The 57671-nt window shown below is 36.3% G+C and carries 61 protein-coding genes and 1 pseudogene (1 of these 62 running past the window's edge); 25 read left to right on the forward strand and 37 right to left on the reverse strand.

Features of this window, described 5'->3' with window-relative positions; all coding sequences use genetic code 11:
* Positions 1–225 precede the first annotated feature (225 nt).
* Positions 226–1125 carry a DMT family transporter gene (locus ACKVQX_RS08715; protein ID WP_409136211.1) on the reverse strand — a complete coding sequence of 300 codons (900 nt, stop codon included), beginning with the start codon at positions 1123–1125 and terminating at the stop codon, positions 226–228.
* Between the two features lie 134 nt (positions 1126–1259).
* Between ACKVQX_RS08715 and ACKVQX_RS08720 the strand changes: the two genes are divergently transcribed.
* The 3 genes and pseudogenes from ACKVQX_RS08720 to ACKVQX_RS08730 all read left to right on the forward strand — a co-directional run bounded on the left by ACKVQX_RS08720 (position 1260) and on the right by ACKVQX_RS08730 (position 3718).
* On the forward strand, positions 1260–1979 hold the full coding sequence (locus ACKVQX_RS08720; protein WP_068451592.1) for an MgtC/SapB family protein: 720 nt from the start codon (positions 1260–1262) through the stop codon (positions 1977–1979).
* Positions 1980–1996: 17 nt separating this feature from the next.
* Positions 1997–2986 carry a cation diffusion facilitator family transporter gene (locus ACKVQX_RS08725; RefSeq protein ID WP_068451590.1) on the forward strand — a complete coding sequence of 330 codons (990 nt, stop codon included), beginning with the start codon at positions 1997–1999 and terminating at the stop codon, positions 2984–2986.
* 9 nt (positions 2987–2995) lie between these two features.
* Positions 2996–3718 (forward strand): annotated as a pseudogene (locus ACKVQX_RS08730) (metallophosphoesterase).
* A gap of 100 nt (positions 3719–3818) precedes the next feature.
* Here ACKVQX_RS08730 and ACKVQX_RS08735 read toward each other — a convergent pair.
* The 3 genes from ACKVQX_RS08735 to pruA all read right to left on the reverse strand — a co-directional run bounded on the left by ACKVQX_RS08735 (position 3819) and on the right by pruA (position 8016).
* A complete protein-coding gene (locus ACKVQX_RS08735) occupies positions 3819–5063 on the reverse strand; it encodes a Glu/Leu/Phe/Val dehydrogenase (protein ID WP_068451584.1) in 1245 nt (414 codons plus the stop codon).
* 128 nt (positions 5064–5191) lie between these two features.
* Positions 5192–6385 (reverse strand): ornithine--oxo-acid transaminase, encoded by a 1194-nt coding sequence (locus ACKVQX_RS08740; protein WP_087680050.1) that lies wholly within the window; start codon positions 6383–6385, stop codon positions 5192–5194.
* An 86-nt stretch (positions 6386–6471) separates the two neighbouring features.
* Entirely contained in the window at positions 6472–8016 is a 1545-nt protein-coding gene (gene pruA / locus ACKVQX_RS08745; protein ID WP_068451578.1) for an L-glutamate gamma-semialdehyde dehydrogenase, read from the reverse strand.
* Positions 8017–8165: 149 nt separating this feature from the next.
* On the opposite strand from pruA, the gene ACKVQX_RS08750 reads away from it, so the two are divergent.
* Both ACKVQX_RS08750 and ACKVQX_RS08755 read left to right on the forward strand, forming a co-directional pair.
* Entirely contained in the window at positions 8166–9476 is a 1311-nt protein-coding gene (locus ACKVQX_RS08750; RefSeq protein WP_368634383.1) for a sigma 54-interacting transcriptional regulator, read from the forward strand.
* Between the two features lie 84 nt (positions 9477–9560).
* Positions 9561–9920: a VOC family protein gene (locus tag ACKVQX_RS08755; protein WP_325943524.1), complete on the forward strand. Its 360-nt coding sequence runs from the start codon at positions 9561–9563 to the stop codon at positions 9918–9920.
* Between the two features lie 141 nt (positions 9921–10061).
* Here ACKVQX_RS08755 and yugI read toward each other — a convergent pair whose 3' ends face one another.
* Complete coding sequence (yugI, locus tag ACKVQX_RS08760; RefSeq protein ID WP_068451568.1) at positions 10062–10436, reverse strand: S1 domain-containing post-transcriptional regulator GSP13; 375 nt, start codon at positions 10434–10436, stop codon at positions 10062–10064.
* Between the two features lie 210 nt (positions 10437–10646).
* Between yugI and ACKVQX_RS08765 the strand changes: the two genes are divergently transcribed.
* Both ACKVQX_RS08765 and ACKVQX_RS08770 read left to right on the forward strand, forming a co-directional pair.
* Positions 10647–11975, forward strand: a complete 1329-nt coding sequence (locus ACKVQX_RS08765; RefSeq protein ID WP_087680048.1) for a sodium-dependent transporter — start codon at positions 10647–10649, stop codon at positions 11973–11975.
* A 266-nt stretch (positions 11976–12241) separates the two neighbouring features.
* A complete protein-coding gene (locus tag ACKVQX_RS08770) occupies positions 12242–12457 on the forward strand; it encodes a helix-turn-helix domain-containing protein (RefSeq protein ID WP_307723182.1) in 216 nt (71 codons plus the stop codon).
* Positions 12458–12580: 123 nt separating this feature from the next.
* Here ACKVQX_RS08770 and ACKVQX_RS08775 read toward each other — a convergent pair whose 3' ends face one another.
* Entirely contained in the window at positions 12581–12826 is a 246-nt protein-coding gene (locus ACKVQX_RS08775; protein ID WP_240626048.1) for a DUF1871 family protein, read from the reverse strand.
* Between the two features lie 115 nt (positions 12827–12941).
* Between ACKVQX_RS08775 and ACKVQX_RS08780 the strand changes: the two genes are divergently transcribed.
* Positions 12942–14114, forward strand: a complete 1173-nt coding sequence (locus ACKVQX_RS08780; protein WP_409136212.1) for a MalY/PatB family protein — start codon at positions 12942–12944, stop codon at positions 14112–14114.
* 60 nt (positions 14115–14174) lie between these two features.
* On the opposite strand, the gene ACKVQX_RS08785 is transcribed toward ACKVQX_RS08780, so the two are convergent.
* Positions 14175–14765 (reverse strand): peptidylprolyl isomerase, encoded by a 591-nt coding sequence (locus ACKVQX_RS08785; protein ID WP_068451557.1) that lies wholly within the window; start codon positions 14763–14765, stop codon positions 14175–14177.
* Positions 14766–14933: 168 nt separating this feature from the next.
* On the opposite strand from ACKVQX_RS08785, the gene ACKVQX_RS08790 reads away from it, so the two are divergent.
* Both ACKVQX_RS08790 and ACKVQX_RS08795 read left to right on the forward strand, forming a co-directional pair.
* Entirely contained in the window at positions 14934–16157 is a 1224-nt protein-coding gene (locus ACKVQX_RS08790; protein ID WP_068451555.1) for an MFS transporter, read from the forward strand.
* Positions 16158–16222: 65 nt separating this feature from the next.
* Complete coding sequence (locus ACKVQX_RS08795) at positions 16223–18076, forward strand: transglycosylase domain-containing protein (protein WP_068451551.1); 1854 nt, start codon at positions 16223–16225, stop codon at positions 18074–18076.
* A 147-nt stretch (positions 18077–18223) separates the two neighbouring features.
* On the opposite strand, the gene ACKVQX_RS08800 is transcribed toward ACKVQX_RS08795, so the two are convergent.
* Positions 18224–18787 (reverse strand): DUF5366 family protein, encoded by a 564-nt coding sequence (locus ACKVQX_RS08800; RefSeq protein WP_087680046.1) that lies wholly within the window; start codon positions 18785–18787, stop codon positions 18224–18226.
* Between the two features lie 175 nt (positions 18788–18962).
* On the opposite strand from ACKVQX_RS08800, the gene ACKVQX_RS08805 reads away from it, so the two are divergent.
* The 7 genes from ACKVQX_RS08805 to mnhG are packed head-to-tail and all read left to right on the forward strand — an operon-like array spanning position 18963 to position 24736.
* Complete coding sequence (locus tag ACKVQX_RS08805; RefSeq protein WP_409136213.1) at positions 18963–21377, forward strand: Na+/H+ antiporter subunit A; 2415 nt, start codon at positions 18963–18965, stop codon at positions 21375–21377.
* The gene (locus tag ACKVQX_RS08810; RefSeq protein ID WP_068451542.1) at positions 21364–21786 is read left to right on the forward strand and encodes a Na(+)/H(+) antiporter subunit B; all 423 of its coding nucleotides are present in this window, start codon (positions 21364–21366) and stop codon (positions 21784–21786) included. Before ACKVQX_RS08805 ends, ACKVQX_RS08810 begins: the two co-directional genes overlap by 14 nt.
* A complete protein-coding gene (locus ACKVQX_RS08815; RefSeq protein WP_068451539.1) occupies positions 21786–22130 on the forward strand; it encodes a Na(+)/H(+) antiporter subunit C in 345 nt (114 codons plus the stop codon). The genes ACKVQX_RS08810 and ACKVQX_RS08815 overlap by 1 nt, the downstream gene beginning before the upstream one ends.
* The gene (locus ACKVQX_RS08820; RefSeq protein WP_409136272.1) at positions 22123–23607 is read left to right on the forward strand and encodes a Na+/H+ antiporter subunit D; all 1485 of its coding nucleotides are present in this window, start codon (positions 22123–22125) and stop codon (positions 23605–23607) included. The genes ACKVQX_RS08815 and ACKVQX_RS08820 overlap by 8 nt, the downstream gene beginning before the upstream one ends.
* 7 nt (positions 23608–23614) lie before the next feature.
* Positions 23615–24094 (forward strand): Na+/H+ antiporter subunit E, encoded by a 480-nt coding sequence (locus ACKVQX_RS08825; RefSeq protein WP_068451536.1) that lies wholly within the window; start codon positions 23615–23617, stop codon positions 24092–24094.
* Positions 24094–24375 (forward strand): Na(+)/H(+) antiporter subunit F1, encoded by a 282-nt coding sequence (locus ACKVQX_RS08830; protein WP_068457250.1) that lies wholly within the window; start codon positions 24094–24096, stop codon positions 24373–24375. Before ACKVQX_RS08825 ends, ACKVQX_RS08830 begins: the two co-directional genes overlap by 1 nt.
* Positions 24359–24736 (forward strand): monovalent cation/H(+) antiporter subunit G, encoded by a 378-nt coding sequence (gene mnhG, locus ACKVQX_RS08835; RefSeq protein WP_325943528.1) that lies wholly within the window; start codon positions 24359–24361, stop codon positions 24734–24736. Before ACKVQX_RS08830 ends, mnhG begins: the two co-directional genes overlap by 17 nt.
* A gap of 57 nt (positions 24737–24793) precedes the next feature.
* Here mnhG and ACKVQX_RS08840 read toward each other — a convergent pair whose 3' ends face one another.
* Both ACKVQX_RS08840 and ACKVQX_RS08845 read right to left on the reverse strand, forming a co-directional pair.
* Positions 24794–26296, reverse strand: coding sequence for a leucyl aminopeptidase (locus tag ACKVQX_RS08840; RefSeq protein ID WP_325922064.1), 1503 nt, complete (start codon positions 26294–26296; stop codon positions 24794–24796).
* A gap of 97 nt (positions 26297–26393) precedes the next feature.
* Positions 26394–26885, reverse strand: coding sequence for an NUDIX domain-containing protein (locus tag ACKVQX_RS08845; RefSeq protein ID WP_068451528.1), 492 nt, complete (start codon positions 26883–26885; stop codon positions 26394–26396).
* A 148-nt stretch (positions 26886–27033) separates the two neighbouring features.
* On the opposite strand from ACKVQX_RS08845, the gene ACKVQX_RS08850 reads away from it, so the two are divergent.
* Complete coding sequence (locus ACKVQX_RS08850; protein WP_068451525.1) at positions 27034–27294, forward strand: hypothetical protein; 261 nt, start codon at positions 27034–27036, stop codon at positions 27292–27294.
* A 49-nt stretch (positions 27295–27343) separates the two neighbouring features.
* On the opposite strand, the gene ACKVQX_RS08855 is transcribed toward ACKVQX_RS08850, so the two are convergent.
* The 3 genes from ACKVQX_RS08855 to ACKVQX_RS08865 all read right to left on the reverse strand — a co-directional run bounded on the left by ACKVQX_RS08855 (position 27344) and on the right by ACKVQX_RS08865 (position 30363).
* Positions 27344–29035 carry a methyl-accepting chemotaxis protein gene (locus ACKVQX_RS08855; protein ID WP_409136214.1) on the reverse strand — a complete coding sequence of 564 codons (1692 nt, stop codon included), beginning with the start codon at positions 29033–29035 and terminating at the stop codon, positions 27344–27346.
* Positions 29036–29352: 317 nt separating this feature from the next.
* Positions 29353–29727, reverse strand: coding sequence for a PH domain-containing protein (locus ACKVQX_RS08860; RefSeq protein WP_068451519.1), 375 nt, complete (start codon positions 29725–29727; stop codon positions 29353–29355).
* 273 nt (positions 29728–30000) lie between these two features.
* Complete coding sequence (locus tag ACKVQX_RS08865; RefSeq protein WP_068451515.1) at positions 30001–30363, reverse strand: iron-sulfur cluster assembly accessory protein; 363 nt, start codon at positions 30361–30363, stop codon at positions 30001–30003.
* 143 nt (positions 30364–30506) lie between these two features.
* Between ACKVQX_RS08865 and ACKVQX_RS08870 the strand changes: the two genes are divergently transcribed.
* Entirely contained in the window at positions 30507–31193 is a 687-nt protein-coding gene (locus ACKVQX_RS08870; protein WP_068451513.1) for a DUF2225 domain-containing protein, read from the forward strand.
* 61 nt (positions 31194–31254) lie between these two features.
* On the opposite strand, the gene ACKVQX_RS08875 is transcribed toward ACKVQX_RS08870, so the two are convergent.
* Positions 31255–31476 (reverse strand): NifU family protein, encoded by a 222-nt coding sequence (locus tag ACKVQX_RS08875; protein WP_068451510.1) that lies wholly within the window; start codon positions 31474–31476, stop codon positions 31255–31257.
* Positions 31477–31557: 81 nt separating this feature from the next.
* Here ACKVQX_RS08875 and ACKVQX_RS08880 point away from each other — a divergent pair, with 81 nt between their 5' ends.
* On the forward strand, positions 31558–31887 hold the full coding sequence (locus ACKVQX_RS08880) for a YuzD family protein (RefSeq protein WP_068451506.1): 330 nt from the start codon (positions 31558–31560) through the stop codon (positions 31885–31887).
* A 121-nt stretch (positions 31888–32008) separates the two neighbouring features.
* On the opposite strand, the gene ACKVQX_RS08885 is transcribed toward ACKVQX_RS08880, so the two are convergent.
* Positions 32009–33073, reverse strand: coding sequence for an NAD(P)/FAD-dependent oxidoreductase (locus tag ACKVQX_RS08885; protein ID WP_409136215.1), 1065 nt, complete (start codon positions 33071–33073; stop codon positions 32009–32011).
* A gap of 169 nt (positions 33074–33242) precedes the next feature.
* On the opposite strand from ACKVQX_RS08885, the gene ACKVQX_RS08890 reads away from it, so the two are divergent.
* Complete coding sequence (locus ACKVQX_RS08890; RefSeq protein ID WP_068451502.1) at positions 33243–33479, forward strand: YuzB family protein; 237 nt, start codon at positions 33243–33245, stop codon at positions 33477–33479.
* Between the two features lie 296 nt (positions 33480–33775).
* Here the strand turns inward: ACKVQX_RS08890 and ACKVQX_RS08895 are convergent, their stop codons facing one another.
* Positions 33776–34270, reverse strand: coding sequence for a helix-turn-helix domain-containing protein (locus tag ACKVQX_RS08895; RefSeq protein WP_231726978.1), 495 nt, complete (start codon positions 34268–34270; stop codon positions 33776–33778).
* A 119-nt stretch (positions 34271–34389) separates the two neighbouring features.
* On the opposite strand from ACKVQX_RS08895, the gene ACKVQX_RS08900 reads away from it, so the two are divergent.
* A complete protein-coding gene (locus tag ACKVQX_RS08900; protein ID WP_068451499.1) occupies positions 34390–35685 on the forward strand; it encodes an MFS transporter in 1296 nt (431 codons plus the stop codon).
* A 2-nt stretch (positions 35686–35687) separates the two neighbouring features.
* Positions 35688–36659, forward strand: a complete 972-nt coding sequence (locus ACKVQX_RS08905) for an ornithine cyclodeaminase family protein (protein ID WP_087680038.1) — start codon at positions 35688–35690, stop codon at positions 36657–36659.
* 62 nt (positions 36660–36721) lie between these two features.
* On the opposite strand, the gene ACKVQX_RS08910 is transcribed toward ACKVQX_RS08905, so the two are convergent.
* A complete protein-coding gene (locus ACKVQX_RS08910) occupies positions 36722–37495 on the reverse strand; it encodes a TIGR01457 family HAD-type hydrolase (protein WP_068451493.1) in 774 nt (257 codons plus the stop codon).
* A 2-nt stretch (positions 37496–37497) separates the two neighbouring features.
* Complete coding sequence (locus ACKVQX_RS08915) at positions 37498–37950, reverse strand: DUF86 domain-containing protein (protein WP_087680036.1); 453 nt, start codon at positions 37948–37950, stop codon at positions 37498–37500.
* Positions 37951–38042: 92 nt separating this feature from the next.
* On the opposite strand from ACKVQX_RS08915, the gene ACKVQX_RS08920 reads away from it, so the two are divergent.
* Positions 38043–38309, forward strand: coding sequence for a DUF3055 domain-containing protein (locus tag ACKVQX_RS08920; protein WP_068451488.1), 267 nt, complete (start codon positions 38043–38045; stop codon positions 38307–38309).
* Positions 38310–38346: 37 nt separating this feature from the next.
* Here ACKVQX_RS08920 and ACKVQX_RS08925 read toward each other — a convergent pair whose 3' ends face one another.
* From ACKVQX_RS08925 to ACKVQX_RS08985, 13 genes are all read right to left on the reverse strand, one after another.
* Positions 38347–38679, reverse strand: coding sequence for a YutD family protein (locus tag ACKVQX_RS08925; protein ID WP_068451485.1), 333 nt, complete (start codon positions 38677–38679; stop codon positions 38347–38349).
* 27 nt (positions 38680–38706) lie between these two features.
* On the reverse strand, positions 38707–39633 hold the full coding sequence (gene lipA, locus ACKVQX_RS08930) for a lipoyl synthase (RefSeq protein WP_409136216.1): 927 nt from the start codon (positions 39631–39633) through the stop codon (positions 38707–38709).
* A gap of 155 nt (positions 39634–39788) precedes the next feature.
* Positions 39789–40886: an HD-GYP domain-containing protein gene (locus ACKVQX_RS08935; protein ID WP_068451479.1), complete on the reverse strand. Its 1098-nt coding sequence runs from the start codon at positions 40884–40886 to the stop codon at positions 39789–39791.
* Between the two features lie 81 nt (positions 40887–40967).
* Positions 40968–42335: a bifunctional UDP-sugar hydrolase/5'-nucleotidase gene (locus tag ACKVQX_RS08940; RefSeq protein WP_285215337.1), complete on the reverse strand. Its 1368-nt coding sequence runs from the start codon at positions 42333–42335 to the stop codon at positions 40968–40970.
* A 43-nt stretch (positions 42336–42378) separates the two neighbouring features.
* On the reverse strand, positions 42379–43200 hold the full coding sequence (locus ACKVQX_RS08945) for a sulfite exporter TauE/SafE family protein (protein WP_068451473.1): 822 nt from the start codon (positions 43198–43200) through the stop codon (positions 42379–42381).
* A complete protein-coding gene (locus tag ACKVQX_RS08950) occupies positions 43197–44057 on the reverse strand; it encodes a DUF72 domain-containing protein (RefSeq protein ID WP_068451471.1) in 861 nt (286 codons plus the stop codon). Before ACKVQX_RS08950 ends, ACKVQX_RS08945 begins: the two co-directional genes overlap by 4 nt.
* A 62-nt stretch (positions 44058–44119) precedes the next feature.
* Positions 44120–44512, reverse strand: coding sequence for a VOC family protein (locus tag ACKVQX_RS08955; RefSeq protein ID WP_068451468.1), 393 nt, complete (start codon positions 44510–44512; stop codon positions 44120–44122).
* A 135-nt stretch (positions 44513–44647) separates the two neighbouring features.
* Complete coding sequence (locus ACKVQX_RS08960) at positions 44648–45424, reverse strand: ABC transporter ATP-binding protein (protein WP_068451465.1); 777 nt, start codon at positions 45422–45424, stop codon at positions 44648–44650.
* Positions 45414–46379, reverse strand: a complete 966-nt coding sequence (locus ACKVQX_RS08965; protein WP_068451462.1) for an iron ABC transporter permease — start codon at positions 46377–46379, stop codon at positions 45414–45416. Before ACKVQX_RS08965 ends, ACKVQX_RS08960 begins: the two co-directional genes overlap by 11 nt.
* Entirely contained in the window at positions 46376–47248 is an 873-nt protein-coding gene (gene isdE / locus ACKVQX_RS08970; protein WP_336663676.1) for a heme ABC transporter substrate-binding protein IsdE, read from the reverse strand. The genes ACKVQX_RS08965 and isdE overlap by 4 nt, the downstream gene beginning before the upstream one ends.
* Before the next feature lie 66 nt (positions 47249–47314).
* On the reverse strand, positions 47315–49609 hold the full coding sequence (locus tag ACKVQX_RS08975) for an NEAT domain-containing protein (RefSeq protein ID WP_325943536.1): 2295 nt from the start codon (positions 49607–49609) through the stop codon (positions 47315–47317).
* Positions 49606–50199, reverse strand: coding sequence for an NEAT domain-containing protein (locus tag ACKVQX_RS08980; RefSeq protein ID WP_068451453.1), 594 nt, complete (start codon positions 50197–50199; stop codon positions 49606–49608). Before ACKVQX_RS08980 ends, ACKVQX_RS08975 begins: the two co-directional genes overlap by 4 nt.
* Complete coding sequence (locus tag ACKVQX_RS08985; protein WP_068451450.1) at positions 50189–50530, reverse strand: antibiotic biosynthesis monooxygenase; 342 nt, start codon at positions 50528–50530, stop codon at positions 50189–50191. Before ACKVQX_RS08985 ends, ACKVQX_RS08980 begins: the two co-directional genes overlap by 11 nt.
* A gap of 360 nt (positions 50531–50890) precedes the next feature.
* On the opposite strand from ACKVQX_RS08985, the gene ACKVQX_RS08990 reads away from it, so the two are divergent.
* The gene (locus ACKVQX_RS08990; protein ID WP_068451447.1) at positions 50891–51154 is read left to right on the forward strand and encodes a hypothetical protein; all 264 of its coding nucleotides are present in this window, start codon (positions 50891–50893) and stop codon (positions 51152–51154) included.
* Between the two features lie 76 nt (positions 51155–51230).
* Here ACKVQX_RS08990 and sufB read toward each other — a convergent pair whose 3' ends face one another.
* The 6 genes from sufB to ACKVQX_RS09020 all read right to left on the reverse strand — a co-directional run.
* Positions 51231–52628: a Fe-S cluster assembly protein SufB gene (gene sufB / locus ACKVQX_RS08995; RefSeq protein WP_068451444.1), complete on the reverse strand. Its 1398-nt coding sequence runs from the start codon at positions 52626–52628 to the stop codon at positions 51231–51233.
* 32 nt (positions 52629–52660) lie between these two features.
* Positions 52661–53089, reverse strand: a complete 429-nt coding sequence (gene sufU / locus ACKVQX_RS09000) for a Fe-S cluster assembly sulfur transfer protein SufU (protein ID WP_087680029.1) — start codon at positions 53087–53089, stop codon at positions 52661–52663.
* On the reverse strand, positions 53082–54308 hold the full coding sequence (locus tag ACKVQX_RS09005) for a cysteine desulfurase (protein ID WP_087680028.1): 1227 nt from the start codon (positions 54306–54308) through the stop codon (positions 53082–53084). The genes sufU and ACKVQX_RS09005 overlap by 8 nt, the downstream gene beginning before the upstream one ends.
* Complete coding sequence (gene sufD / locus ACKVQX_RS09010; protein WP_068451435.1) at positions 54308–55609, reverse strand: Fe-S cluster assembly protein SufD; 1302 nt, start codon at positions 55607–55609, stop codon at positions 54308–54310. Before sufD ends, ACKVQX_RS09005 begins: the two co-directional genes overlap by 1 nt.
* 19 nt (positions 55610–55628) lie before the next feature.
* Positions 55629–56411 (reverse strand): Fe-S cluster assembly ATPase SufC, encoded by a 783-nt coding sequence (sufC, locus tag ACKVQX_RS09015; protein WP_068451433.1) that lies wholly within the window; start codon positions 56409–56411, stop codon positions 55629–55631.
* Between the two features lie 339 nt (positions 56412–56750).
* On the reverse strand, positions 56751–57671 hold the 3' portion of the coding sequence (locus ACKVQX_RS09020; protein ID WP_409136217.1) for a glutamate synthase subunit beta. It continues 555 nt past the right edge of the window; only the last 921 of its 1476 coding nucleotides appear in the window; the start codon falls outside the window, past its right edge; its stop codon occupies positions 56751–56753.

A 57671-nucleotide genomic window follows, 5' to 3' on the forward strand; every position in this document is an offset into this window, starting at 1 on the left:
TTACTAACTCGCGTTAGCGACTTTAATATCTTAACAAAACTTCAAGTTGTTGTCAACATATTTTTTATTTTTATTTTTCGTTGTTTTGTTAACAACTACTTTATACTACCATTTATACTTCTAAGTTGTCAATAACTTTTTTAACATAATTTTCGAAGTATTATTTCGTTGCTTTCAACGTTGTCTTAACGACATATATAAATATAATATATGCCGTTAAGAAAATCAAGAGTTTTTCTGAAATAATTTCAAAAGTTTTTTACCATCTACTATATAAAGTAGAATACCAACAATTACAATACTTCCACCTATGTACTGTGTAGCGATTAATTTCTCTGCAAATATAAAGTAAGCTAAAATAGATGCGCCTACTGGTTCAAACAAAATAGCAATTGAAATCGTATTAGCAGATACATATTTTAAAGCCCAGTTAAATAAGTTGTGCCCCAATAAATTTGGTACGATGGCTAATAACCCAAACCAGAACCAATCCATTGGTCTTATAACAATAAAAGTTTCCCCTTTAATCCATACATAAAGAGCTAATGTAATTGTACTAACTGTGTAAACAATCATTGTGTATGTTGTCAAACCTACTCGTCTTCTCACATCTTGTCCGAATAACATATAACCTGTTACAAATGCACATGCAATTAAAGCTAATATATCACCGTAAAAGGCTGTACCCCCTACTTTAAAATCTCCCCAACTAATTAATACACTACCTCCAATAGCAATGGCCATTGCTAAAATCCCTTTTGCACCTACTCGATCTTTAAAGAAAAAATATGTACCAAAGACAGCGAATAGAGGCTGTAACGTTACTAATACAGTTGAACTCGCAACAGATGTATAGTTTAATGACTCAAACCATAAGATAAAATGAAATGCTAACAATACGCCTGCAATCGAAGAAAAAATCCAATCTCTTTTAACAAGCTGTTTTAATTCGTGTACATGACGGTTCAAAAATAACGGTAACATAATCAATACGGACAAAAACATACGATAAAAAGCTGTCGTACCAGCTGTTGTATCTGCTAACTTTACAAAGATTGCTGAGGCAGATACAGAGATGACACCGATAAAAATAACTATTAATGGATGCACTATTGGTTTCTCCATGATGTATAACACCCACTTCCTCTATATAACTTTTTCCATTTTATAGTACAATAACCTAAAACACTCACCTATCATATCATAGGTAGTTATGTTGTACGATGCTTTATAAATACTTATTTGAAAGAGTTGATTTTATGGAGTTTTTTGCAGATACAGCTTTTGTTTTAGAATCTACATTAAAAATGGCAATCGCTGCAATATTAAGTTTAATCATCGGGGTAGAGCGTGAATTAAAGAAGAAGCCTGTCGGTTTAAAGACATCACTTGTAATCGCAACATTTAGTTGTCTGTTAACAATTATCTCTGTACAAGCTGTTCATCAAGCAACGCCAGTTCCTGGTATTAACATTACAATGGATCCTCTACGTCTCGCTGCACAAGTAGTTAGCGGTATTGGTTTCCTTGGTGCTGGTGTTATTTTAAGAAGAACGGATGATACAATTAGTGGCTTAACAACTGCTGCTATGATTTGGGGCGCAGCGGGTATTGGTATAGCAGTAGGTGCTGGATTTTATATACCTGCGATTTTATCTGTCCTTGTAGTCTTACTTGGAGTTGAAGTCATTGCACCCATCTTTACAAAGTTCGGCCCGGAACGTCTTCGCTTGCAAGACGTCCAAGTATTGATTCGTTTGGAGAGTATGGAAGATATCGAAAAAGTGATTGATTATCTGGAAAGCAATGAGTTCATTATGGAGAAGTTAAAAATTAAGGACTTAGAATATCCAGATCATGTTGTTTACCATGAAATTAGTGTTCAACTCTCATTCGTTGAAAAAACAGATACTTTTGCTGTTTATAAAAAATTCAAATCACTTCCTTTTATTAATCATATTGAGGTAACTATTCTATAAGAAGAAAGAGGTTTCATATGAAAGAAATATTCCATTTATTAAAACAAGGTAATAAACCTTCTTTACTGGCTGCTATCGTCAATTTAGTTTTAGGCATTGTAAAAGGAGTTGCTTTTTTCTTTACAGGTAACGTTGCGATGTTCGCTGAAATGATGCACTCTCTCGGAGACGCAGCCAATCAGTTTTTTGTATTTATTGGTTCTGCCCTTTCAAAGAAAGCACCTACTCCAAAATTCCCAACTGGATTTGGTCGCGTTGTTAATCTCGTCTGTCTAGGTGCCGTATTAATTGTTGGTATTTTAGCTTATGAAACAATTGTAGAAGGAATTAATCATATTATTCACCCAACAACTTCTACAGGTTTATGGATTACAATCTCGGTTTTAGCAGTCGGGGTTATACTAGAAGGAAGTGTATTAATAAAAGCTGCAACTGAGATTGCACAAGATGCTGGAGAGAAAACAAATCCTCTAACAGCTATCCCAAAAGCGCTTAAACATTTAAAAAATGCGAAACCTGCAACGAAACTCGTCTTTATGGAAGACTCTGTTGCTACAGGTGGTGGTGTCATCGCGATTATCTCAGTTGTGATTTCTCACTTAACTGGATTTGAGGCTGCTGAAGGTATTGCTTCTATCTTAATTGGTTTAATGATGTTCTATGTTGTAGGTACTGTATTTTTAGAAAATGCACGTGGTGCAATCGGAGAAACAGATGAAGAAATGTTGAATCATATCGCTTATCTTGTATCAGATGATCCAAACATTCGTGACATTAAACGACTAGAAGTCATTAAAGAAGGTGAATTCCTACATGTGGAACTCATGGCAGAGGTTGATCCTACTTTATCTTTTGCATATGTCGATGATATTCGGGATCACTTAATGGAGATCTTACTCGCACAAAAGAAAGTATCACGTGTCACGATTCTTTTTGATGAAGATGATGGCGTAACAAATTGGCGACATATTGGCGAAAGACCTGACCAACTGAAAACGAAGGACTAGGAGGTTCATATGAGTCGAACATTATTAATTAGTGATATTCATGGTGAGTTATATCTTTTTAAAGAACTACTAGAACAAGTAAAATATGATGATGCTGATGATGCTAAAGATCAACTTATTTTATTAGGTGACTATATCGACCGTGGTCCTGCTTCAAAAGAGGTACTCGATTTTATTATGACGTTAAAAGAGAATGGCGCAAAAGTGTTGATGGGGAATCATGAGCAAATTATGCTCGATGTATTTGAAAAAGAGAATAAATACGAGTGGGATTTTTGACTTTATACTGCGGGTGGTTTGGCAACGATGCGTAGTTATGGATTTACTGAAAAAGATTTAAAAAAAGCTGGCGATTTACATGACTTTTCTTTACACAATTTTTTATGCGAAGATCTTATCAAACATTTAGAGTTTATCCGTCATCTTGATACGTCGATTGAACAAGACAATTATATTTTCGTACATGCAGGTGTTGATCCACATATCCCTTTCAATCAAAATACGAAAAAGAGTTTGCTTTGGATTCGCGATGAATTCCACCAAAAATATGAGGGACAAAAAATAGTTATTTTCGGCCATACCCCTACAAAGCATTTACATCAAGATCGCTTGAATAATAAAATTTATTTTGGTGAAAATCGTATTATCGGCATCGATGGTGGTGCAACTTTCGGTGGACAATTGAATTGTCTAGAGCTCCCTTCTCAAAAAGTCTATTTTGTTCAAAAATAACAAAATAGTTCATTTCCCTTTTTAGTAAAATGAAAAACCGGAATCGCGACACAACGCGATTCCGGTTTTCTTATGTTCATATGATTTGTTTTGGGAACAATTATACCCAGCCACGGAAGCGAGATGCTTCTGCTGTTTTACGAACGCCTACCATATAAGCTGCTAAACGCATATCAATATTACGTGAAGTGGCTACAGTATAAACATTATCAAATGCTTCTACCATCTTTTTAAGTAACTTTTCGTTTACTTCTTCTTCTGTCCAGTAGTAACCTTGATTGTTTTGTACCCATTCAAAGTAAGAAACTGTTACGCCACCAGCACTTGCAAGTACATCTGGTACAAGTAAAATGCCACGTTCATTCAGAATTTTTGTTGCTTCTGAAGTTGTTGGGCCATTTGCTGCTTCTACTACGATCCCTGCTTTAATACGATGTGCGTTTTCTGCAGTAATTTGGTTTTCAATCGCTGCTGGTACTAGAATATCACATTCTAATTCTAGTAATTCTTTGTTTGAAATTGTATTTTCAAATAGAGTTGTTACGGTTCCAAAGCTGTCGCGGCGATCTAATAAATAATCAATATCTAAACCTTCTGGATCATAAAGTGCACCGTAAGCATCTGAGATACCAACTACTTTTGCACCTAAATCACTCATGAACTTAGCTAAGAAGCTACCTGCATTACCAAAACCTTGGATGACAATACGTGCATCTTTAATATCAATGTTACGACGTTTTGCTGCTTCTTCAATGACGATTGTGACACCTTGTGCAGTTGCTTTATCGCGTCCTAAAGAACCACCTAATACAATTGGTTTACCTGTAATGAATCCTGGAGAGTTGAATTCATCCATTCGGCTGTATTCGTCCATCATCCATGCCATGATTTGAGCATTTGTGAAAACGTCTGGTGCTGGAATATCTTTCGTTGGTCCTACAATTTGACTTGTAGCTCGTACATAACCACGACTTAGACGTTCTAGTTCACCCATTGACATTTGACGTGGGTCACAGATTACGCCACCCTTACCGCCACCATATGGTAGGTCTACAATACCTGCTTTTAATGTCATCCACATTGATAAAGCTTTTACTTCTTCTTCAGAAACATTCGGGTGGAAACGTACGCCACCTTTTGTTGGTCCTACAGCATCATTATGTTGTGCACGGTATCCTGTAAATACTTTTACTTGTCCGTTATCCATTTTGACTGGAATACGCACTTCTAGCATACGAAGTGGTTCTTTTAATAATTCGTACATGCCTTCATCATAGCCAAGTTTTTGAAGAGCTTTTTTAATTACTTCTTGCGTAGATGTGAACAGGTTTAGATTTTCTGCCATTTGATTTTTTCGCCTCTTTACTATTTAATAATTTGCAATCATATGAGAAAGTATTTTTTTGGAAATCCCATCATATTGATTCGCACATATTGTAACACAGTTTAGTTCCATTTTCTCTTATTTTGGGTTTATTTTGAAAACACTTTTTGGATTCTTTCGATTGCCCAATCTAATTCTTCTTTTGTAATGACAAGAGGAGGAGCAAAACGGATAACTGTATCGTGTGTTTCTTTACATAATAGACCTAATTCCATTAATTCTTCACAGTATGGACGTGCTTCTACATCTAGTTCTAAACCGATGAATAAACCGCGACCACGTACTTCTTTAATATGAGGGTTTTTAATTTCACGTAATTTACCCATGAAGTATTCGCCTAACTCTTGAGAGCGTTCAGCTAATTTTTCATCTTTTAATACATTTAAAGCTGCAATTGATACGGCACAAGCAAGTGGGTTACCACCGAATGTTGAACCATGTGAACCTGGATTGAATACACCAAGTACATCTTTATCTGCTACAACACATGAGATTGGGAATACACCACCACCAAGTGCTTTACCTAAAATATACATGTCTGGGTTTACATCTTCCCATTCACAAGCAAACATTTTACCTGTACGTGCAAGACCTGCTTGAATTTCGTCTGCAATAAATAGAACGTTATGTTCACGACAAAGTTCGCGCGCTGCTTTTAAGAAACCAGCTGGTGGTAATACGATTCCTGCTTCACCTTGAATTGGTTCAATCATGAATGCTGCAGTATTTGGTGTAATTGCTTCTTTTAGTTGTTCGATATCACCGTAATCTACTAATTTAATTCCTGGTAATAATGGACCGAATCCACGACGATATTCAGGATCTGATGTTAATGATACAGCTAACATTGTACGTCCGTGGAAGTTACCGTTACATGCGATTACTTCTGCCTGACCATCTGGAACGCCTTTTACATCATATGCCCAACGACGCGCAGCTTTGAATGCTGTTTCAACAGCTTCTGCACCTGTATTCATTGGAAGAACCATTTCTTTACCTGTTAATTCGCTAACAGCTTCATACCATGGACCTAATTGATCTGAGTGGAATGCACGTGAAGTTAATGTTACACGATCCGCTTGGTCTTTTAAGGCTTGGATAATTTTCGGATGACGGTGTCCTTGGTTTACCGCTGAGTAAGCTGAAAGCATATCCATATACTTGTTACCTTCTGGATCTGTTACCCATACACCCTCTGCTTCTGAAATAACGATTGGAAGTGGTAAATAGTTTTTTGCACCGATTGAGTTTGTTTGTTCAATAATATTTTGTGTAATTGTCATCTTGTTTTCCTCCTTGTTGTTTATATGTAAACGCTTTATAACAGTGGATAAAAATGAGGGGCGTAAAAACCCCTCATCCACATAAATTAAAATGCTTCTGAAACTGATTTTGATTGCATGTGTAATGTTAAGAAGTCTGGACCGCCTGCTTTAGAGCAAGTACCTGACATGTTATAACCACCGAATGGTTGGTAACCTACGATTGCGCCTGTGCAACCACGGTTAATGTATAAGTTACCTACGAAGAAGTCTTCGCGTGCACGTTCGATGTGTTCGCGGTTTGTTGAAATAACAGCACCTGTTAAACCGTATTCTGTATTGTTCGCAATCGCTAAACCTTCTTCAAAGTCTTTTGCTTTTGCAATCGCAACGATTGGTCCAAAGATTTCTTCTTGCATTAGACGAGCTGTTGGTGCAACGTCTACAACAACTGTTGGATGTACAAAGTAACCAACTGAATCATCTGCTGTACCGCCTACTGCAATACGACCTTCTTCTTTCGCTACATCGAAGTAAGAAGTGATTTTTTTGTATGCTGCTGCATCGATTACAGTTGCCATGAAGTTATCGCCATCTGTTGGATCACCGATTGTTAATTCTTTTGTTAATTCTGTTACACGTTCAACCACTTGATCGTAAACATCTTCTACGATGACTGCACGTGAACATGCTGAACATTTTTGACCCGAGAAACCGAATGCTGATTTTACAATTGCTTGTGCAGCTAATTCTAAATCCGCTTCTTTATCAACTAAGATTGTATCTTTACCGCCCATTTCAGCGATGACACGTTTAATCCAAATTTGTCCTTCATTTAATACAGAAGCACGTTGGTTGATACGTAAACCAACATCACGTGAACCTGTGAATGATACAAAACGAGTACGTGGGTGATCTACTAAGTAGTCGCCAACTTCTGCGCCAGAACCTGGTACGTAGTTCACTACGCCTGCTGGGAGACCTGCTTCTTCAAGAATCTCCATGAACTTATAAGCGATTACTGGTGTTGTTGAAGCTGGTTTTAATAGTACTGTATTACCTGTTACGACAGCCGCTACTGTTGTACCTGCCATAATTGCGAATGGGAAGTTCCATGGTGAGATGACTACGCCAACCCCTAGTGGACGGTAATCAAATTTATTGAACTCGCCTGGACGTGAAAGAACTGGTTTACCGTCTTTTAGTTCAAGCATTTGGCGTGCATAGTATTCGAAGAAGTCGATTGCTTCTGCTGTATCTGCATCTGCCTCTACCCATGGTTTACCTGCTTCAAGTGTCATCATCGCTGACATTTCATGGCGACGACGTTTTGTAATTTCAGCTACTTTGAATAGAATGTCTGCACGAACTGCAGGATCTACTTTACTCCAAGTTTTGAATGTTTCGTCTGCAACTTGCATTGCTTTTTCAGCTAATTCTTGAGTTGCTTTCGACACTGTACCTACAACTTCAGTTTTCTTCGCTGGGTTATAAGAAGTGATTTTATCTTCTGTAACGATTTTTTCGCCACCAATAATTAACGGATAATCTTTTCCAAGTTCTTGTTGAACTTTTTGGATGGCCTCTCTATATGCTTGACGATTTTCCTCTTTCGAAAAATCTGTTAATGGTTCTGTTTTGTATGGAATCATTTCTAGTCCTCCTTTGTGTGTTAAAAAGAAAGCGCAAAAAATATTTGCGTTTCTTTATCCTTTACACTTATAATAATGCAAGAGAATGTTGCGTTTTTCAAGAGAAAAATTGTAATTTTAACAAATTTTTTTACGGAGTGAGCGAAAATATGGAGAAAAACCTTGATTTAACAGTATTTTATGAATTTTTAACCGAACACTCAACAGTAGGGATTCATGCAATTAATGCACAGGGTCAAACGATTATTTATAATGAACAGATGAAAAAAATTGAAGGATTGAACTTAGAGGATATGTCAGATCGTTCCATCTTAGATATTTTTCGTTTTAATAATGCAGATGAATCAACATTACTTTATGTGTTGCAAACAGGTGAGCCTGTGTTGAATATTAAACAAACGTATTGGAATCATAATGGCCAAGAGATTACAACAATCAATGATACATATCCGGTTAAACAACATGATGAAATTGTCGGGGCTATCGAATTTGCACGTGATATTACAACACTTGAGAAATTAGTAAATCAACCTTTACAGCGTTACGGGGAACCCATTACATTTGATGTAATTACAGCTGTTTCACCTGAAATGAAGCGCGTCGTTCAAATTGCAAAAAAAGCTGCTATTGCTAAGTTACCCGTACTTTTAATTGGTGAATCGGGTACTGGAAAAGACTTGATTGCTGAAGGAATTCATTATGCAACTGTTCCAGTGCCTGATGAATTTATTACATTGTATTGCAATCGTTCTGATGAACATATGGTTGAGAAATTAACAAAGCAATTAGAAGAGCATAACAGTTGTACAATCTTTTGCGAACGAATCGAATTTTTATCGCTTGAGCAACAAAAAGCATTACTTCAAGTACTTGAAACGTATTCAACAGAACATCTTTTCATCGCAAGCGTTGGCAACGATCCCATTGATTTAATTGCTGAACAAGTGCTATTAAAAGATTTATACTATTTCTTTGCATCTGTATCCATTACTGTACCGCCTCTACGTGAGCGTTTGAGCGATATGGGACCTTTCATTCAAGACTATTTAGCACGCTATCGTCGTATTTTCGGTAGTCAAATTAAAGGAGTCACAAATGAAGTAGAACAACTTTTCCAGCACTATGACTGGCCAGGGAATTTGAAAGAACTTGAAGTGTTATTAGATGAGATGAGTACGATGATTTCGAATGAGGAGTATATTACGTATGACTTACTACCACATCATTTTAAATTAAAGGTACAAGAATATCGTGATAGTACGCCCCTTCATGCAGAGGATTTTGTTATCCAAGCTGAACAAGAACTGATGCCTTTAGACAATTATTTACGTGAAGCAGAGGCCTATTATTTAAATAAGGTACTTGATAAATACGGTCATAACATTACAAAAGCTGCTGAGGCCCTTGGAATGAGTCGTCAAAACTTACAATATCGATTGCGTAAATTAAAAAATAATTAAATAAGGATTTAGTTTTCTTTTGAAGTATTTTACCCTATAATCAAATGAGAACATATATTCTCATTTGAAGGGGTGCTTTATTTTATGTGGAGAAAGATTGAATGCGTTGCAATTTATACACAAGATATTGAAAAATCGATTCGCTTTTATGAAATGCTCGGATTAACTAAATCATGGGATACTTTTCAAGATGAACAGAACAAGTGGAGACTTGTAGGAATGACTTTCCCTGATGGCAATTCAGAACTCGTTTTAAAAGATAATCCTGATTTACAATTTTCTGAAACCGAAATTATCGTATCGGATGTGCAAGAAACTTATGAAATGTTAAAAGACAATGAAAAAGTTATATGGATACGCACTCCTTTCCCCAATCACTTAGGGGGACATGTAGCGGTTATGCAGGCTCCTGATGAAAATGTATTTGTTTTAATCGGTAAATAACAGATTGTCACATATAAAAAGAAGAGCCCGGGACATAACAAAATGTTTATGTCTCAAACTCTTCTTTTTAATTTTGTTTAAAAACAATACTACTTTATTCTAACTCGAATAAAATTTTAGAGTAAAGTGGTTGTAGAGATGTTATTCAATTCCAGATTCTTTAATCCACTGATCGAGCTTTTCTTTTAAAGAATTAAATCCGACAGCGTCTCGTTCATTTACTCGATCTTGTAATGACTTACGCGGTGGCAATTCTTTCTTTTTCGGTGGTTTTTCTTGTAGCGCACGAATGGATAAACTAATTTTCTTATTCGCATCTTCTACTTCTAAAATCTTCACCTTTACTAAATCACCGACAGAGATGAAATCTGTAATGTTTTTGACAAAACCATACGTGATTTCAGATATATGCACCAATCCTTGCGTTTGCCCATCTAACGAAACAAAAGCGCCGTATGGTTGAATCCCTGTCACTCTCCCTGTCACCACGTCTCCTACTTTATATTTGTTTGACATCTCGTCATCCCACTTTCTAACTATTCAATTTTAAATGCTGTTATATATTCATTTAGCAGTATAGCACAGCACTGTATGTCGGGCAAAGAATCTACCAATTCACACCACTTTAGAAGATATGAATTTTCTATTTTTACAATTATAGTCATGTATTTTTTCAGAATATTGTTGTAAAATGAAACAATCGTATTTATAAGGAGGATATACATCGTGTCAAAAAGGGATCAATTTGCTTCTAAAATTGGCTTTATCTTAGCTGCTGCGGGCAGTGCGATTGGATTAGGGGCTATTTGGAAGTTCCCATATATGGCTGGTACTAACGGTGGTAGTGTATTTATTATTTTATTTATATTATGTACTTTAGTAATCGGTTTACCTATACTCGTCGCAGAATTTATGATTGGTCGTCGCGGACAAAGTGACGCTGTGACATCATTTAAAAAACAAGCACCTCGTACACCGTGGTTTTTAACGGGTTGGCTTGGCTTTATCTTATCAGGCATTATCTTATCATTCTACAGTGTGGTAGGCGGATGGATTTTAAGCTATCTTGTTCGTGCAATTGGCTTCAAGCTCTCAAGCAATGACGAAAATTTCTTCGCAGAATTATTCGGAAATTTAACGTTGAATGCATGGGAAGTTGTATTAGCACAAGGGGCATTCTTACTTATCGTCATCTTAATCATCTCAAGCGGGATTCAAAATGGTGTTGAAAAAGCAAGTAAATGGATGATGCCTTTACTATTTGTGTTCTTCATCATTTTAGCAATTCGCTCGATGACATTAGACGGTGCAATGGATGGAATTAAATTCATGTTTGTTCCTGATTGGAGCTATTTAACAGGAAAAACATTATTACTTGCGCTTGGTCAAGCATTCTTCTCACTAAGTGTCGGTGTAGCAGCAATGCTCACATATGCTTCTTATTTGAAAAAAGATGTGCGTCTTGGTTCATCTGCTATGAATGTCGCTTGGATGAACATTGGGATTTCAATTCTTGCAGGTCTTGTTATTTTCCCTGCCGTCTTTGCACTCGGCTTCTCGCCAGACCAAGGTCCTGGTCTTGTATTTATTATTATTCCAGCTGTATTCCAACACATTCCACTCGGTTCCATCTTTTTAATCATTTTCTTCATCTTACTACTATTCGCTACAATCACTTCGGCTATTGCAATGCTTGAAATTGTAGTTGCAACAGCAATGGGAAGTAAATTCGAAAAACGTAAAAAGTACGCTTGGTTATGTGGAATTGGTATTTTTATCATTGGGATTCCAAGTGCCTTATCATTCGGAAAGCTAGCGAATGTACAAATTCTAGGTCGCTCAATCTTTGATTTTGCTGATTTCTTCACAAACTCAATTGGTATGCCGATCGGTGCTTTATTAATGGCACTATTTGCTGGTTATCAATTAAAACGCGCAGAACAATTAGAGGAACTACCTGTGAAACCATGGGTATTTACTATTTGGCGTATTCTTGTACGTTATGTTGCACCAATCGCCATCATTATTGTGTTATATCAAGGGATTAAAGGATAATACTCACCAGAATAGGATGGAACAAAACATTTCAATCCCATTTTTAGAATTCGCAACGAAAAACTGGAACCACGCTGTGGCGTGATTCTAGTTTTTTTATGCTCATGTGAGATGATATTTTACACGTATTCCCCAACCCATTCTTTTTATTTAGTTAAACCTTGTAATCAAACTGTCACTTTTTCATGAAATATAATGTTTAAAAGCTTTTTAAAACGTGAATTTATTATTATTAATACTTTTATTTTAAAAAGGATGTGTTGAATATGATGCAACAAGAGATTGCAACCCAATTACGAGTAAGTCGAGCAGAAAGAGGACTTTCACTTGAAGAATTATCGTTAAAAACGAGGATTGGTACTGAAAAATTATTACGTTATGAAACAGGTGAAGAAATTCCGACTGAACCGACATTACTCATGTTATCAAATGCACTTGAAATTCCTGTTGCAAACTTGGTGGATGGTCTACATGATGAATAGATACAAAAAAGGAGGTACAACCAATTAAATGGTGTAACTCCTTTTTCTATGTATTCATTTCGCACTACACAATACTGTATTTCACATTTTGAATATGCTACTATTAATTCGTAATACGAAATTTTATAAAATACTTTTCATTTCAAATTTAATGGCAAGTAATTTATATGAAATTTCCACACACTTTTCGAGCGGAATCCATTGTTGGAAAGAATGTTGGTAGATTTCTTGAATGCTTTTACCTAAATCAGATGGATCGTCTACTTGTTGCAACGTAGTTAAGACTTGTTCTGCTTCTACCTTATAGGATTCACGTTCTAGGTTTAAAGGATTCCACTGTTCAACCATGTGAATCACTTTTCTATTCATTTCCTTTACATCCATGTTGTTCACCTACATATTTTATTTTGATAAAGGACATGATAACATAATTACGAACAAAAGTGCACAAAAGAGCAAATGCTGACAGAAAGAAGGGGTATGAATGTTTAATTTTGACGAAACTTATTCACGTAGAAATACAAGCTCACTTAAGTGGGATTTAATGGAGAAGATTTATTCTATTCCAGATGCTTCAAAAATTATTCCAATGTGGGTAGCAGATATGGACTTTGCTGCACCTGAAACGATTACGAACGCTTTAAAAGCACGTATGGATTTCCCGCTATTCGGCTACACATTTGAAGATGAGGCATGTGCTTCTTCTGTAACTTCATGGCTAGCACGTCGAAACGACTGGCATGTACCAACAGAATCTGTACTTTATCATCAAGGCGTTGTGCCTGCTATTTCAACAATTGTTGAAGCTTTTACGAATGAAGGAGATACTGCGCTTGTGAATGCACCCATCTATCCTCCATTCTTTAATGTACCTAAAAAACTACATCGCCAAGTAGCCTATGCACCACTGCATGAAGAAAATGGTGTCTACACATTCGATTTTGAATCTTTTGAAGAGCAAGCTAAAAAAGATGATGTTAAACTGTTCATTTTCTGTCATCCACATAATCCATCTGGAACGGTTTGGTCTGAAGATGTTCTGAAAAGAATTGATACAATTTGTGCTGAAAATGGTGTCATTGTACTTTCTGATGAAATTCATAGTGATTTAATTCTAAACGGTACACAACATATTCCATTCGCAAAAGCTTCTTCACATGCTGATAATGTCATCACATGTGTTGCACCAACAAAAACATTCAATATCGCTGGTATTCAAGCTGCTATGATGATTGTAACCGATGCAAAGAAACGTCAAATGATTCGAAAAACAATGGAAAGTCATAGTCAAATGGGTCTTAACACATTTGCTTTAACAGCTGTACAAGCTGCTTTCTCCGAAGAATCTGAAGCATGGTTACATGCTTTAATCGATTATCTGAATGAGAATGTACGCTATGTGATTGATACCATCACACAAAAACTTCCAAAAATTAACATAAAACATCCTGATGCAACGTATCTATTATGGTTAGATATGCGCCAAACAGGTATGACTGAAAAAGAAATGATGCAAAAACTATTAGATGCAGGGGTCGCACTTGATCCCGGTACAAAATACGGTGCACCATTCGATGGTTTCCTTCGAATGAACATCGCTTGTACACGCGAAACTTTGAAAGAAGCTGTAAAACGCTTTATTCAAGCATTATCGTAAGCATCTCGTAGGTCAAAAAAAACTCCGATATGCTACGGCATATCGGAGTTTTATTATGCATTATTTTTCAATTACTTTAATGCTCTTAATTGAGATATCTTCTACTGGTTTGTCACGACCGTCTTTTTCTACGTCAGCCATTCCATCTACAACATCCATGCCACTTACAACGTGACCGAATACTGTATGTTTACCGTCTAACCATGGTGTACCGCCGTTTTCAGCATAAGCTTTGATTACTTCTTCTGGGTAATCATAATCTTGCATTTGTTTTAACATGTTTGAAGGAACATTTTTCGCTTGTACGATGAAGAATTGTGAACCGTTTGTTCCTGGACCCGCATTCGCCATTGATAATGCGCCGCGTAAGTTCATTAACTCAGGGTTGAATTCATCTTCAAATGTTGAACCATAAATTGATTCGCCGCCCATACCTGTACCAGTTGGGTCTCCACCTTGAATCATGAAATCTTTAATAATGCGGTGGAAAATAATACCGTCGTAGTAGCCATTCTTTGCATGTGTTACAAAGTTTTCTACTGTTTTTGGCGCTAACTCTGGGAATAATTTGATTTGAATTGGACCCATTGTTGTATCCATTTCAACTAGGATTTCGTTTTCTTGTACTTCTTGGTTTAATTGTGGAAACATAATTGTCTCTCCTTTTATACGATAAGTTTATGCATTTTCTCAAAAGGGAATTTTAAGCGATACACGCGAAAATACCTTCTGAATTGTACCGTCATATTCTATCATAAAAACCATTTTAATTCAGTGTTTAACTACATTTTCATTAATATATAGAAAGAACGTGATTTTATGAGTCTTCAAAAACGTAATTTTATCATCATTTGGATTTCCAATCTTTTAGTCGCTGGGACGATGACGATGATTATGCCCTTCCTCTCTTTATACATCGAAACACTCGGTCATTTTTCAGAAGGCTATGTTCAAAAATGGTCAGGCTTAATCTTCGGAGCGACCTTCATATCTGCATTCATCATGTCACCCATTTGGGGACGCATCGCAGATAAGTATGGCTATAAGCCGATTCTTATCATTAATGCGATTGGTCTAGCCATTAGTATTCTCTTAATGGGGTATGTAGAGAATGTTTGGCAATTCTTCTTCCTTCGTTTAGCAATGGGTGTCGTTACAGGATTCATCCCCACTTCACTCGCTTTCATTAGTACACAAACGGAGAAAAAAGAAGCAGGTAAGACACTTGGAACACTTCAAATGGGTAGTGTATCTGGTTCTCTATTTGGTCCCATTGTAGGTGGATTATTAGCCGATGCTTTTGGTTTCCAATACACTTTCTTCATCACATCTGCTTCTGTCTTACTCGCTGGTATCATCATCTTCTTCGGTGTAAAAGAAGTACGCGCAGCTGTAAGTAAAAAAGCACGTCAAATCTATTCACGCAGACAAGTACTCCGTGGTATTTTTAAACACCGCTTATTATTCAATGTCATGCTGATTACATCGCTTATTCAAATCGGGAATTTCTCCATTCAACCGCTTCTTTCTTTATATGTGGCTGATTTAACGCATGATGTCACACAAGTAACATTCTTAGCTGGTTTAACATTCAGTGCAGCTGGTCTTGGGAATATTCTATTTGCACGTTTTTGGGGGCGTTTAGGTGATCATATTGGTTATGAAAAAGTACTGTTCATCTTACTAGGTCTCGCTGTCATCTTCATGATTCCACAAGCTTGGGTTACAGCTCTATGGCAATTAATTCTTTTACGTTTAGTTTACGGAACGGTACTTGGTGGCTTAATTCCGATTACAACAGCACTCATTCGTCGTGAGGCACCTGTTACTGTCCAAGGAGAAGTAATGGGTTACAATACGAGCTTCCGATTCTTCGGTAACATTATCGGTCCACTAATCGGTGGCTTTGTAAGTGGTATTTTTTCTATCTCTGCTGTTTTCTATGTGACTGCAGCACTATTTTTCATCGCATGGATTATTTTATACGTCGTAGACAAGAAACCTTTACAAGATTTGGACGATATAATAAAAGGTAAGTCATAAACTTACTTTTTATGCTATGCTATGACGGTATAATTTACATTGAAATCATATGAGGAGGATTGACTGTGAGAAAGGCACTCGGCATTATGCTGATTATTTGTAGCTTGCCTCTGCTCATCTTTTTATTTAATAAGATTGGTATAGAACTCATTTCAGCAAAAAATTTTAGTAAGCAATTCTCCTCCGCCATTGAAATTAAGGATCAACAACCGATTAATCCTACACTATTAAAAGACCAAGATAATGTTCTCTTTTCAGAAGAATACTCTGAATGGCGTGACCCATTAAAATTAGGCGATATTCCATCATTCGCACAGCAACTATTCGTTTTATCGGAAGATGCAGGTTTTTATGACCATATTGGATTTGATTTAACAGCAATCATGCGTGCAGTCATGGCAAATCGTTCAAGTGGTGAGACTTCACAAGGTGGTAGTACTATCACACAACAACTCGTTCGTATGCGCTATCTATCGCAAGAAAAAACGTATGAACGAAAAATGCTCGAATTATTTTATGCTTATGAGTTAGAGAAAAAAGAATCTAAAGATGAGATTTTAAATGATTATTTGAATGAAATGTATTTTGCAAATGGTGTTTATGGTGTGGGTGCTGCTTCAACCTATTATTTTAACAAGCCCTTACCAGAACTTTCAAAAGCTGAAATGGCTTTTATTGCAGCGATTCCGAATAACCCAAGTCTATATGATCCTCTTCGAAACTTTGAAAATACGAAAAAGCGTCAAGAACGATTACTAGATAAGATGGTTGAGAAAGAAATCTTAACAGAAGAAGAGGCAGCGAAGTTCAAAAAGGAAACCATTTCAATTTCAATCAAAAAGAAAACACAAAAATATCCTGAATATAGTACATACGTTATGTATGAACTCAGAAGTTTAATTTCAGAGGTAGATGGCTATCATAAACAATTTGAACAAGCGAAGACAGGCGCTGCTTTTGCAGCAGTTAATAAAGCATTAACAGAACGTGTAAATGAAGTTTTACACAATGGTTTGATTATCGAAACGAGTTTAGATCGAAAGAAACAACGTCAAGTAACAAAAGGTGCTAATACAATCTTAAGTGGTCGTGGTAAATTGCAAGCAGCTGGAACTGTTATTGATAACGAGCGTCGCGAGATTGTCGCAGTATACGCTGGAAAAGGTTATGAGAAATATGACTTTAATCGTGCTTATCAAGCAAAACGTCAGCCAGGTTCTGCAATTAAACCGATTTTAGATTACGGCCCTTATTTTGAAAACTATCGTGTAACACCTGATTCAACGATTGATGCTTCCCAATATTGTGTAAACGACTATTGTCCACAAAATTATGGTAACGAAAAGGTTGGTATTGTTTCATTAGAAAATGCATTCAAAAATTCGTATAATACAGTAGCTCTTCGTATCTTCGATCGTGTCGGCATAAAAAAAGCGTTCAATTACATGCAACCTTTCACATTTGATCGTGCAACGAAAAAAGACTTGTATTATACAGCTGCGCTTGGTGGATTCACCGATGGTATGTCCTCTGTTCAATTAGCAGATGCCTACACTTCTTTTATCAATGGGAACTATTCTCGTACACATGCGATTCGTGCTGTTAAAACAAGAAGTGGTAAACTTTTATATGAATGGCCAGATAAAAAAGAACAAGTTTGGGCTCCATCAACTGTCACATCTATTCGTCAAATGATGAAAGCAACAGCTGATTCTGGTACAGGTGTAGGTGTTCAAGCGAGCAGTAGTTATTTGGGAGTCAAAACAGGTACAACAAATGACTACCGAGATTATTGGATGGCTGGTTTGACAGGTCGTTATACAAGTGTTGTATGGCTTGGATATGACAAACCTGTTCAAATGAAAGATCTTGAAAAAGAAAAAATCCACCATAAATTATTCAATGTAATGGTGCAATAAAATATAAACAGGCTGGGACATAAGTGCAAAAAATACATCCCACATGAGCATAAGAAAAACTGGAATCGCGCTGTGGCGCGGTTCCAGTTTTTCGTTGCGAACGCTAAAAAGGGAAGTGAAATGTTTCGTCCCAGTCTGTTTTGTATTTTACGATTTGAATGGCAAACTCGAAATAATCCCATTGTATAATTTTAATCCTGCATACACAACGAGCGTTAAAATAATCGCCCATACAACAATTTCAAAAAGCATAACACCAATGGATGCACCGAATGATACATGTACACTGATTTTATAAATAATATAAACAAAATAAATAAAGACAGTTGTAATAAATATGCCACCAAGTATATAAATATTTGAAATACCTGCTGCCGAAACCAGTGCACCGAAGAAGAAAATTACATTTCCACCACGAATCACAATCAAACTTTTACCATCCATATCTTTCGAAAAGAATAGCATGCCCATCTCGTGAATGGTCTCGCCGATTAATTTAAGAGCTGAAAAAATCATGAAATAAACTGCTGCAATAACAATTAATAGGAACACACGCAGTTGAATTTCAGATAGAAACTCCCGTACCCCCGCATATACACCAATTTTTTTAAATAGGACTAAACTTTCTGTTACGGAATACAATCCGAATGTTAAACTAAAGAGAATGATGGTAATTAACGGTAGATAGCCATAGATATATGGATTCTTCATAAAAAAATTTTACCTCGATTTTCGCGTAATTTTTTGTCTGTTTCTTCATATTTATAATATCGGAAAAATAGATTCACAATCAAGCGGGAATCCATTTGCCGAACCATGCAAAGCGCTCATTTATGAGCTATACTGTTGTTTAATCCATTGATTATTATTTGAAAGGGGGATTATAGTGAATCAAGTTCTACTCATTTTCCTACCCGTTTTATTTGCACTCTTCGTGCCACTACTTTATAAAACGTTCTCACGTATACATACGGGTTGGTTTGTTTTATTGGTTCCACTTACGCTCGCAATATACTATGCGCGCTTTATTCCAAACATTACAGAAGGTCCTTATACATCTACCTTCTACTGGGTAAAGTCACTCGACTTATCCGTAACATCTTATTTAGACGGTCTTAGTTTACTGTTCTCTTTATTAATTACCATTATTGGTTCATTAGTTGTTTTATACTCGATTTTTTATTTGGATCGAAAAAAAGAACAGCTGCATAATTTTTATTTCTATTTACTAATGTTCATGACAGCCATGCTTGGCGTGGTTCAATCCGATCATTTAATTAGTTTATATCTATTTTGGGAATTAACATCGATTTCATCTTTCCTACTGATCGGTTATTGGTACAATCGCGATCGATCTCGTTTTGGTGCGCTTAAATCGATGATGATTACTGTTTTTGGTGGTCTGATGATGCTCGGTGGATTTTTACTTCTTGCACAGGCAGGTGGTAGCTATTCCATTCGTGAATTGATTGCAAATGGTTCAGTGATTGCTGATTCGCCCTACTTCATTTGGATGATTGTACTCATTCTATTAGGTGCATTTACAAAATCTGCTCAGTTCCCATTCTATATTTGGTTACCAGATGCGATGGAAGCACCAACACCAGTTAGTGCATACCTTCACTCTGCCACAATGGTAAAAGCAGGGATTTACTTAGTTGCACGTCTAACACCATTATTTGCAGTGAGTGAATATTGGATTTGGCTCGTTGTTTTAAGTGGTTTGATTACATTATTCTGGGGTTCATTCTTCGCTGTAAAGCAAACCGACTTAAAAGGAATTCTCGCATTCTCGACTGTCAGTCAGCTAGGAATGATTATGGCGATGCTTGGTGCAGCGGGGATTGCATTCCATGTAGAATCTCCACAAAAGACAATTTTTGCATTTGCTGCCTATGCGGCTATTTTCCATCTTGTGAATCACGCCACATTCAAAGGTAGTTTATTCATGGTTGCCGGAATTGTTGATCATGAAACAGGTACACGTGATATTCGAAAACTTGGTGGCTTAATGAGCTTAATGCCAATTAGTTTTACAATTGCTGCAATCGGTAGTTTAGCAATGGCTGGTTTACCACCATTCAATGGATTTTTAAGTAAAGAATTATTTTTAACTTCTATGCTTTCATTAAAAGAATTTTCACTATTCAATTTTTCAACATGGGGTCCTATTCTTCCATGGGTCGCATTTGTTGCAAGTATTTTTACATTTGTTTACTGTCTATACTTCTTGTATTACACATTTATGGGCAAAGGAAATACAAGCAAATTACCGAAGAAGCCACATGAAGCACCGATTGGTATGTTAATTTCGCCAATTATTTTAGCTTCACTTGTTGTAGCAATCTTCTTCATTCCAAATGTTATCGGTAAATACTTCATTAAACCAGCTGTTCTTGCCATGCAACCACAGCTTTATGAAACAATTGATGATATTCCAATTCATGTACAAGCTTGGCATGGTTGGACAACTGAACTACAAATGACAATTGGTATTGTTGTCATCGGGTTCTTACTCTTTATAACACTTAAAAAATGGCAACCCATTTATCGTTTCGTATCAGAAAAATGGTCGTTGAATGGTCTTTATAACCGTTTAATGCGTTTTGCGGACGTAGATAGTCAGAAATTATCGAATCTTTATATGACAGGTTCGATGCGCCACTACTTAATGTATATGTTCGCTTTCATGGTTGTCGCTGTTATTTCGACATTGTTTATGAGTAATGGATTTAACTATAGTACAGCGAATACAGCAGAGGTTGGTATTTTTGAAATTGCAACCTTAATTGTCATGGTTATTGGTACATTAACGGTACTGATTGCACGCACACGCTTAACTGCGATTATTGCACTTGGCGCTGTCGGTTACTCGGTTGCATTATTCTTTATTATTTTCAATGCACCTGACTTAGCGCTAACACAATTAGTAATCGAAACTGTATCAGTTGCGCTATTCCTATTAGCCTTTTATCATCTCCCAAAAATGTCACGTCACGAAGAACGTATGCCATTTAAAATTAATAACTTTTTAATTGCGCTTGGTGTTGGCGTCATGGTGACACTTGTTGCACTATCTGCACAGTCACAAAAATTACTTCCATCCATCAGCCAATATTATAAAGATACGGTTTATACAAAAGCAGGTGGCGGTAATATCGTCAATGTAATTCTTGTTGACTATCGTGGATTTGATACATTATTCGAAATCACTGTACTCGCAATCGCTGGTATGGCGATTCTTGGCATGATTAAATTACGTCGTCCAAAGAAGGAGAAGAAAACACATGAAACTAAATAACGTCATTTTAAAAACAACCACACAAGTTGTATTTTTCATGATTTTCCTTTTCTCCATTCATATCTTCTTTGCAGGACACTTCTCTCCTGGAGGCGGATTTGTTGGTGGACTTCTTACAGCAAGTGCACTTGTGTTACTTCTATTAACATATGATTTAAAAACGGTACAGCAGTTATTACCAATCAACTACACAACAATGACAGCGATTGGTTTACTCCTGTCATTAGGTACAGCTGCTACGTCTGCCTTTTTGGGCGATGCGTTCTTTAAACATTATTTTGATCATTTCACACTACCATTATTCGGCGACACAGAACTACATACAGCGATGTTATTTGACCTCGGTGTTTATCTGGTCGTTGTCGGTGTCACAATGATTATTATTCAATCGATTGGAGGGGATGAATAATGGAAGTTGTCATGTCCTTTGCTATTGGATTTTTATTCATGGCTGCTGTCTATTTAATTCTTTCTAAAAGTATTTTACGTATTATTATCGGTACAGGCTTATTAAGTCATGGTGCGCATTTACTCATCTTAACAATGGGTGGTCTAGGCGGTGAAGCACCTCCTGTTTTAGCAGATGGTGTTACAAATATGGCGGATCCTCTACCACAAGCCTTAATCTTAACAGCGATTGTGATTAGCTTTGGTGTCACAGCCTTCTTCTTAGTACTTGCATATCGTGCATATCAAGAACTTGGAACAGATAACTTAGATGAAATTAGGAGGATTTTAGCAGATGATGACTAACTTTTTATTAACACCAATCATTCTTCCTTTTTTCACAGCCATTCTTTTAATGTTCGCTCCGAAAAAAGTATATTATCAACGTGTCGTAACACTTGTTAGTTTGATTTTAACGACAGCTTGTGCAGTTTACTTAATTCAAACGATTCACACAGAAGGCATCCAAGTTGTTACATTTGGTAACTGGCCGGAACCATTCGGTATTACGATGGTTGCTGATATGGTCGCGATGCTACTTGTGACGACAAGTGTTATCGTTGCACTATTTACAGTTTGGTATAGTTTCAAATCAATCGGGGTTGAACGTGAAAAATTCTTCTACTATCCTGGCGTACTTTTAATGCTAACAGGTGTTAACGGAGCATTTTTAACAGGGGATATTTTCAACTTATTCGTATTCTTTGAAGTATTACTTATGGCTTCTTATTTACTGAGTGTATTAGGCGGGGAAAAAGGTCAGCTACGTGAATCCATTAAGTATATTCTCGTAAATGTTATTTCTTCAGCACTATTCGTTATTACAGTAGCCTTCTTATATTCTGTAGTTGGTACATTGAATATGGCGGATATTTCAGTGAAAATTGCCGAACTGAATCAACCAGGAATTATTACAACAATTGGCGTACTGTTCTTAATCGTTTTCGGATTAAAAGCAGCCATCTTCCCATTATTCTTCTGGTTACCGAGTGCTTATGCTGCACCACCAGTTCCTGTTCTTGCACTATTTGGAGCCCTCTTAACAAAAGTTGGTGTATACGCAATTACGCGTACATATACGTTATTCTTCGTACATGATACAGGTTTTACACATACACTCTTACTCGTATTAAGTTGTTTAACGATTTTAGCGGGATGTATTGGAGCGCTTTCGACATTCAATGTTAAAAATATTATCATCTATAATATTGTGATTGCAGTTGGGGTTATCTTATATGGTGTCGCACAAATGAATGAAGATGGCTTGATGGGTGCGATGTTCTATATCGTTCATGATATGTTCATCAAAGCCGCACTATTCTTCTTAGTTGGTATTATGATTGTCGTGACTGGCACAGCCAATTTGAAAAAGATGGGTGGTATTATGCGCACCTATCCAACGCTCGCTTGGACCTATTTAATCGCTGCATTTGGTCTTGCTGGTATTCCACCATTAAGTGGCTTCATCGGTAAAATGTTGATTGTAGAAGGCGGACTTGCAGCTGGAAATCTATGGTCTAGTCTTTGGATTTTACTATCTAGCTTAATCGTACTACTATCCGTTATTCGAATCTTTATTTACGGCTTCTGGGGTGAAGCAAAAACACTCGTTCCAAAAGAATCGAGAACGCATTATAAACAACTCTTGATTCCAAGCATGCTACTTGTTTTATTAACGGTAGCATACGGCGTAGGTGCAGAATGGATTACACCGTATATGCAAGACGCCGCAGAGGTACTATTACATCCATCTGTTTATACAGATGCGGTATTAAAGGAGTGATTGACGCATGGCAATTCAAGTACTATTGAATTTTTTCCTTGCATTCATTTGGATGTTTTTATCCATTAACTTCACACCCCAAGGCTTTGTTATTGGCTATTTACTCGGGATTATTATGCTCTTCATTATGCGTAACATGTTCCCTTCTCGTTTTTACATCGACCGACTTTGGTCTGCAATTCGCCTTGCATTCTTATTTCTAAAAGAATTGTGGTTGGCCAATATTGCAGTTGTGAAAATTGCACTCGCACCTAAAATGGACATGGAGCCTGCTTTCTTCGCTTATCCGACTATTTTAGAAAAAGAATGGGAAATTACATTATTGTCAAGCTTGATTACATTAACGCCTGGTACGATTGTTGTACATGTATCAGACGATTCAAAAACACTTTATATTCATGCGATTGATATTGATGATGTCGATGACACAATCGAGTCAATTAAACAATCATTTGAAAAAGCTATCTTGGAGGTGAGTCGCTCATGATGGATTACTTCATACTTATTCTCATCGTTCTGATCTCACTTACGATGATTCCTATTATTTACCGCTTAGTGAAAGGACCTACTGCACCTGATCGTATTATTGCGCTTGATGCAATTGGTGTTTGTATTATCGCTTTAGTCGGTCTATTTTCTATCTATGTGAAAACAAGTTTTTATGTGGAAATAGCATTACTATTAGCGATTCTTTCTTTCATTGGCACGACAGCCTTTTCTAAATTCTTAGAGAAGGGAGATATTATCGAACGTGACAATTCTAATTAATACCTTAATTGTTATTTCACTGGCGCTAGGAACGTTTTTTATCATTGTGACAGCAATTGGTCTACTTCGTTTCCCAGACGCTTATACACGCGCTCATGCTGCTTCTAAGAGTGCCACACTAGGTGTTATGTTCATCTTGATTGGTACTTTCATTCATTTCTGGTCTGTAGAGGGCGTTTACAATCCGAGAATTCTACTGGGGATTTTATTCTTGTTCGTTACAGGTCCTGTGGGTGGGCACTTAATGGCACGCGCTGCTTACTTTTCAGGTGTTAAACCTTGGAAAGGTACAGTAAAAGATGATTTAAAAGCAGAGTATCTCCGTAAAAAAGCAGAAGAAGAACAAATAACTAAAAAATAATAAAGAGACCAAAACGACTCGAGAGTTCGTTTTGGTCTCTTTTACTATCGATATTTATTATATGTCAATTTCTTGTTCAGTTTGACGCATAATATAAGTTGCAAGCGAACGTACCATGACACCTGTACCGCCTTTTGGTCCTAAGTCATGCGCTGCATTCGCGTCTGATGTACCTGCAATGTCTAAATGAATCCACGGTGTATCTCCAACAAACTCACGGATAAATCCACCACCAAAAATCATATGACCATCGCCACCTGGTGAGTTATTTAAATCCGCTATATCTGACTTACGTACGCGCTGTAAATCATTCTTTGTCAGTGGCATCAACCATGTAAACTCATTGGTTTCTTCAGTTGCTGCTAAAAATTCTTGATAAAATGCTTCATCATTTGTTAATGCACCTGTTTTATCATAACCAAGCGCTGTAATCACACCGCCTGTTAATGTAGCTAAATCAATGATTGAAGAAGCTCCCTGTTGTTTCGCATAAGCTACTGCATCTGCTAAAACAAGACGACCTTCCGCATCTGTATTTAAAATTTCAACCGTTTTGCCACTATAAGTTGTAATGACATCATCTGGCTTGAATGCACTCCCAGAAATCATATTATCTGTTGCGCCAATAATTGCCATAACATTATGGTTTGGTCGTAATTCACCGATAATACGCATCGCACCGAGAACTGCTGCTGCTCCGCCCATATCGCCCTTCATACCAACAATACCAGTCTTCGTTTTTAATGAATAACCACCTGTGTCAAATGTTACTCCTTTCCCTACAAAGGCAGTTACATTCGTCCATTCTTCTCGTGGTTGATATTTCATCGTAATAAGACGTGGTTCCTCTTGTGACCCTTTATTAACTGCTAAAATTGCACCCATTCCTAATTCTTCTAATTCAGTTTTTGTTAATATTTCTATTTCAAAATCATATGTAGCCGCAATACCTTTTGCATAATCTGCTAATAGTGGTGCTGTTAAAATATTACCTGGTAAATTCACTAGACGCCTCGCTTCATTTACAGCTTGACCATAAATTTCACCCACTTCTAATGCTGCACGTATGACGACATCTTCTGCATGCGAAATAAACTTCACTTCTTCTAAATAAATTGCAGGGATATTTTCAGAGGTGCGGTAATGGTCCATTTTATAATGCCCCATCACAATACCTTCCATCGCAATTGATGCAACATCTTCTGTCGTGATATCATCCGTTACGAATGAATCTATCCAGATTGCGAAATTTGATAGACGAAGTTGTTGAATTTCTTTCCCTACTAACCCAAAAGCTTGTCTTAGTTCTTCAGGTGTTAAATGTTTACGGTTTCCTAGACCAACATATAAAATACGTGGTACACGTGTAAGTGTTGTCGGTAGTTTTGTTCTCTTTTTTAAACCAACTGCAATATCATCTGATTTAAGCCACGTATTTGTTTGTTCACCAAACACCTCTGTAAATGTATTCCATTCACTTAAGTTTGTTTGATGCTCAGACACTCCTACAATAAGTAAATCTGCTGTTACATTCTCTAATGTCTGTTGTGTAAATTGCATACAATACCATTCCCCCATTCATTTTTTCTCTCTCTTTTATTATTCAATATTTTTATATAGAAAGCCAATCATTCATTCGAAATACGAAACATAAGCATTAAAAATATAATTTATAAGCAGTATAGCCAAAAATATTATCTTTCTCAAGTTCACCTAATCGTAATGGTTTAGCCATTAAATCTAACTCTAATAATTCCAAAATCATCAAAGAAGTTCGCTTATCTTCTCTCAATTTTTCTGGTGACATCCAGCAAGCTTCATATAGTTCATCTAATTGAGGTATAATCTGTTGTTGCGCTGAATGTGCTGTTAATAAGAAAACTGCTAAATTGTCGCTAATATCATATTTTAATACGCCTGTACGAAATCCTAAAAATCCTTGTAGTGCTGGTTTTACATTCGTTTCTTCCTCTAGTTCACGCAGACAAGCCTCATCAACTGTTTCACCTGGTTGTACAAAGCCTGCTGGCAATGACCATTTGCCATCTAACCCACCATATCTTTTCATAACCACTAGCCATTCACCTGATTCATTCACAACAAGTCCTGCTACACCAAGCCATACTCGTGTACGTTCATTCGGATCCATTCGTATCACCTCTCTCGAACAATCATTTTCCTCTACCATTCCCTTAAATTCGTTCGGTTCATACCTTTTTCTCTCACTTTTGCAATCTGACGTTTGTTTTTTATCATGAAGGAAATATTTTATGTAAAAAGAAAAAGGAGGTTTTTATATGAAACAACTCGATTTAACTTTTTTCAAACTCGGCCATCATCTTTTACAAGCAAGTGAGGAATGTCATTATTATCGCTTTCAATTAGCAGAAAATCCACTACAAGCCTCAAACTACGGTGAAATTTTCATGCCGAAAGAGGCAGAAAAGCCGAGTCGTATTATTTTTTATGATGAACACCATCAAACAGAACAATTAGATGAAACACCTTCATGGTTTATGGACTGCTTTAATATTTTAAAGCGCTCATACCATGTTTAATACATTAAAAAAATCGAGAACTCGGTCCATTCCGAATTCTCGATTTTATTTATACTTTAAACTTTCTCACCAATATTTGAAGATTTTCTGCCATATCAGATAATGATGCAGAAGATGCTGCAATTTCTTCCATTGCTGCTAATTGTTCTTCTGTAGCAGAAGCCATCTCTTGCGTCCCTTGATCTGTTTGTTCTGTAATTTGTTCTAGAATAGATGTTTGTCGTGCCATTTGTTCGGTACTCCTATTCATTACATTGAATGACTTTGTTACCTCTTGCATTTTTGTAGCAGTTTCTGCAATCGATTGTTGAATCGACTCAAATGATGTACCTGCTACTTTTACAAGTCCTATTCCAGCTGTTACTTTATTCGTAGTTGCATTCATCGAATGAACTGTTTGAGCGGTCTCTTGCTGGATAGTCGCAATTAAATCTGAAATTTGCTTTGCAGATTCTGCCGATTGTTCTGCTAACTTTCTTACTTCCTCGGAAACAATCGTAAAACCACGCCCATGTTCTCCTGCTCGAGCTGCTTCAATTGCAGCATTGAGTGCAAGTAGATTCGTCTGTTCTGCAATGGCCGTAATGGTATCCACAATTTGACGAATTTCACTCGAACGTTCACCTAAGTGTGTTACATCTTCTGATAAATTACTTACCGTCTGATTGATTTCATCCATTTGAGTCGTCATATTACTAATCGCTTTTGCGCCTTCTATCGCTTGTTCAGAAGCAATTGTAGCTGTTTTAGTTGCTTGATTCGTATGTTTAGTCATGTCATCTACAATCGCAGTTACTTGTTGCACCGTTGAAGTTGTCTCATGTAAACTTTGAATTTGTTTTTCAGAACCATGTGCCACTTCTTGGACAGTTGTAGATATTTTTTCTGTCGCATGCGTTGTTTCTTCTGAACTCGCTGTTAATTGTTCAGAAGATGCGGCTACTTGTTCAGCACTCGAGCTAACTTCTCGAATTAAAGAGCGTAACTGCTCCAACATTTGATTAAATGTTTTTCCCATCACGCCTAATTCATCTTTTGTTGTGACTGGAATTTCTTTTGTTAGGTCACCTTCACCTTCCGCAATCTCTTTTAAAGAGTCTGTCATACTATTAATAGGATGTATAATTGAACGCGCAATGAGATAAGCAAATACTTGTCCAATTACAAGTAAAATGAATACTAATGCATAGAATGTGATGGATTGATTCTTTTGTGTACTCTCTAAATTCTCTTTATACACTACAATCTCTTGATTCACTACCTCAGTCATTTTTTCAACACTTGGATCTACTAATTCTTTACGGATACTACGCTGTTTCTCTGTATGTACCATTAAAGCTTGTTTTTTATCGCCTCGTTGATAAAAATTCATCATATCCTTAGACTGCTCAAAGTATTGATTCATATTTTCTTCAATTGTCTGTAAACCTTGTAAATTATCTTTTTCTAAATGCGGCATTTTTTTCGCCTCATTTAAATAAGTCGCAATATCTTCTTTCTTCTGTTCAATTTGTTGAGTTAATGCTTCTTCACCTGTTAGTAAATAAGCACGTTCATCATTTGAAATACCCGTAAAACGATATTGAACTGATTTTAGTAATAACTGAAAGGCTTCGTGTTCTTGCATAATTTCATAGGCTTGCTTTGTAGACTTCAATTGATAAATCGACATACCAGCTGTAATGATTACTGCTGTTGTTAATACCAACATAACAAGCCTTAACTTCGCTTTAATTTTCACGCAAAATCCTCCATGTCTAATTTCTCTAGTTAGCATAAGACTATTGTACCTATTACTTAAGTATTAGACAATGTAAATCGCAGAACTTTTTATTTTACCCTAAAAATTTAATAATTTCGCTAATTTTGTCTGATATATTAGTTTTTCAACGATTGATTATAAACTTGAAACACATGCATGAGATTGTTGGTGAATTATCATTAACAATACGAACTATAGCCATTTTACTTTGCAAATCTCAATCTGTTAGTATGTCGCATGTCAGCAAAAAAAAGAACGACCTACATAATAGAATGTTGGCCGTCTATATATTGTTACTATAAAATGTACCCCGCCAGTACGCTTTGAACTTGATAAATATTAGTCGCTTTATTAAAGTTTTTCTGTATTGGAACGGCACTTCCAGAAACCCATATCTTTAATTCTGCATCTAAATCAAATGTGCCTGCAGTTTCAACAGAAAAATGAACGATATTTTTATATGGAATCGAATGATACGCTGTTTTCTTTCCAGTAACACCTTGCTTATCAATTAAAATAAGCCGCTTATTGGTAAAGATAAATGTATCTCTTATAACTTTGTATGCGTTCTCTATTGTTTCTCCAGATATTAATAACTCTTTTAGTTCTTCCTGTAATTTAGTTATACTCGCTTCGGATGCGTTTCCCATTAGTCCATCAAATAGCCCCATATCAAATCCCACCTTCAATTATTTTATATATCAAACTAATTTTACCATTTATTCAAGCGAATTAGAATCTTAATCCTATTACCTATTTTATGAACTTTATTTAGCTGTTCATTTCATGAATATCGGTCATAAAAAAAGCGCTCCCTTCCATATTATTTTTCAATACAGAAGAAAGTGCTTTTTATCATTAATATTCAAATATGTGATGAAAACTAACTAGCACATAGTTGTTATAAATACGTTTGCATGTCACACTACTGTTCACTCAAGAAATTAGCAGTTTTCAGGTGTTCCAGCAACTTTTGCTGTTCTGAATGATGTACCGCAACCACATGATGCGATAGCATTTGGATTGTCGATTGTGAAACCGCCACCCATTAGAGATTGTTTATAATCGATTTTTGTACCTTGTAAAATAGCTGCGTCTTCTTTTGAAACAATCACTTTTAATCCATTTTCCTCGAACTCAACGTCTGTTTCTTGTTTTTCTTGATCGAAGCCCATACCGTATGTTAAGCCGCTACAACCGCCACCTTTTACAGAGACGCGTAAGAACGCTGCTTCTTCTCCATTATTCTTCATCATTTCGTGAATATGGAAAACTGCTGCTTCTGTTATCTGAACGACATTTGTCATTTGCTTCACCTTCTTTCTTTCCTTTATCATATCAATTTTTCACATCAGAGTAAAACAACAAAACTTTTCATTTTCATCGCTATTTTTCGACAAATTATGATATAATAGTCTCATACATAACGTGAGAAATGAGGACTGTTAATATGGAAATAACTCCTTATTATGATAAACAAATGACATGTATTCATTGTCAAAAGAAATTTAACACTACAAAGATTCGCAAAAGCACAGTGAAAGTTGTGACAACAGACTCAGATTTTCATCCTATCTATGAAGGTGTGAATCCTCTGTACTATAATGTATTCGTTTGTGAACATTGTGGTTTGGCATTTACAGAGGACTTTTCTACTTATTTTGCACCGGGAACGCGTGAAGCGCTTCAATCACGTATTTGCGATCATTGGCAACCGCATTCTTTTGATGGGGAACGTACACATAACCAAGCTATTCAATCGTATCAACTCGCAATTATTTGCGGTGAAATAAAAAAAGAAAAAAATGTGTTACTTGCTGGACTTGCTCTTCGTACGGCTTGGCTTTACCGTGAACAAGGAAAAACCGATTGGGAAATTCGTTTCTTGGAAAGTGCGCGCGATAAATACGTTGAAAGCTATTTACAAGGTGATTATCAAGGGCTTGGTATGGGCGAATTAAAAATCCTCTACTTAATTGGAGAACTATCACGTAAACTTGGGGATATTGATATGGCAACACGTTACTTCTCACGTGTACTCGAAAAACAACGCACCTCAAACGAAACACGCATCGTTCAAATGACAAAAGAGATTTGGCAAGAGATACGTGAGAAAAAAGAAAAAGATATTGGGTAATACCCATACATATAAAAAAAGAGCGCGTCACGTTCGACACGCTCTTTTAAGCATACGTTGATTAGAATACTTGTTCAACCTCAATAACACCAGGTACTTCTTCTAATAATGCACGTTCAATACCTGCTTTTAATGTAATTGTCGAACTTGGGCAACTACCGCATGCACCTAATAAACGTAATTTTACAATTCCGTCCTCGATGTCTACTAATTCACAGTCACCGCCGTCGCGTAAAAGGAACGGACGTAATTTATCTAAAACTTCTTGTACTTGTTCTGTCATTTATATCGACTCCTTTCTCTAAAATCATTATAATATTTATAGGCTTAAAAATCTATTAAAGAAATCGTGAGGGGATTAAAAGTGTCAGAAACAAATGTAGAAATTGAAATCTACGGAGCTAGCGTCCAATGTGCTAGTTGCGTGAATGCACCGTCATCCATCGATACGTATGATTGGTTGAAAGCAGCGATTGGACGTAAATATCCAAACCAACCTTTCAATATCACTTACATCGATATTGAGCAACCAATTGAGAATGAGCGCCATGCCGAATGGGCAGAGAAGGTTCAAAACGACGAATTTTTCTATCCACTTGTATTAATTAATAACGAAGTCGTTGGAGAAGGTTACATTCAGCTTAAACCAGTTCTTACACATCTAGAGCAATACGGTTTCAAAGTACCAGAATAGATTGAATAAAGAGTCTATGGGATACATCACCCATCTCTTTTAAATAAATATAAAAAAAGATCAACCTCGGTATTGTGAGATTGATCTTTTTTATGTTGCTATGTACAATCAGAAGGCTAATTTAGCCGTTTTGATTTTTGTACATCCATAGTAAACCAGATTTCATAAGACGTGCAATACGTCCTGTTACAGTACGGTCTGCTAAGTAAACGAAGCCTTGTTTCTTACCAAGCGCACCCATAAAGCCTTTTAATTTAATGTCTGGCATTTTTTCAGGTAGTGATTCATTCGCCCATACTTTTTTCAGTACCGTAACAATTTGCTCACCTTGTTCCTCTGCTAGTTGTGCAGATGGTCCAAATTGAGAAGCTGCACAGTCACCCACTACATAGATACTTGTATCGACTGGTGTTTGGTGGTATTGGTTCACAGCTACACGTCCGCAGTCCATTTCAAGCTCTAAATCACGTACGACTTTCACAGGTTGAATCCCTGCAGTCCAAACGATTAAATCAATATCAATTTGATCTTCATGATTGTAAAGTGTTGCTTTACCGACTTTTGTAATATTTGAGTTTGCAATAACATCGACATCATGTTTATCGAACCATTTTTTAACGTATTTTGATAAGCGTTCAGGGAAAGTTTTCAAAATACGAGGACCGCGGTCAAATAGTTTAATTTTTAAGTCTGAACGGCTTTCACGCAGTTCTGAAGCTAATTCAATACCAGATAATCCTGCTCCAACAATCCCTACTGTAGCGCCTGCTGGTAATGCTGAAATTGCATCGTATGCTTTACGTGATTTTGCCATTGTTTGAATGCTATATGAATGTTCTTCAGCGCCAGGTACGTTATGGAAGTTGTCTTCACAACCTAACCCAATAACTAATTCGTCATACGGAATTTCTTTACCATCTTCTAAAAACACAGCTTTTTTATCGCGATCAATATTCACGACTTCACCATAGACAATTGATAAACGTTCATGAGTTGGGAATGTCACACGCATATGTGTTTCAGGTGTTGTACCTGCCGCAAGTGCGTAGAATTCCGTTTTTAAACTATGGTACGGTGCGCGATCAACTAACGTAATTTGAACATCTTGTGGTAAGTTATTTGGTAATAGACGTAATAAAATACGCATATTGCCGTAACCTCCACCTAATAAGACTAAATTTCTCATTAGAACTCTCCTTTTCTGCTCACAATATCGTAACATTTTCTTTATCCCTAACGAGTATAAACGATTGTGAGAAGTTTCACAATATGTTTGTGAGAAGTTTCACAATTAAAATCAACTGATTGACGAAAATCGCGAAAAATAGTACTATCCTCTTTAGAGGTGACGCAACATGAATCCATTAGTTGAATTTTGCGTCAGTAACCTGGCAAATGGTGCACAAGATGCATTTGAAGTTTTAGAGAATGATCCGAATATCGATGTACTCGAATATGGCTGCCTAAGTTATTGTACGCGCTGTTCTGAAAGTTTATATGCGCTTGTCGACGGTGAGATGGTCGAAGCCGAAACTCCAGAAGAACTGACAAAAAAAATCTACAAACACATTGAAGAAAATCCATTATTTTAAATAATAAAAACTATAGTTTACGTAAAAAAGCTTGAGACAAAAATATTTCAAGCAATAATGATCCCGTATGATTTCTAAAGTCATACGGGATCATTTATTTATATCAATTTTCGCTTCGAAAAACGCTTTCCTCAGGAGTCGTTTTCTACTTGTTCAATTGATTCAATTATTCTTATTTAAAATACACTGATTTTGTTCTGTATAAATCTCTTTTACTATGTGTTACTTTTTAAATAATACTTCTTTATTAATATATTATTTTAAGTATGCATATTCTATAAATTATTTTTCAAACTTTAAATGTTAGAAATAACAATTAGTTCACAACTATTGGCTGTTTCATTTCGCCAATAATGCCCTTTAGATGCATCATAAAATAGCGTTTCTCCTTTTTTCAAAAAATAATCTTTTTTTTCAAGCGTTATATGTACTTCACCTTCTATTACATAAATAAATTCATGACCAAAATGTTGAATTTCGTCTCCTCGATTTTCATATGGTTTTAAGGTTACATGCAGCGGCTTAAAATTAGCATCTGTAATCCCGTTTGATAAATCCTTATAAATAAAAGGTAATTTATATTCTTCTTGTTCTGTATCACTGAAAAATGCACTTGGATGAATTTGAAGTGTATCTGCTATTTTTCTAAGTGTTTCTAATGTTGGGCTACATTTATCAAGTTCTACTTGAGATAAAAAACTAATGGACACATTTGTTTTTTCTGATAGCTCTTTCAAAGTCATTTTTAGTTCTTTTCTGCGTATTCTAATTTGTTTACCTATTGTTGACACGATGTCACCTCTTTTTTATTTTACATTAATTATAATAAAGTAATTGACAGAATTTTTTCAACTCTTTACACTATGAATTGAAGTAATACTTCAATTCATAGTAATTAGGGGTGACACAAATGGATAAAAAGCAAGAAAGAAGAATTTGGTTAGCGAGTTTAGTTGGGAGTTCTATAGAATGGTTTGATTATTTTTTATATGCAACTGTCGCTGGTTTAGTTTTTAATCAAGTGTTTTTTGTTTCAGAAGATCCAACTGTTGGTTTATTACTATCTTATGCATCACTTGCGTTAGCATTTTTCATTCGTCCATTCGGTGGAATTATTTTCAGCCATATAGGGGATAAAATCGGACGAAAAAAGACGTTAATCATTACTTTATCATTAATGGGTGGCGCTACATTTTTAATGGGTGTATTACCTACATATCAAGCTATTGGTGTAGCTGCACCAATATTATTGGTTTCGTTACGGCTTATTCAAGGTCTAGGTATTGGTGGCGAGTGGGGAGGCGCTTTATTATTAGCGTATGAATATGCACCACCTGAAAAAAGAGGTCTTTATGGCTCTATTCCGCAAATGGGTGTCACAATTGGTATGTTTTTAGGCACAGGTGCTTTAACATTTATTACATCTGTTATTTCTATAGATGCCTTCGTGTCATGGGGATGGCGCGTACCATTTATTTTAAGTGCATTTTTAGTTTTATTTGGTTTCTGGATTCGAAAAGGTATCGATGAAACGCCAGATTTTAAAAATTTAAAGGAATCTGGTGAGGTAGTTAAGGTACCTTTGTTCGAAACACTTAAAACACATTGGCGAGAAGTTTTAATTGCAATTGGAGCAAAGGTAGTAGAAACTGCTCCGTTTTACATCTTCGGTACTTTTGTTATTTCTTATGCAACTACACAACTTGATTTCACTTATGTAGAAGCACTCATAGCTGTTATGGTAGCAACAGTTGTTACAACTGTTTTAATACCTATCATGGGTAGCTTATCTGATAAAATTGGACGAAAGAAAATGTATATCTATGGTGTTTTAGCTATGTTTATTTATGCTTTTCCATATTTCTTACTCCTACATCAAGGTACTTTCATCACTTTACTAATATCAACTGTTATTGGCCTAGGTGTAATTTGGGCGCCTATTACTGCCGTTTTAGGAACTATGTTCTCTGAAATTTTCGATGCTAAAGTTCGTTATACAGGTATAACTCTAGGCTATCAAATTGGTGCAGCATTAGCTGGTGGAACAGCTCCACTCGTAGCAACAGCTTTACTATTAGAATTTAATAATTCATGGATTCCTATAGCACTTTACATTATGTTAACAGCAATTATCTCATTAATTTCTGTTTGGGCTATTCGAGATTCAAAGAAAACAGAAAAAACAATCGCATTAAAGGAGACTTAACTATGTATATATTCGAAACAGACTTAATGGAACAACACTATACGATGGCCGATGCCATCCAAGATATTAAAAGAACATTAAAAGCAAAAGCAGAAGGATTCATTGAAAGCCCTGAACGCACAGTGTTAGATGTCAAAAAACAAAATGCTTCAGCTTTATATATGCCCTGTTGTAATCTACAATCTGAAATGGCTTCTGTAAAAATCATTTCAGTCTTTCCAAATAACCCTGCTAAAGGGCTAGCTACTTCACAAGGTATTATCATACTAACCGACTTAAAAGATGGACAACATGTAGCAACTTTAGAAGCTTCATATTTGACGAGATTACGCACAGGTGCACTTTCTGCTATCGCCACGGATCGCTTTGCTAAAAAAGACGCTAACTGTTTAGCTGTTATTGGAACTGGTGCAATGGCTCTTGAGCAAGTAATGGGTGTGTCAGAAGTTAGAACTCTAGAAAAGATTTTCTTATATAATCGCTCAATCGAAAAAGCTCAGAAATTTAAAGAAATCTTAATAGCAAAAGGCTTACAAGCAGAAATAACGATTTGTGAAAGTGCTGATGAAGCAACGAGACAAGCAAGTATTATTAATTGTGCTACTCGTTCAAATACATCCGTCATTCATAAAGATGCTATAAAACCCAATACTCATATTAATGCAGTTGGCTCTTATTTACCTGATATGAGAGAAGTGGATACAGATTTGATTATCAAAGAAAATCAAATTATTGTAGATGACCTAGTGGGTGTAAAACATGAAGCAGGCGAATTTATTGCAGCTGTAGAATCAGGACAAATTAGTTGGAATAACATTTATGCTACATTAGAAGACGTTGTTACAAATTCTGAGCTAAAGAAAAATTCATCTATCACGATTTTTAAATCAGTTGGTGCAGCCTATTTTGATTTAGCTGTTGCTGAAGGTGTTTATAAAAAGCTTCATTCACAAAGTAAAGAGATTACTTTATAGATATATTTAAATAAGAAAAAGAGAAAGCATTCATATTGAATGTCTTTCTCTTTTTTATACATCTATTCAAAAAAGTTTTTCAACTCTTCTAATGTCTGTACATAATATGTTGGTTTTAGCTTTTGCATACGTACTTGTTCTGTTGGTGATACGCCTGTATTCACATGGCATGTATCAATTCCAAAATGAATTCCTGCTAAAATGTCGGTCTCATAATTGTCTCCAATCATAATCATGCGACTTTTTTCTAGTTGGAATGTTTCTTGCAAGGCTGCTAACATATGCGGCTCAGGCTTACCAATACTAATTGGCTCTACATTTGATACTTCCGCTAATAATCGAACAAGGCTTCCGTTCCCTGGAACGAAACCACGCTCTTTCGGAATTTTCAAATCTCCATTCGTTGCAATGAACTTTGCACCGTTTTGTAGTTGATACCCCGCAAGTTCCATCTTCTCATAATTTAACGTCGTATCAAGACCTTGTACAACGAGTTGTGCATGGTCTTCTACAATCGGAATACCCTCTTGTTCAAGCGCCTCATACAAACCCGTTTCACCAATAATAAAAGCGGTTTCATTTGGATAGTACTTCGCAATATATTTCGCTGTCGCAATGGCAGATGTCATGATGTGATCTCGCTCTAATTCAATCCCCATACCCGATAGCTTTTCATAAATTTGCTGTTGTGTCATCTTCGCATTATTCGTTACGTAAAAAGGACGAATACCTTGCGCACGTAAGAACTGAATGAATTCACGTGCCTCCGGAATAACTGTAGAACCTCGGTAAACAGTACCGTCTAAATCAAAACAATACGATGTATAGTTTTTCATAGTTAGTCTCCTTCTGGGATGAACGCAGTAACAACAATACCTGACTCTCTTTCAACAAACTTTTCTACAGACGGCTTAAATTGTTTTAAGTTTGGTAATACTTCATTCATTGTAGCTAATAGAGCATCGATATCTACTTCTAAAATATCACGCACAAGTACACGACGGTGACTAATCAATGCTTTTAAAGGCGCTTCCATATCAGGTGTTACAACTTTTTCATCCACTAAGATATCGATAATATCATCATAACTTCCTGGATCACGCATAATAAAACCATCAATTAATGTATTCCCTACATCAATAACTGCTTCAATCAACACATTGGCAATACGAGCTGCTGCTAATTCATGAACTGTATCTTGTTTCCAATCTGTTGTTGTTTCAAATGTTTGGAGTAAAGAGTCCATATAAACTAGATTTTTCGTAATTTTTTTACTATCGATGAAATACATTTGTACTTCTCCTCCATTCAAGGAATTAAGTTTGTTGAATCTTCTCTTATATAGTAACATATCTTTAGGAACTAGAGGGGGCAAGGTATAAAATGGACAGATTTTTCTTATATGATGACCAAGAAGACACATCAACGCGCTTTGTAAGCTTTATGGGCGAGGAACAGCGCTATGATTTAGCCATCATGCAAAGTACACGTTTTTACGGAAAATTAATCGTAATGGATATGCAATATAGTCGTTTCGCCATCATCGGTTCGGATGATTTAGATGAGCCTGGCTATCTCGAACATGTATTCAATCGTTCAGAAAAAGAAGCACAGGAACTACGTGAATATTTATATGAATTAGTTCACTAATAAAAAAGTAGCCCCTAATTAAAGGAGCTACTTTTCTTTATTCGCTGACTTCATTTTCTACAACTTCTGTTTCTACTTCTTGTACGACTTCTGGTTGCTTTTCGCCTCTTTTGAGTACAAAATATGCTGCACCAAAATTACAGTACTCATATAAATAATCTTGAAGTGTACCGATTTTTGTATCAAATGTTGCCTTGGCATTTTGATCATCATAAAAACCTTTTAAACGCAATTGACCATATCCCCAATCGCCCACGATATAATCATATTTCGCTAAAATATCGCTATAACGATTGGTGAAATCTTCTAGTTTAAAAGCCTCACGATAGTCTGTCTCAAGTGTATAAAGATATCCACCTGCACTAATCATATTCATCGTCCTCCGCTTATGGAGTGATTATTGATTTGACATTTGACGTTGTTTTGTTGCTGCATTTACTTGCTCGTCCGCATGGTAACTACTACGTACTAACGGACCCGCTTCACAGTGGCTAAATCCTTTACTCATCGCTACTTTACGTAACTTACCAAACTCAATTGGTGAGTAATATTTTTTAACTGGTAAATGCTTTTTCGTAGGTTGTAAATATTGACCAATTGTCATAATGTCTACGTTATTTGCACGTAAATCATCTATCACTTCATAAATTTCTTCTTCTGTCTCTCCTAATCCTATCATAAGTGATGACTTTGTAGGAATATCTGGCTGCATTTCTTTTGCACGACGTAAGAATTCTAACGAGCGATCATATGTTGCACGCGCACGTACACGTTTTGTTAAGCTACGTACCGTTTCAATATTATGATTTAAAATATCTGGACGCGCATCCATTAAAATACGTAAATTCTCCTCGATTCCACCCATATCTGATGGTAATACTTCAACTGATGTTTGAGGACTTTTACGACGAATGGCACGCACTGTTTCAGCTAATACGCTAGCACCGCCATCTTTTAAATCATCACGTGCTACAACTGTAATAACAACATGCTTCAGATTCATTAGTACAACCGAATCTGCTACACGTTCTGGTTCTGCTAAGTCTAATTCATTTGGTAAGCCTGTTTTAACAGCGCAGAAACGACAAGCGCGTGTACATACATCTCCTAAAATCATAAATGTTGCTGTACGACGCTCTCCCCAACACTCATGAATATTCGGACAACGTGCTTCCTCACAAACTGTATGTAGGTTTTTTTCTCGCATTAATTTTTTTAATCCACGATACTCGTCATTCGTATTTAGTTTGATTTTTAACCAATCTGGTTTACGAATATGTTCTTCTTTATTTGATTTTTGATTTGTCGGTTTACATGATGACACAAATATTCAGCTCCCATCATTATTTTAAGTAATCCCTTGCTTGTGTCAATGTACCATAAACGTGCTACTGTTACAACATTCAAAACCAATTATTTCAATCTTCTTTACAGAAAAAAAAAAGAGAAACTGCATACGAGTACAATTTCTCTTTTCTATTATTCACTTAAAACATAATCTAATTCGACTTTTACAATCTCAACATCATCTTCTAATTGATATTCATATGTAGCTTTTAATAATTGATTATCTTCTTCAAAAATACGTAGACCTGGTTTATTCGGTTGTGCATGATTTTGTTTATACACGATTCCTCGACGACCATCTGATAACAAAACAACCGAACCATTTGTATAAATCGCAATGACTTTTTCAAAAGCACGAACAACACGCTCATCATACAATGTACCCATACCTTCTTTAATAATTTCCATACCTTGTGAAGGGAGCATCTTATTACGATAGACACGGTTGGATGTCACCGCATCAAATACATCTGCAACTGCTATAATTTTAGCATAGGGATGAATTTCAAAATCAACCAGTCCACGTGGATAACCACTACCATCTAAACGCTCATGGTGTTGGAATGCACAGTGTGCTGAAAGTAATGAAATCGTATGTAGATTACGCAATAAATCAAAACCATAACGTGCATGCAACTTCATCGTATCGAATTCTTCTGATGTTAAGCGACCTGGCTTGTTTAAAATCTCAAATGGAATGAGCATTTTTCCAACATCATGAAGCATCGCGCCAATACCGATTTGACGAATTTCCTCTGCATTATATCCTAATTCGCGTGCAATGGAGATGGAATAGATGGTCACCTGCAACGAATGTTGATAAATATATTCATCATAAATGAATGCATCGCTTAATACTGTTACAATCTCTTTACTCTCGAAAATATAGTCCATTAAATCATTAATGATTGATACAAATTGCTTCGAATTTTCATCTAGACAATACGTGATGTTTTTTTCTCTTGTTGCACGTTTAATGCTATTAAAAGAGTCTTGTATTTGTTGAATAGCTTTATGTCTTACTTGTAATGGTACAGTTTCTTGGACATCAATGTCTTTTGAAATAGTATCTTCAATATACACATAGTGAATATTAAGTTGTACTAAGCGCCCAATAATACGATCCGTAATCTGTACACCATCTTGCAAAAGTGGTCTTCCGGAATCATTCCAAATTGTGCGTCCAATGACCATACCTGGCTTAAGCGATTTCGTTGAAATTAGCCTCATTCTTAATCCCCATTTGCTGTTTAGTCTCTTAATTGATTTTATTATATAACATATATGGCAAATATAAGAATGGAAATTAGCCTATTTCCCAAAATATTTGTAACCATATATTGCTAAAATATCGCGTAAAAAATGTGGGAGTAAATATGTTTTTTTCATATCCTTTAATTCTGGGAAAAACCAACCAAATGTAAACATATCGAGTGTCACTACTTGAATACGCGCATCATCTTGCTTTTTCATACCATTTACATAAAGTTCATCCTTTTTTACCTCACAGTGATACTTTAGCATCTTACCTAAAATGCGCCCCCTGAAGCCCAATCCTTTTAGCTCCATTTGAGACCATTCTGCATTTTGCTCATCTATTTTTTGTAAACACGCCTTCAATTGTGTGCCTGTCATCTCAATCTTACAAGCATTAATTGGATGGGGCAGCATTTGATGTAAATCATATGCAGTAACAGGACCCTTTTTCAGTGGGGTTAAAAAGATACCTGCACTAAAAAATGCACAATCTGCCTTTGCATAGTCCATCAATGCTTCTGCAAAAAAACGTGCCAAATGACTATCGTGTTGCCATTCTAAATTATAATAGCGAGAAGCATGAAATACTTCTACACTTAATTGTTCTTTTCCCCAATTATGAAGCGCTTCGAATTCACGTGTCTCTCCCTCAACGTGTGGTAATTGACTTGTCTCGATTAACTCTGTTTCAATCTTTTCGATTTTATGGTTTTCTGCACTATATTTAATAACAGAATAACCAATATACTGTCCAAATTTTCCACCCCCTGTTAACAAGGCTTGTTCTACTTTCTTGCCATGTTTTAATACATGATGGGTATGTGAACCGATAATTAAATCAATATTTGGAATCGTACTAGCTAATATTTCATCTGAATTTAGACCTAAATGAGATAGACATATTACAATATCGGTCCTTTCACCGATTTCTTTAGCAGTTTTTTGCAAATTTTTTATAGGATCTGTGACTTTCCAACCTAACGGGCCATAATAATCATAAAAAGGAGCTGTTGCACCAATTACCCCTATTTTTATCCTGTCGTGCGTTGTATAGATTTTATAAGGGGATGCCCATACAGGCTGGGTATCATCTTGTTCTTTTAAATTCGATAAAATCACATCAAATTCTGTCTGTTCGTAAAGCGCTGCTAAAGCCTCTTTTGATAAGGTAATGCCTTCGTTATTACCAATTGTCACAGCATCATAGCCAGCTTCATCTAACAAGTGAACATTCTCTCGTCCAAGCGTTGCTTCTGTATAAAGGTCCGCTCGATCAATAAAATCTCCTAAATCAAAAATAAAACAAGCTTCTCCTTGTTGTTCGTGTATTCGACGCTGTGTTTGTAAATACTCACGCGTCCTTGCCCATGTTTTCAGATGACTATGAATATCATTCGTATGATAAATATGAATCGTTGTCATCTCATTCACTTCCTTATCTTCGTATTCGTGAAATGCTTACTCTTTATATTAATCCTACTACAATTGAACGAATTCCGAGAATCAGAAGCATAATTCTTAAAATAAAAATTACTGTATCTGACCCCAACCGTTTATTCCAAGCCGCACCAACTTTTGCACCAATATAAGCTCCTGGTATGACAGCTAATACTAAATGCCATGGAACATGCCCAAAGTAAATATGTGAAGCCGAATTAACAAGTGATGTTAAAAATACTAAAAACATCGATGTGGCAACTGCAATATGTGGTGGGAATAAAAAAAGAATGACAAGCATTGGCACAATCATAGATCCCCCGCCAATCCCAAACATACCTGACATCATACCAATTACAAATGTCATCACGAATGCAAACCAAATTGGATAGCCGTATGTATAACTTTTACCATCTAAATCTGTTTTTGTTATTTGCATACCATGATTTTTAAACCATTCAATCGGTTTAAATCGATTTTTAAAAATTAAAATGAGTGATAGTACAATCAATAATAGACCAAAGTAAAGGTTAAATGATGGCAAATCTAGCTGTTTACTAATCCATGCGCCAACGAATGTACCAGGAATACTTCCCGCGAATAAAATGAACCCAGATTTATAATCTACCGTACCTGACTTTATATACGATAAAGTTGAAGATAGGCCGATAAAAATCATCATAATGACGGATAAGCCAACAATTTTTTGTGGTGTTAGCTCTGGAATCATTCCTTGTGAAATACCAAAGTATAGCAATGCGGGTACAAGAATAACGCCCCCACCCAATCCGACTAATGCACCAATAATCCCTGAACAAAGTGAAAAAAATAAAATAATTGCGTATGTCATGTGTCATCTCCCCCAAATAAATCGAGCTGTTTTGGCGCAAGTCCATCGTAAGAAAGACCGAGCATATGAACCAGTGTTTTCGCATTTGGAAAAGCATCATAATCTGAATTATTATTAAAAACGACATATACATCTTGCACTTGTTTTTGAAGTGTCTCAATGACAGTTTTTAATTCTTGTAATTCCTCTTCATTATAATGATATAAAAAACGTACTTTTCGCCACTGTTCATTGTTCCCAGGATTACGCCATCCATGTACGTTTCGTCCATGAATTCTCACGAGTGCCTTATTCGATGTTGCCTGTGCAACAAGTGGAACACTGCCTTCTCCAACTTGCGGTTCATCACATACTGTATGAATTAGTTGTAATGATTTGAGTAATTGAAAAGTTCCTTCACGATACGGTTTGTCGTACCATGTACGATTTCGAAATTCAATCGCAACCGGAAAATCAGCTAACTGTTGTTTCACATAGCGTATATATTGTACATTTTTAAATTGGCAATCAAACCATGGTGGAAACTGTACAAGGACAGCCGCTAAACGTCCTGCCCGCTGAAAGATTTCGGCTACCTCTCGGAAAGCTTGGAACATCTCACCTTTTGTTTCATATGGTAAATTCTCACGTAGATGTCCTGTCATTCCTTGATACGCTTTTAATATGAATCGAAAGGTGGTTGGCGTATCATCCAGCCATTTTTGAATTGATTTTTCATTTGGAATCGCATAAAACGATGTATCCACTTCAACAATCGGGAAATGTCCACTATAATCGTATAATTTATCTGTTGCTTTCGTTGTTTTACTATATGCTGCTGGGTGATCTCCCCAGCCTGTTAAGCCAACATAAATCATCACTTCACATCCTTTCTTACTATGATAAAGGTATTTGCATTAAAAAAACAGCCACTAAGCTTCTAGTGGACTGCTTGATTTTCTTTAGATAAGGTTGTCTTAAAAGCAATTACGTAGCCATCTAAATCCCGAATTGCAAACTCTTTGAAACGTATACCCTCTTCATATGTATCACGTGGATTGAATGCAAAAAGAGCACCGTTATTTCGATATGTTAAATACATTGAATAAAGTTCTTCGACTGTATCTACACATACGTATAATTCTGGTTGTAACTTCTTTGGGTGTATTTCAGTGACATCCGTTGCTTGTTTTAAATGGATTACAAATTTTTTCTTTTCATCCACAAACTTCGAACCTTCTCCTTGAATCCCTAAAATCGTTGAGTAGTAATCGACGGAAAGTTCTAAATCCGATACAAGAATTTCTTTTTCAGAATTCTGCATAGGCGACATCTAAGAATCTTCATCCTTTCATAATGAAAATATTGTGCGTGCATCACAATGAATGACTCATATGTTCTTTCTATCTAAGGGACCATCATTCTATAAGAAAGACGCATAATTAGTAGTACCCCTCCCATTTTCATTTTAAACCTTCTTTTTTAAATGAATGAAATGTTTTTCACAATTGCTATCTTGAATGCTCTTTACATGTATTCGAAATATGCGCTGAATCAAAGTTTCTGTCAAAATTTCTTCTGTGTTTCCTTTTGCAACAACTTTCCCCCCCTGCATAACGATAACTTCATCACTAAATTGCAGCGCTTGATTTAAGTCATGTAGTACCATGACAATCGTACGATTTTCCATTCGATTCATTTTTTCAATTACATGTAAAATTTCAAATTGATGATGCATGTCTAAGTAGGTTGTCGGTTCATCTAAAAGAATATATTCACTTTGTTGTGCGAGTGCCAATGCAATCCACACACGCTGTCTTTGCCCTCCTGAGAGTTGATGCATAAACTGATGTTGTTGGTCTATTAAGTCCGTTACGCGTAAAGCATCATCTACAATTCGATCATCCTCTGTCGTAAATCGCATCATTCCTTTACGATGTGGATATCTCCCCATCTCTACTAATTTACGGACTGTATAATTCATCGGTACATCATTTTGCTGATGAACAACAGCAAGCTTTTTCGCTCGTTCTTTTGCTGTATAAGTATAAAGCGACTGCTCATCTAATAAAAGTGCGCCACTTGTCGGTTTTAAAAGTCCTGCTAATAAATGTAACAATGTCGATTTCCCACTACCATTCGGTCCGATAATCGCTGTCACCTTTCCTTTCGGAATCATTAGCTGGTCAATCGCTAAAAAAGGAATTTTTGGATTATATGAAAAAGTAAGTTGTTTAATGTCCATAAATTGCACCAAACTTTCGAATTAATAAGATTAAGAACGGACCACCGATTAATGCCATAATAACCGAAGCTGTGATCTCATATGGCGGAATAATCGTTCTACCAATCGTATCGGCTACAAGTAAAAGCGCTGCGCCAAAGAGTGCTGAAAATGGTAATAAAAAACGATAATCTGAACCTACTAATAAGCGAGATATGTGTGGTACTAATAAACCGATAAAAGCAATTGAACCAACAATGGCTGTTGCGACACTCGCTAAATAAATTGATATAAATAAAACCGTCCATCTAACACGCATCAGTGGGAAGCCGATACTTCGAATCGTTTTCTCGCTCAACCCAAGTACATTACACCAACTCCCAACGAAAAGTGCTATGACAATTCCAACACCACTAAATAGCATTAATCCATTCGCATCATCCCACGTTTTCATACTTAGTCCTGTACTTTCCGTAAAATGAATCGCAGTCACGCCTGATACTTTAATAATGGCTGTAAACATCGCATTTAATGCAATCCCAACTAACAATACATAAATTGGTGACATTTGATATTTTTTCGTCACAGTATATAGGATGAGGAAGGCGATGATTCCACCTGCAAAAGCAAAAATTGGTGCATAAAAGAATAGATGCGGCAGAAAATTAATAACGACAATATTTCCAATCATCGCAGCTGTCGTAATACCGATAATTCCCGGATCTGCGAGTGGATTTTTAATTGCGGCTTGTAAGAGCGCTCCTGCTAGTCCTAGTGCAGCACCTGCGAATAGAGCAATCAGTACACGTGGTAATCGTAAATCAAATATAACGCCGATTTGTCCATCACGTTGGCCAAATATCCCCTTGACGAAGTCACTAATTGTCATGGGAATACTGCCTAACGTAAGCGACAGATACAAAATAACAATGAGCACGATTAACATTCCGCTATACATCCAAATGATTTTCTTCATGATTTTTTCTCCTCATACAATAGTTCATACAATGTTTGAAGGGCTTCATCTGCATTAACATTCGCTGTAATCCCAAAAAGATTTTCATCTAAGTCATAGACGCGCCCTTCTTGTGTTGCTTTAAAATTACGCCATACGGTATTTGTTTTGAATTCTTCATCAAACATCGTTTTGACTTGTTTTGGAAAGCCATGTGAAGCACGTAAAATAACATCTGGCTGCATTTTGTATAACGCCTCTGTATTTGATGCAATAAACTCCTCATCTGATTTTGTCGCTTGAATGACATTTTCGCCACCTGCCAATTCAACTAAATTACCTAAAAATGATTTTTCTGTTGAAATGAGATAACTTCCTGGTACACCTAATAAAATTAATACTTTCGGCTTTTTCTTCTGTTTGATTTTCTTTTGAATGGTAGCGATTTGTTTGTCATACACTGCATTCAACTGCTCCGCTTCTTTTTTACGATGAAACTGTTCACCTAGCTCTGTAATCGCTTTTTGCATGCCCTGGATGGAATTATAATTATAGTAAGTAGCGGATACACCACTACCCTTTAACGCTTTTTCCATCTCTGGTTTAATACTTGTAACACTTAAAAGATGTGTTGGCTGTAGACTACGCACTATTTCTAAATTGGGTTGCTTCGCTTGCCCAATCGCCTGAACTTTCGCATATTTTTTTGGCAATACCTTTTCTGTATTTGGTACACCCACTAAATCTAAATTAAGCTTAGCAGCTGTTTCTGTTAGAGCAACAGTTGTTGCAATAATCCGTTCTCCTTCTTTTTTCGTTGGTTGTTCTTGTTTTCCACATCCTACTAAAAATAATAGACAGATTGTGACGCATAGGACGACTTTTTTCATGTTAGAACCTCCTTTATAAAAAGAGAAAACCGCAACAAATATGCGGCTTCCTCCTCAATTTTCTACCTATTTAAATACAATCTTTGTTGTGTAATGATGATCATATTTCATAGAAGGGACTTTTACATGTACTTTTACATACGCTCCCTTTTTTATATTACTTACTGGGAATTGGACTGTACGTGTATTTTTACCTTTTGCGACCACTTTGGCAGAAACATATTTACTTCCTTGTTTCACTTTAAAGCTTTTCCACCAACTTGCATTTTTTAAAGTCATTTTAACGTATGTCTTACTGCCAACTTTTTGGATAGTAGCAGGTTTTTGAACATATTGATCCATGACAGAGCGTTTACTTGTTTTATTTTTATAGACTGTAAATGATTTTTTCGTTGTTTTTGCTTTATTTGAAACTTGAACTACTTTTTTCGTAGGAATGACTTTTCCAATTTGAATATAGTTTGTATAATTTCCTTCATATTTTGGTTTTGTTGCTTGAATATGAACTGTTGATTTCACCAGCTTTTTAGGTGATATAATAGGAAATTGAACCGTACGTGTATTTTTAGTTTTGTTCGTTGAGACTGTTTTTACAGATGTCATCTTTCCATTCACTTCTGTTTTAAACGACTTCCACCAGCTTGCATTTTTAATAGTCATTTTTGCATAATATTTACCGTCACTCATCTTCGTAATCGTCATCGGTTTTGTGACGTAAGCATCTGTTGCAGACGTACTTTTCTTATTCGACTTCAAAATTTTGTAATTGTAGTTTGTTGTCGATACAACTGTTGCTGGCTTCACATATTTTGATGTGATATCTAGATACGCCGTATAAGTACCTGCTAATTTTTTAGAAGCTGTCTGTAATGTGAAATGTAGCTTTGTTGTAGCTGTTGGTGACTTCACTTGGAAACGAACTGTACGTGTTTTCTTTTTCGAATTTGTAGCGATTGTTTTTACAGCTACTTTTTTACCATTCACTTCTGCTTTGACAGATTTCCACATCGCTGCATTTTTTAAAGTCACTGTCGCATAATATTTACCTGCTTGTGTTTTTTCAACTTTCACTGGTTTCGTCATATATGCATTTGCTTTGGATGTTGCTTTTTTTGTCTTATTTTTTAACACATAATTGTATTTAGTTGTGCTGATGACTTTATTTGGATCAACGATAACTGGTGGTTTAACTGTTGGGTCGATTATGCGATTAAAATCAAAATATGTCGTGTAAGTTCCTTCGTAATTACCCATTTGAATATGCGTTTTTGCTTTTATTAATTGATTAATTGAAGGTACTTCAAAACGTACAACTTTTGTATCTGCTGTTTTGTCTTCTTTTACAGTTGTAACATCTACAAGTTGAACAGCTACTTCTGTTTGGAATCCTTTCCAAATTGATGCTGATTTCAATGTCACTTCTGCATATTGTTTTCCATCTTTTTCGACAAGTCGAGCTGGAGTACCCATATAATTTGCCATTGTCGATGCTTTTTCTTTCGCTTCATCCCATACTTGGAAAGCTTGATCTTTTACAAACTGGAATTGCCCATTTTCAATGACATGATTAAAATCAAAATATGTTGTATAAGTTGCGTCGTAATTACCTGCTTGGATATGCGATTCTGTTTTTACAACTTCATCTAACGAAGGAATCTCGATTCGTACTACGCGTGTATTCGCTGCTACATTCTCTTCCACAACAGTCGCTTCTGTTAATACATCGCCTACAAGTGATTTTAACCCTTTCCAATACTGTGCTGATTTCAAGGTAATATAAGCATAGGTTTTATCACCTACTTGAACAATTTGAGCTGGTGTTTCTACTGAACGTGTCACACCTGAAGAAATCGCATCTTTTTGCTCATTCCATACTTGGAAAGAACGTAAGGATGTTGCATCTTGTTGGAATTGTAGATACGTGGTATGTTGCATCTTCGTAGGACCTGCTTGAATTTCAATATCAGCTCGAATCGCCTGAGATGTAGAAGGTACTTCAAATTTTACAAGTCGTGTATTTTCTACTTCATTCGTTGAGATTGTTTCAACTTCTTTCATCTCACCATGGACATCTGTTTTAAATGAGTTCCAAATAGAAGCACTTTTAATCGTGACATATGCATAGGTTTTACCATTCTCCACTTGTAATTTTGAAACTAAATCCATGCTACGTCCCATACTTGAAGTTTCTTGTAAATCTGCATGTTTATATACTTGGAATGGCATGTACTGAACTTGCATTTGCGGCTCTACAGCACTACTTTCTGCCGCTTTTACAGGTGTCGTATTCACTGAAAACATCGATGTAGTTAACAGTGTTGCAGCTGCTAATGACAGAATTGAATATTTCATCGGTTTCATTCTTTTCTCCTCCTTATTTGTTTTCCTACTATCGCAACAATCAAGAAGAACACCATCGCACTAATGACATAAACCCACCAACCCATTGGCTGTTCTTTCGTCTGTTTCTTCTCGATTATTTTAATTTCTTTTACATGATTGGATTGTTTGGCTAACTTATTTTCATCCAATACAAAATCAATTTCATAGCGGTTGTCATATAAAAAATCTTCACCATCCACTTTTTCATTGATATAAACAGCGAGTGTTCCTTTATGTTTTCCACTTATTTGTTTCAATGGAAATTGAATTGTTCGCATATCTTTTTCTTTATTTGTTTTTACAAGTGTTTCTTTTTTTCCATCAAACGTGACTTCTTTCGTCCAATGACTTTTTAAAATAGTAATTTCAAGGTACATCTTTTGGTTTGATACAATGAGGATTGCGGGTTTTTGAAAGTAATCATTCGCAATAGATGTGCTCGATTCTCCACTTTTTTTTACTTCATACGGTATTTTGTATGTTCCATTCTCGAGCGTCTGCGCCTTTGCATCCACAGGTAACATAAACAAACTACTCAATAAAAAAATAAAGATATATTTAGCCCACATAACCAACAGCTTCTGATGTATCGCTTTCTACAATCACTTCATAATGATCAATCGAGTTCCCTGTCACCATCTTTTGCCCGTCTGGTGTCATAGCTGGTTTTCGGTGTGCTAAGTGAAATTCTCGTGATGCAAACCAGTTCTCAAATGCTTTTTTATCTTCCCAAACTGTATGTACGAGTACTTCCTCATACCCTTTCATATTTAACTTTTTCATAACTTTTAATTCTTTAAAACCAGGCATTTCTTCAATCCCTTGGCGCACTTTAAAACGCTCTAAAATTGCATCTCCATAACCTTCTAAAACTTGAATCGTATTTGTAACCATATACATGATGTGTTTCCTCCTTTATAATTCAACTTCATTCTATTGATAACGATTATCATTGTCAATTTCAATTCCTGTTAAAAAAATGAAAAAAATACGCAAATTTCTATGTTATAAATAGAAATTTGCGTATTCATTTCGTTGAATTCATATTTTATACATTCTTTTTATATAAATAATGTAGTTTTGCCCGACTTTAAATTTAAGCAATATACCATTTGTCTATAAAAAAATATTTTTAAAATGTCTTTTTATTCATTTTAAGGAACCTTATCTAGCAGAAAGTTCGTCTTTCAACTATAATGTAATATATCCATTTTAAGGATATTTAATAGTGAAGCGAAAGCAGAATGCGAGATGGAATGAATGACAAAAGCAAATTTTATCCAATATCTTTTAGCAAAAAAAGAAATCGAATTTTCATATGGGCGAAAAATTTTCTTTATTGCTTGGGATGAACAAAAAGGATTTATTTTATTAGATGTTTTATATGACGATACTTGTGTCGAGCTAACAGACTTTATTCAAAGTATTAAAGAATTTTTACAACAAGCACAAATTGATGGAAAAACACTCGAATATTTATTAGAACATGAGTTAGAACAAATAAAAATAATGGGTGTTTACTAAAAACTATTATAAATAACAAGAAATTAAGTTATAAAAAAAGCCTCCCAAATCAGGAGGCTTTTTAGTATTCAATGGATTAACCGATTGAACCTTCCATTTCAAATTTGATTAGGCGGTTCATTTCTACTGCGTATTCCATTGGAAGTTCTTTTGTGAATGGCTCAATGAAGCCCATTACGATCATTTCTGTTGCTTCTTGCTCAGAAATACCGCGGCTCATTAAGTAGAATAATTGTTCTTCAGATACTTTTGAAACTTTCGCTTCGTGCTCTAAAGAGATTTGATCATTCATTACTTCGTTGTATGGAATTGTATCAGAAGTTGATTCGTTATCCATGATTAATGTATCACATTCGATATTTGCACGTGCATTTGTCGCTTTTTTACCGAATTTTACTTGTCCACGGTATGTTACGTTACCACCGTGTTTTGAGATTGATTTTGATACGATTGTTGAAGAAGTATTTGGTGCTAAGTGAATCATTTTCGCACCTGTGTCTTGGTTTTGACCACGACCTGCAATCGCGATTGATAATGTCATACCACGAGCGCCTTCTCCTTTAAGGATACAAGCTGGGTATTTCATTGTTAATTTAGAACCGATGTTACCATCAACCCATTCCATTGTACCGTGCTCTTCTACAACTGTACGTTTTGTTACTAAGTTGTACACGTTGTTTGCCCAGTTTTGGATTGTTGTATAACGGCAGTAAGCGTTCTTTTTAACAATAATTTCTACTACAGCTGAGTGTAGAGAACTTGTTGTATAAACTGGTGCTGTACAACCTTCTACATAGTGTACAGAAGCATCGTCATCAACGATGATTAATGTACGCTCGAATTGTCCCATATTCTCAGAGTTGATACGGAAGTAAGCTTGTAATGGTGTATCTAATTTTACGCCTTTTGGTACGTAAATGAATGAACCACCAGACCATACAGCCGAGTTAAGTGCCGAGAATTTGTTATCTGCTGGAGGAATGACTTTACCGAAGTATTCTCTGAAGATATCTTCGTTCTCTTTAAGAGCTGAGTCTGTATCTTTAAAGATTACGCCCATCTCTTCTAGTTCTTCCTTCATGTTATGATAGACAACTTCTGATTCGTACTGTGCAGAAACACCTGCAAGGTATTTTTGTTCTGCTTCTGGAATACCTAATTTATCAAATGTTGCTTTGATTTCTTCAGGTACTTCATCCCAAGATTTTTGCGTTGCTTCAGATGGTTTTACGTAGTATGTGATTTCATCGAAATCTAAACCAGATAAGTCGCCACCCCATTGAGGCATTGGTTTTGAATAAAAAATTTCTAAAGATTTTAGACGGAAATCTAACATCCATTCTGGTTCTTCTTTCATCTGAGAAATTTCTTTAACAATCGCTGGAGTTAGTCCACGTTCTGTACGGAAAATCGATACATCTTTATCATGGAACCCAAACTCGTAATCACCGATTTCTGGCATGTTTTTAGCCATCATTTCTCCTCCGTTCATCGCTTAGTTTTGTCTTACTTATTTTCGTTAATTCCTTTTTCCATCGCTTTCCAAGCAAGTGTTGCACATTTAATACGTGCTGGGAATTGTGCTACACCTGATAATGCTTCCACATCACCAAGGTCTAAATCTTCATCATGTTCTTTTCCTAACATCATGTCAGAAAATACATGTGCTAATTCGACAGCTTCTTCTGTTGTTTTCCCTTTAACCATTTGCGTCATCATCGATGCAGATGACATTGAGATTGAACAGCCTTCACCTTCGAATTTTGCGTCTGAAACAATTCCATCCTCTACTTGTAAAGTTAAGTGGATGCGGTCACCACATGTTGGGTTATTCATATCAATTGAAACGTTTGAGCCTTCAATTGTTCCCTTGTTACGTGGTTTTTTATAGTGATCCATAATAACGCTACGGTATAGTTGATCTAAATTAGACATTTGCAAAATACTCCTTCGCAAATCGCACACCTTTTGTTAATTCATCGATATCTGCTTCATCATTGTATAGGTAGAAGCTAGCGCGAGCTGTTGCAACACAATTCAACCATTTCATTAATGGTTGTGCACAGTGATGTCCAGCACGAACAGCGATACCATTACTATCTAGCGCTGTTGCTAAATCATGTGGATGTACATCATCGATATTGAATGTTACAAGTCCTGTGCGAATTTCTGGATTTTGTGGGCCATAAATTGTTAGGCCTTCAACAGTTGATAAGTTTTCAAATGCATATTTCGCTAGTTTATGCTCATGCGCAATAATCTCGTCCATGCCGATTTCGTTTAAGAAGTCAATCGCTGCACCTAGACCGATTGCACCTGCAATAATTGGCGTGCCTGCTTCAAACTTCGCTGGAAGGTCTGCCCATGTTGAATCTTGTAAGCCAACGAAATTAATCATTTCGCCACCGAATTCAACAGGTTCCATATTTAATAGATGTTCTTTTTTACCATATAAAACACCGATACCTGTTGGACCACACATCTTATGTCCTGAAAAGGCTAAGAAGTCACAGTCTAAATCCTGTACGTCTGTTTTCATATGTGGAACACCTTGCGCACCGTCAACAACCATTACAGCACCATGCTGATGTGCAACTTGTGCAATAGCTTTTACATCGTTAATTGTACCAAGTACATTCGATGCCATTGTGATTGCGACGATTTTTGTGCGATCAGTAATCGCTTTTTTCACTTCATCCATTGATAAAGTGCCATCTGCTTCTAATTCAATATATTTCAATGTGGCTTTTGTTGCTTTCGCAAGTTGTTGCCATGGAATCAAGTTAGAATGATGTTCCATATACGTGATGACAATTTCATCACCTTCTGAAACATTTGCACGACCATAGCTTGATGCAACCATGTTTAAACCTGTTGTTGTACCACGTGTGAAAATAATTTCCTCTGTGGACTTGGCGTTAATGAATTGACGGACTTTCTCACGAGCACCTTCATATTCGTCAGTCGCACGATTCCCAAGTGTATGCACACCGCGGTGTACATTTGAGTTATCAAATTCATAATACTTTTTAAGAGATTCGATGACTTGAATCGGTTTTTGAGAAGTTGCTGCACTATCTAAATAGATTAGCGGGTTCCCATTAATCTCTTGGTTTAAAATTGGAAAATAGCTACGAATGTCGTCTTTGATCATTATTTTACTTTCCTTTCGATTACCTCAACCAATTGTTTGCGTACGCCTTCAATTGGTAATTGGCTTACTACAGGCTCAAGGAATCCGTGAATGATTAGACGTTCAGCGTTTGCACGTGTAATACCACGACTCATTAAGTAGTAAATTTGAAGTGGATCAACGCGACCTACAGACGCTGCGTGTCCTGCAGTTACATCATCTTCTTCAATTAAAAGGATTGGGTTTGCATCGCCACGTGCATTTTCTGAAAGCATTAATACGCGTGATTCTTGTTCAGCGTTTGCTTTTGTTGCACCATGTTCGATTTTACCAATACCGTTGAAGATTGCGCGAGCCGCATCTTTCATAACTGCATGTGTTAAGATTTGACCGTCTGAAGATTTACCCCAGTTACGCACTTCAGTTGTGAAGTTTTGGCTTTGTTTACCGCGGCCAATGACAACTGTTTTTGCATCAGCGCGTGAACCGTCACCACGTAAATGTGTTACGTTTTCAGAGATTGTATCGCCATCATTCATTAAGCCTAGTGCCCAATCTAATGATGCATCGCGTTTTGTTTCGCCGCGACGGTTGATGTATGAAGTGAATCCTTCTGCTAATGTATCTACTGCGCCGAATGTTACGTTTGCGCCGTCATTTACGATGATTTCTTCTACGATATTTACTTGGCCTTTTGCTGCGCCAATTGAGATATAGTTTTCAACATATGTTACTTCTGCAAAGTTATCTGCTACAAGTAATACGTGGTTGAATAATGATACGTTCTCATCATCTGTGAAGAATACAGCTTGAATTGGTTCTTTTACTTGTACATCTTTTGGTACATATACGAATAATCCACCATTCACAAGTGCTGCATGTAACGCTGTTAATTTATGTTCATCTACTTCTACAGCTTCTGTCATGAAGTATTTTTGAACTAAATCACTGTGTTCTTTTACAGCAGTGAATAAATCCGTTACGATTACACCTTGTTCTTTTAATTCATCTGCTACTTGTAAGTAAGCAGGTGTATTGTTGTGTTGGATGTAAAGTGTTTGTTGGTTTTCATCAACGATTGCTTGAACTTCAGCTGGAAGTTCTGTTAAAGAAGAAATTGCTTTACCTTCAACCTTGTGTTCTGGGAATTCAAAGAAGTTCCAAGAATCTACATTTGTTTTGTCAGGCTTAACCATTTCTAATGTTTCTACTTTTTCAAGTGCACGTTCACGAAGCTCCGTTAACCACTTAGGTTCATTATGTGCTTCAGAGAATGAGCGTACGTCTTGAGCGCTTACCGCTAATTTTGTTTCCACAGTCATGGCTTGCTCGTCCTCCTTCTTATGCTTCTTCAGTTACTGCGTCTGTGTCTTCAATACCTAATTCTTTTTTAATCCAGTCATAACCTTCAGCTTCTAAACGTTGTGCTAGTTCAGAACCGCCTGATTTTACTACTTTACCTTGCATCATTACGTGTACGTGATCTGGTGTGATGTAGTTTAATAGACGTTGGTAGTGCGTAATCATTAAGCAACCGAAGCCTTCGCCGCGCATTTCGTTAATACCTTTTGATACAACTTTTAATGCATCGATATCTAAACCAGAGTCGATTTCATCAAGAACTGCGAATTTTGGTTTAATCATCATTAATTGAAGAATTTCGTTACGTTTCTTTTCCCCACCAGAGAAACCTTCGTTTAGGTAACGTTGGCTCATTTCTTCTGGCATTTCTAAGAAGTCCATCTTTTTGTCTAATTCACGGATGAATTTCATGATTGAGATTTCATCGCCTTCTTCACGACGTGCATTGATTGCTGAACGTAAGAAGTCTGCATTTGTTACGCCTGCGATTTCTGAAGGATATTGCATAGCTAGGAATAAACCAGCTTGTGCACGCTCATCTACTTCCATCTCTAATACATCTTCACCATCTAGTGTAATTGAACCAGAAGTTACTTCGTATTTTGGGTGACCCATGATTGCAGAAGCAAGTGTTGATTTACCCGTACCATTTGGTCCCATAATTGCATGGATTTCGTTTGTATTTAGTGTTAAGTTCACACCTTTTAAAATCTCTTTGTCTTCGATTGAGACATGTAGATCTTTAATTACTAAAGTTGACATTCCATTACCTCCATTGAATTATTAGGTTGGTTTCCCATTCCTAAATTATTATCATTCTAATTTTAACGCAAATAAAAGCCATTAGCAACTCATTTGATACTCATTATCATTTCACTATGAAATCCTTAAAAAGTCTTTACTTTATTCTATTTCCGAGGATTTCTAACATTTCCATTCTCATTTTCAATAAAGAAATCTAATTGAGAATTGTTTTCACTTCTGAAATAGTGATAACTGATTAAATTGTGGCTACTCAATGAACTCTCATCTAATAATAACAACTTTTAAAGAAAAAAAAAGACCAAATGAGAAAATTCTCACTTAGCCTTTTGGAAAAAATTATCTAACTGCGATTGCTAGGCGCTTCTTCAAAAATCCATGTACGACATCGGCTACCTCCCGTCCTTCGCGAATCGCCCAAACAATTAGGCTCGGTCCTCGTCTTGCATCTCCAGCTGTAAAGATGCCTTCTTCACTTGTTTCATATTTTTTAGTTGCGTAAATTCGATTGTTTAAAACACGTACATTGAAATGTTCACCGAGTTCTTCTTCAATTCCCTCAAAGCCAATCGCCACAAATACATAATCTGCAGGCCATACTTTTTCTGTCCCTTCTAGCTCATTAAAGTAGACATATCCTTCTTCATTGATTACCTTTTCCATCTGGATTGTATGCAGTTCTTTTAATCGACCATCAGGATATGCCACCATCTTTTTCGTTTGAATACAGTATTCACGAGGATCTTGTCCGAATTTTTCAACCGCCTCCTCATACGCATAGTCTAGTTTATATACACTAGGATCTACAGGCCATGGTTGGTCTTCTGAACGTGTCATCGGTAGTTGCGGATGCTTCCCAAATTGATGTACTGATTTTGCGCCTTGTCGAAGAGCTGTTGCCACACAATCCGCTCCAGTGTCACCTCCGCCAATAACAATGACATCCTTCCCTTTCACATCAATTGGTGCTGGTTCATTTGCTAGTATACTTTTTGTTGTCTTCGTCAAATAGTCCATCGCTCGAATAACACCTGTTGATTCGCTACCTTCTAAATGAAGTGAACGTGCGACTGTTGCACCTACACATAGAATAATTGCGTCGTACTCTTTTTGCAGCTGTGACTTTGTAATGTCACGTCCGATTTCTGTATTCAATTGAAAATGAATTCCTTCTGCTTCAAGTAAATCCACACGTCTTTGAACGACGGATTTATCTAACTTCATATTTGGAATACCATACATTAATAATCCACCTGCACG

This window comes from Kurthia sp. ISK08 (assembly GCF_046159805.1).
GTDB classification, from domain to species: Bacteria; Bacillota; Bacilli; order Bacillales_A; family Planococcaceae; genus Kurthia; species Kurthia gibsonii.

What these genes read in the sequence shown, in the direction of transcription:
- ACKVQX_RS08865 (WP_068451515.1), bottom strand. Translation starts at nt 30,363, where the DNA reads ATGACAAATGTCGTTCAGATAACAGAAGCAGCAGTTTTCCATATTCAC.
- ACKVQX_RS08825 (WP_068451536.1), top strand. Translation starts at nt 23,615, where the DNA reads ATGGCAATTCAAGTACTATTGAATTTTTTCCTTGCATTCATTTGGATG.
- ACKVQX_RS08945 (WP_068451473.1), bottom strand. Translation starts at nt 43,200, where the DNA reads ATGACATACGCAATTATTTTATTTTTTTCACTTTGTTCAGGGATTATT.
- ACKVQX_RS08915 (WP_087680036.1), bottom strand. Translation starts at nt 37,950, where the DNA reads ATGTATTTCATCGATAGTAAAAAAATTACGAAAAATCTAGTTTATATG.
- ACKVQX_RS08775 (WP_240626048.1), bottom strand. Translation starts at nt 12,826, where the DNA reads ATGAATAGAAAAGTGATTCACATGGTTGAACAGTGGAATCCTTTAAAC.
- ACKVQX_RS08950 (WP_068451471.1), bottom strand. Translation starts at nt 44,057, where the DNA reads ATGATTTATGTTGGCTTAACAGGCTGGGGAGATCACCCAGCAGCATAT.
- ACKVQX_RS08905 (WP_087680038.1), top strand. Translation starts at nt 35,688, where the DNA reads ATGTATATATTCGAAACAGACTTAATGGAACAACACTATACGATGGCC.
- ACKVQX_RS08875 (WP_068451510.1), bottom strand. Translation starts at nt 31,476, where the DNA reads ATGACAGAACAAGTACAAGAAGTTTTAGATAAATTACGTCCGTTCCTT.
- sufD (WP_068451435.1), bottom strand. Translation starts at nt 55,609, where the DNA reads ATGACTGTGGAAACAAAATTAGCGGTAAGCGCTCAAGACGTACGCTCA.
- ACKVQX_RS08955 (WP_068451468.1), bottom strand. Translation starts at nt 44,512, where the DNA reads ATGTCGCCTATGCAGAATTCTGAAAAAGAAATTCTTGTATCGGATTTA.
- ACKVQX_RS08720 (WP_068451592.1), top strand. Translation starts at nt 1,260, where the DNA reads ATGGAGTTTTTTGCAGATACAGCTTTTGTTTTAGAATCTACATTAAAA.
- ACKVQX_RS09005 (WP_087680028.1), bottom strand. Translation starts at nt 54,308, where the DNA reads ATGATCAAAGACGACATTCGTAGCTATTTTCCAATTTTAAACCAAGAG.
- ACKVQX_RS08750 (WP_368634383.1), top strand. Translation starts at nt 8,166, where the DNA reads ATGGAGAAAAACCTTGATTTAACAGTATTTTATGAATTTTTAACCGAA.
- ACKVQX_RS08890 (WP_068451502.1), top strand. Translation starts at nt 33,243, where the DNA reads ATGAATCCATTAGTTGAATTTTGCGTCAGTAACCTGGCAAATGGTGCA.
- ACKVQX_RS08900 (WP_068451499.1), top strand. Translation starts at nt 34,390, where the DNA reads ATGGATAAAAAGCAAGAAAGAAGAATTTGGTTAGCGAGTTTAGTTGGG.
- ACKVQX_RS08940 (WP_285215337.1), bottom strand. Translation starts at nt 42,335, where the DNA reads ATGACAACGATTCATATTTATCATACGAATGATATTCATAGTCATCTG.
- ACKVQX_RS08735 (WP_068451584.1), bottom strand. Translation starts at nt 5,063, where the DNA reads ATGGCAGAAAATCTAAACCTGTTCACATCTACGCAAGAAGTAATTAAA.
- ACKVQX_RS08800 (WP_087680046.1), bottom strand. Translation starts at nt 18,787, where the DNA reads ATGAAGAATCCATATATCTATGGCTATCTACCGTTAATTACCATCATT.
- yugI (WP_068451568.1), bottom strand. Translation starts at nt 10,436, where the DNA reads ATGTCAAACAAATATAAAGTAGGAGACGTGGTGACAGGGAGAGTGACA.
- ACKVQX_RS08830 (WP_068457250.1), top strand. Translation starts at nt 24,094, where the DNA reads ATGGATTACTTCATACTTATTCTCATCGTTCTGATCTCACTTACGATG.
- ACKVQX_RS08960 (WP_068451465.1), bottom strand. Translation starts at nt 45,424, where the DNA reads ATGGACATTAAACAACTTACTTTTTCATATAATCCAAAAATTCCTTTT.
- ACKVQX_RS08785 (WP_068451557.1), bottom strand. Translation starts at nt 14,765, where the DNA reads ATGTTTCCACAATTAAACCAAGAAGTACAAGAAAACGAAATCCTAGTT.
- ACKVQX_RS08755 (WP_325943524.1), top strand. Translation starts at nt 9,561, where the DNA reads ATGTGGAGAAAGATTGAATGCGTTGCAATTTATACACAAGATATTGAA.
- sufU (WP_087680029.1), bottom strand. Translation starts at nt 53,089, where the DNA reads ATGTCTAATTTAGATCAACTATACCGTAGCGTTATTATGGATCACTAT.
- ACKVQX_RS08975 (WP_325943536.1), bottom strand. Translation starts at nt 49,609, where the DNA reads ATGAAACCGATGAAATATTCAATTCTGTCATTAGCAGCTGCAACACTG.
- ACKVQX_RS08990 (WP_068451447.1), top strand. Translation starts at nt 50,891, where the DNA reads ATGACAAAAGCAAATTTTATCCAATATCTTTTAGCAAAAAAAGAAATC.
- isdE (WP_336663676.1), bottom strand. Translation starts at nt 47,248, where the DNA reads ATGAAAAAAGTCGTCCTATGCGTCACAATCTGTCTATTATTTTTAGTA.
- ACKVQX_RS08770 (WP_307723182.1), top strand. Translation starts at nt 12,242, where the DNA reads ATGATGCAACAAGAGATTGCAACCCAATTACGAGTAAGTCGAGCAGAA.
- ACKVQX_RS08820 (WP_409136272.1), top strand. Translation starts at nt 22,123, where the DNA reads ATGACTAACTTTTTATTAACACCAATCATTCTTCCTTTTTTCACAGCC.
- ACKVQX_RS08840 (WP_325922064.1), bottom strand. Translation starts at nt 26,296, where the DNA reads ATGCAATTTACACAACAGACATTAGAGAATGTAACAGCAGATTTACTT.
- ACKVQX_RS08870 (WP_068451513.1), top strand. Translation starts at nt 30,507, where the DNA reads ATGGAAATAACTCCTTATTATGATAAACAAATGACATGTATTCATTGT.
- sufC (WP_068451433.1), bottom strand. Translation starts at nt 56,411, where the DNA reads ATGTCAACTTTAGTAATTAAAGATCTACATGTCTCAATCGAAGACAAA.
- ACKVQX_RS08965 (WP_068451462.1), bottom strand. Translation starts at nt 46,379, where the DNA reads ATGAAGAAAATCATTTGGATGTATAGCGGAATGTTAATCGTGCTCATT.
- ACKVQX_RS08920 (WP_068451488.1), top strand. Translation starts at nt 38,043, where the DNA reads ATGGACAGATTTTTCTTATATGATGACCAAGAAGACACATCAACGCGC.
- pruA (WP_068451578.1), bottom strand. Translation starts at nt 8,016, where the DNA reads ATGATTCCATACAAAACAGAACCATTAACAGATTTTTCGAAAGAGGAA.
- ACKVQX_RS08780 (WP_409136212.1), top strand. Translation starts at nt 12,942, where the DNA reads ATGTTTAATTTTGACGAAACTTATTCACGTAGAAATACAAGCTCACTT.
- ACKVQX_RS08935 (WP_068451479.1), bottom strand. Translation starts at nt 40,886, where the DNA reads ATGAGGCTAATTTCAACGAAATCGCTTAAGCCAGGTATGGTCATTGGA.
- ACKVQX_RS08715 (WP_409136211.1), bottom strand. Translation starts at nt 1,125, where the DNA reads ATGGAGAAACCAATAGTGCATCCATTAATAGTTATTTTTATCGGTGTC.
- ACKVQX_RS08725 (WP_068451590.1), top strand. Translation starts at nt 1,997, where the DNA reads ATGAAAGAAATATTCCATTTATTAAAACAAGGTAATAAACCTTCTTTA.
- ACKVQX_RS08850 (WP_068451525.1), top strand. Translation starts at nt 27,034, where the DNA reads ATGAAACAACTCGATTTAACTTTTTTCAAACTCGGCCATCATCTTTTA.
- ACKVQX_RS08925 (WP_068451485.1), bottom strand. Translation starts at nt 38,679, where the DNA reads ATGATTAGTGCAGGTGGATATCTTTATACACTTGAGACAGACTATCGT.
- ACKVQX_RS08985 (WP_068451450.1), bottom strand. Translation starts at nt 50,530, where the DNA reads ATGTATATGGTTACAAATACGATTCAAGTTTTAGAAGGTTATGGAGAT.
- ACKVQX_RS08810 (WP_068451542.1), top strand. Translation starts at nt 21,364, where the DNA reads ATGAAACTAAATAACGTCATTTTAAAAACAACCACACAAGTTGTATTT.
- ACKVQX_RS08790 (WP_068451555.1), top strand. Translation starts at nt 14,934, where the DNA reads ATGAGTCTTCAAAAACGTAATTTTATCATCATTTGGATTTCCAATCTT.
- sufB (WP_068451444.1), bottom strand. Translation starts at nt 52,628, where the DNA reads ATGGCTAAAAACATGCCAGAAATCGGTGATTACGAGTTTGGGTTCCAT.
- ACKVQX_RS08860 (WP_068451519.1), bottom strand. Translation starts at nt 29,727, where the DNA reads ATGGGGCTATTTGATGGACTAATGGGAAACGCATCCGAAGCGAGTATA.
- ACKVQX_RS08980 (WP_068451453.1), bottom strand. Translation starts at nt 50,199, where the DNA reads ATGTGGGCTAAATATATCTTTATTTTTTTATTGAGTAGTTTGTTTATG.
- ACKVQX_RS08815 (WP_068451539.1), top strand. Translation starts at nt 21,786, where the DNA reads ATGGAAGTTGTCATGTCCTTTGCTATTGGATTTTTATTCATGGCTGCT.
- ACKVQX_RS08910 (WP_068451493.1), bottom strand. Translation starts at nt 37,495, where the DNA reads ATGAAAAACTATACATCGTATTGTTTTGATTTAGACGGTACTGTTTAC.
- ACKVQX_RS08885 (WP_409136215.1), bottom strand. Translation starts at nt 33,073, where the DNA reads ATGAGAAATTTAGTCTTATTAGGTGGAGGTTACGGCAATATGCGTATT.
- ACKVQX_RS08740 (WP_087680050.1), bottom strand. Translation starts at nt 6,385, where the DNA reads ATGACAATTACACAAAATATTATTGAACAAACAAACTCAATCGGTGCA.
- ACKVQX_RS08845 (WP_068451528.1), bottom strand. Translation starts at nt 26,885, where the DNA reads ATGGATCCGAATGAACGTACACGAGTATGGCTTGGTGTAGCAGGACTT.